General features: G+C 72.0%; 44 protein-coding genes (2 of these 44 running past the window's edge). 19 read left to right on the top strand and 25 right to left on the bottom strand.

From position 1 onward, the window contains the following. Both ACSP50_RS10395 and ACSP50_RS10390 read left to right on the top strand, forming a co-directional pair. Positions 1–1,127 carry the 3' portion of a PAS domain-containing sensor histidine kinase gene (locus ACSP50_RS10395; RefSeq protein WP_014689136.1) on the top strand. Its footprint begins 802 nt before the window's first position, so only the last 1,127 of its 1,929 coding nucleotides appear in the window; its start codon lies off the left edge, out of view; it ends in the stop codon at positions 1,125–1,127. Between the two features lie 75 nt (positions 1,128–1,202). Continuing rightward, positions 1,203–1,568, top strand: coding sequence for a Cinnamyl alcohol dehydrogenase 2 (locus ACSP50_RS10390; RefSeq protein WP_014689135.1), 366 nt, complete (start codon positions 1,203–1,205; stop codon positions 1,566–1,568). Positions 1,569–1,621: 53 nt separating this feature from the next. On the opposite strand, the gene ACSP50_RS10385 is transcribed toward ACSP50_RS10390, so the two are convergent. Beyond that, positions 1,622–1,924, bottom strand: coding sequence for a hypothetical protein (locus tag ACSP50_RS10385; protein ID WP_014689134.1), 303 nt, complete (start codon positions 1,922–1,924; stop codon positions 1,622–1,624). 30 nt (positions 1,925–1,954) lie between these two features. On the opposite strand from ACSP50_RS10385, the gene ACSP50_RS10380 reads away from it, so the two are divergent. Then, complete coding sequence (locus tag ACSP50_RS10380; RefSeq protein ID WP_014689133.1) at positions 1,955–2,461, top strand: metallophosphoesterase; 507 nt, start codon at positions 1,955–1,957, stop codon at positions 2,459–2,461. On the opposite strand, the gene ACSP50_RS10375 is transcribed toward ACSP50_RS10380, so the two are convergent. Both ACSP50_RS10375 and ACSP50_RS10370 read right to left on the bottom strand, forming a co-directional pair. After that, entirely contained in the window at positions 2,448–2,963 is a 516-nt protein-coding gene (locus ACSP50_RS10375) for a hypothetical protein (RefSeq protein ID WP_014689132.1), read from the bottom strand. The genes ACSP50_RS10380 and ACSP50_RS10375 overlap by 14 nt on opposite strands. Next, positions 2,964–3,992, bottom strand: coding sequence for a LacI family DNA-binding transcriptional regulator (locus tag ACSP50_RS10370; protein ID WP_014689131.1), 1,029 nt, complete (start codon positions 3,990–3,992; stop codon positions 2,964–2,966). Positions 3,993–4,102: 110 nt separating this feature from the next. Between ACSP50_RS10370 and ACSP50_RS10365 the strand changes: the two genes are divergently transcribed. From ACSP50_RS10365 to ACSP50_RS10355, 3 genes are all read left to right on the top strand, one after another. Further along, positions 4,103–7,201 carry a GH92 family glycosyl hydrolase gene (locus ACSP50_RS10365; RefSeq protein ID WP_014689130.1) on the top strand — a complete coding sequence of 1,033 codons (3,099 nt, stop codon included), beginning with the start codon at positions 4,103–4,105 and terminating at the stop codon, positions 7,199–7,201. A 129-nt stretch (positions 7,202–7,330) separates the two neighbouring features. Further along, a complete protein-coding gene (locus tag ACSP50_RS10360) occupies positions 7,331–8,941 on the top strand; it encodes a methyl-accepting chemotaxis protein (RefSeq protein ID WP_014689129.1) in 1,611 nt (536 codons plus the stop codon). Between the two features lie 89 nt (positions 8,942–9,030). After that, positions 9,031–11,103 carry a M14 family zinc carboxypeptidase gene (locus ACSP50_RS10355; RefSeq protein ID WP_014689128.1) on the top strand — a complete coding sequence of 691 codons (2,073 nt, stop codon included), beginning with the start codon at positions 9,031–9,033 and terminating at the stop codon, positions 11,101–11,103. Here the strand turns inward: ACSP50_RS10355 and ACSP50_RS10350 are convergent. Then, entirely contained in the window at positions 11,097–12,107 is a 1,011-nt protein-coding gene (locus ACSP50_RS10350; RefSeq protein ID WP_099344030.1) for an ArsR family transcriptional regulator, read from the bottom strand. The two genes, ACSP50_RS10355 and ACSP50_RS10350, sit on opposite strands and share 7 nt — an antisense overlap. 46 nt (positions 12,108–12,153) lie before the next feature. Between ACSP50_RS10350 and ACSP50_RS10345 the strand changes: the two genes are divergently transcribed. Beyond that, positions 12,154–13,392 (top strand): MFS transporter, encoded by a 1,239-nt coding sequence (locus ACSP50_RS10345; RefSeq protein ID WP_014689126.1) that lies wholly within the window; start codon positions 12,154–12,156, stop codon positions 13,390–13,392. A gap of 145 nt (positions 13,393–13,537) precedes the next feature. Here the strand turns inward: ACSP50_RS10345 and ACSP50_RS10340 are convergent, their stop codons facing one another. From ACSP50_RS10340 to ACSP50_RS10315, 6 genes are read right to left on the bottom strand one after another with little or no spacing between them, the layout of a single operon-like run. Further along, positions 13,538–14,524: an N-acetylglucosamine kinase gene (locus ACSP50_RS10340; RefSeq protein WP_014689125.1), complete on the bottom strand. Its 987-nt coding sequence runs from the start codon at positions 14,522–14,524 to the stop codon at positions 13,538–13,540. Then, positions 14,521–15,777, bottom strand: coding sequence for a 6-phospho-beta-glucosidase (locus ACSP50_RS10335; protein WP_014689124.1), 1,257 nt, complete (start codon positions 15,775–15,777; stop codon positions 14,521–14,523). The genes ACSP50_RS10340 and ACSP50_RS10335 overlap by 4 nt, the downstream gene beginning before the upstream one ends. Then, positions 15,774–16,643 carry a carbohydrate ABC transporter permease gene (locus tag ACSP50_RS10330; RefSeq protein WP_014689123.1) on the bottom strand — a complete coding sequence of 290 codons (870 nt, stop codon included), beginning with the start codon at positions 16,641–16,643 and terminating at the stop codon, positions 15,774–15,776. The genes ACSP50_RS10335 and ACSP50_RS10330 overlap by 4 nt, the downstream gene beginning before the upstream one ends. After that, positions 16,640–17,566 carry a carbohydrate ABC transporter permease gene (locus ACSP50_RS10325; RefSeq protein WP_014689122.1) on the bottom strand — a complete coding sequence of 309 codons (927 nt, stop codon included), beginning with the start codon at positions 17,564–17,566 and terminating at the stop codon, positions 16,640–16,642. Before ACSP50_RS10325 ends, ACSP50_RS10330 begins: the two co-directional genes overlap by 4 nt. Before the next feature lie 3 nt (positions 17,567–17,569). Further along, positions 17,570–18,886 (bottom strand): ABC transporter substrate-binding protein, encoded by a 1,317-nt coding sequence (locus ACSP50_RS10320; protein WP_014689121.1) that lies wholly within the window; start codon positions 18,884–18,886, stop codon positions 17,570–17,572. Positions 18,887–18,924: 38 nt separating this feature from the next. Further along, a complete protein-coding gene (locus tag ACSP50_RS10315; protein ID WP_014689120.1) occupies positions 18,925–20,088 on the bottom strand; it encodes an ROK family transcriptional regulator in 1,164 nt (387 codons plus the stop codon). A 134-nt stretch (positions 20,089–20,222) separates the two neighbouring features. Here ACSP50_RS10315 and ACSP50_RS10310 point away from each other — a divergent pair, with 134 nt between their 5' ends. The 3 genes from ACSP50_RS10310 (at position 20,223) to ACSP50_RS10300 (ending at position 22,515) form a co-directional block, all read left to right on the top strand. After that, positions 20,223–21,056 carry a chitosanase gene (locus ACSP50_RS10310; RefSeq protein WP_014689119.1) on the top strand — a complete coding sequence of 278 codons (834 nt, stop codon included), beginning with the start codon at positions 20,223–20,225 and terminating at the stop codon, positions 21,054–21,056. A gap of 67 nt (positions 21,057–21,123) precedes the next feature. After that, on the top strand, positions 21,124–21,771 hold the full coding sequence (gene lexA, locus ACSP50_RS10305; protein ID WP_014689118.1) for a transcriptional repressor LexA: 648 nt from the start codon (positions 21,124–21,126) through the stop codon (positions 21,769–21,771). An 84-nt stretch (positions 21,772–21,855) separates the two neighbouring features. Further along, positions 21,856–22,515, top strand: coding sequence for a DUF6518 family protein (locus ACSP50_RS10300; protein WP_014689117.1), 660 nt, complete (start codon positions 21,856–21,858; stop codon positions 22,513–22,515). Between the two features lie 50 nt (positions 22,516–22,565). Here the strand turns inward: ACSP50_RS10300 and bfr are convergent, their stop codons facing one another. Together bfr and ACSP50_RS10290 are read right to left on the bottom strand one after the other, a co-directional pair. Continuing rightward, positions 22,566–23,048: a bacterioferritin gene (gene bfr / locus ACSP50_RS10295; RefSeq protein WP_014689116.1), complete on the bottom strand. Its 483-nt coding sequence runs from the start codon at positions 23,046–23,048 to the stop codon at positions 22,566–22,568. Positions 23,049–23,103: 55 nt separating this feature from the next. Further along, positions 23,104–23,295, bottom strand: coding sequence for a bacterioferritin-associated ferredoxin (locus ACSP50_RS10290; protein WP_014689115.1), 192 nt, complete (start codon positions 23,293–23,295; stop codon positions 23,104–23,106). Between the two features lie 154 nt (positions 23,296–23,449). Between ACSP50_RS10290 and ACSP50_RS10285 the strand changes: the two genes are divergently transcribed. Further along, positions 23,450–24,805, top strand: coding sequence for a glycoside hydrolase family 6 protein (locus ACSP50_RS10285; protein ID WP_014689114.1), 1,356 nt, complete (start codon positions 23,450–23,452; stop codon positions 24,803–24,805). Between the two features lie 303 nt (positions 24,806–25,108). Here the strand turns inward: ACSP50_RS10285 and ACSP50_RS10280 are convergent, their stop codons facing one another. Further along, a complete protein-coding gene (locus ACSP50_RS10280; protein ID WP_014689113.1) occupies positions 25,109–26,281 on the bottom strand; it encodes a cytochrome P450 in 1,173 nt (390 codons plus the stop codon). 65 nt (positions 26,282–26,346) lie between these two features. Between ACSP50_RS10280 and ACSP50_RS10275 the strand changes: the two genes are divergently transcribed. After that, positions 26,347–26,826, top strand: a complete 480-nt coding sequence (locus ACSP50_RS10275; RefSeq protein WP_014689112.1) for a hypothetical protein — start codon at positions 26,347–26,349, stop codon at positions 26,824–26,826. A 63-nt stretch (positions 26,827–26,889) separates the two neighbouring features. Here ACSP50_RS10275 and ACSP50_RS10270 read toward each other — a convergent pair whose 3' ends face one another. Beyond that, the gene (locus ACSP50_RS10270) at positions 26,890–28,320 is read right to left on the bottom strand and encodes a CdaR family transcriptional regulator (protein ID WP_155123468.1); all 1,431 of its coding nucleotides are present in this window, start codon (positions 28,318–28,320) and stop codon (positions 26,890–26,892) included. Between the two features lie 85 nt (positions 28,321–28,405). Here ACSP50_RS10270 and ACSP50_RS10265 point away from each other — a divergent pair, with 85 nt between their 5' ends. Both ACSP50_RS10265 and ACSP50_RS10260 read left to right on the top strand, forming a co-directional pair. After that, entirely contained in the window at positions 28,406–30,664 is a 2,259-nt protein-coding gene (locus ACSP50_RS10265; protein ID WP_014689110.1) for an aminotransferase class III-fold pyridoxal phosphate-dependent enzyme, read from the top strand. After that, positions 30,665–32,254, top strand: coding sequence for an FGGY-family carbohydrate kinase (locus ACSP50_RS10260; RefSeq protein ID WP_014689109.1), 1,590 nt, complete (start codon positions 30,665–30,667; stop codon positions 32,252–32,254). A gap of 8 nt (positions 32,255–32,262) precedes the next feature. Here ACSP50_RS10260 and ACSP50_RS10255 read toward each other — a convergent pair whose 3' ends face one another. The 5 genes from ACSP50_RS10255 to ACSP50_RS10235 form a co-directional block, all read right to left on the bottom strand. Further along, positions 32,263–35,295, bottom strand: a complete 3,033-nt coding sequence (locus ACSP50_RS10255; RefSeq protein ID WP_014689108.1) for a DEAD/DEAH box helicase — start codon at positions 35,293–35,295, stop codon at positions 32,263–32,265. Between the two features lie 96 nt (positions 35,296–35,391). Beyond that, positions 35,392–35,979 (bottom strand): ATP/GTP-binding protein, encoded by a 588-nt coding sequence (locus ACSP50_RS10250; RefSeq protein WP_043513874.1) that lies wholly within the window; start codon positions 35,977–35,979, stop codon positions 35,392–35,394. After that, the gene (locus ACSP50_RS10245; RefSeq protein WP_014689106.1) at positions 35,969–36,304 is read right to left on the bottom strand and encodes a DUF742 domain-containing protein; all 336 of its coding nucleotides are present in this window, start codon (positions 36,302–36,304) and stop codon (positions 35,969–35,971) included. Before ACSP50_RS10245 ends, ACSP50_RS10250 begins: the two co-directional genes overlap by 11 nt. Further along, positions 36,301–36,726: a roadblock/LC7 domain-containing protein gene (locus tag ACSP50_RS10240; RefSeq protein WP_014689105.1), complete on the bottom strand. Its 426-nt coding sequence runs from the start codon at positions 36,724–36,726 to the stop codon at positions 36,301–36,303. The genes ACSP50_RS10245 and ACSP50_RS10240 overlap by 4 nt, the downstream gene beginning before the upstream one ends. Further along, positions 36,723–38,912, bottom strand: a complete 2,190-nt coding sequence (locus tag ACSP50_RS10235; RefSeq protein WP_014689104.1) for a nitrate- and nitrite sensing domain-containing protein — start codon at positions 38,910–38,912, stop codon at positions 36,723–36,725. The genes ACSP50_RS10240 and ACSP50_RS10235 overlap by 4 nt, the downstream gene beginning before the upstream one ends. Before the next feature lie 305 nt (positions 38,913–39,217). Between ACSP50_RS10235 and ACSP50_RS10230 the strand changes: the two genes are divergently transcribed. From ACSP50_RS10230 to ACSP50_RS10220, 3 genes are all read left to right on the top strand, one after another. After that, a complete protein-coding gene (locus ACSP50_RS10230; RefSeq protein ID WP_014689103.1) occupies positions 39,218–42,379 on the top strand; it encodes a penicillin acylase family protein in 3,162 nt (1,053 codons plus the stop codon). 165 nt (positions 42,380–42,544) lie between these two features. Further along, the gene (locus tag ACSP50_RS10225) at positions 42,545–47,998 is read left to right on the top strand and encodes a carboxyl transferase domain-containing protein (RefSeq protein WP_043511143.1); all 5,454 of its coding nucleotides are present in this window, start codon (positions 42,545–42,547) and stop codon (positions 47,996–47,998) included. A gap of 118 nt (positions 47,999–48,116) precedes the next feature. Continuing rightward, positions 48,117–49,019: an oxygenase MpaB family protein gene (locus ACSP50_RS10220; protein WP_014689101.1), complete on the top strand. Its 903-nt coding sequence runs from the start codon at positions 48,117–48,119 to the stop codon at positions 49,017–49,019. Here ACSP50_RS10220 and ACSP50_RS10215 read toward each other — a convergent pair. Both ACSP50_RS10215 and ACSP50_RS10210 read right to left on the bottom strand, forming a co-directional pair. Beyond that, positions 48,961–50,496: a glycosyltransferase gene (locus ACSP50_RS10215; RefSeq protein WP_014689100.1), complete on the bottom strand. Its 1,536-nt coding sequence runs from the start codon at positions 50,494–50,496 to the stop codon at positions 48,961–48,963. The two genes, ACSP50_RS10220 and ACSP50_RS10215, sit on opposite strands and share 59 nt — an antisense overlap. Next, positions 50,493–51,758, bottom strand: coding sequence for a glycosyltransferase family 4 protein (locus ACSP50_RS10210; protein ID WP_014689099.1), 1,266 nt, complete (start codon positions 51,756–51,758; stop codon positions 50,493–50,495). Before ACSP50_RS10210 ends, ACSP50_RS10215 begins: the two co-directional genes overlap by 4 nt. A gap of 65 nt (positions 51,759–51,823) precedes the next feature. Between ACSP50_RS10210 and ACSP50_RS10205 the strand changes: the two genes are divergently transcribed. Further along, the gene (locus tag ACSP50_RS10205; RefSeq protein ID WP_014689098.1) at positions 51,824–53,425 is read left to right on the top strand and encodes a glycosyltransferase family 4 protein; all 1,602 of its coding nucleotides are present in this window, start codon (positions 51,824–51,826) and stop codon (positions 53,423–53,425) included. Positions 53,426–53,431: 6 nt separating this feature from the next. Here the strand turns inward: ACSP50_RS10205 and ACSP50_RS10200 are convergent, their stop codons facing one another. After that, a complete protein-coding gene (locus ACSP50_RS10200) occupies positions 53,432–54,004 on the bottom strand; it encodes a hypothetical protein (RefSeq protein ID WP_014689097.1) in 573 nt (190 codons plus the stop codon). A gap of 236 nt (positions 54,005–54,240) precedes the next feature. On the opposite strand from ACSP50_RS10200, the gene ACSP50_RS10195 reads away from it, so the two are divergent. Continuing rightward, positions 54,241–54,714 carry a hypothetical protein gene (locus ACSP50_RS10195; RefSeq protein WP_043513868.1) on the top strand — a complete coding sequence of 158 codons (474 nt, stop codon included), beginning with the start codon at positions 54,241–54,243 and terminating at the stop codon, positions 54,712–54,714. Positions 54,715–54,916: 202 nt separating this feature from the next. On the opposite strand, the gene ACSP50_RS10190 is transcribed toward ACSP50_RS10195, so the two are convergent. The 3 genes in view from ACSP50_RS10190 to ACSP50_RS10180 are tightly spaced (at most 41 nt apart) and all read right to left on the bottom strand, a layout consistent with a single transcriptional unit that may run on beyond the window. After that, positions 54,917–56,584 carry an acyl-CoA dehydrogenase family protein gene (locus ACSP50_RS10190; RefSeq protein ID WP_014689095.1) on the bottom strand — a complete coding sequence of 556 codons (1,668 nt, stop codon included), beginning with the start codon at positions 56,582–56,584 and terminating at the stop codon, positions 54,917–54,919. Between the two features lie 3 nt (positions 56,585–56,587). After that, the gene (locus ACSP50_RS10185) at positions 56,588–57,124 is read right to left on the bottom strand and encodes a PadR family transcriptional regulator (RefSeq protein WP_043511137.1); all 537 of its coding nucleotides are present in this window, start codon (positions 57,122–57,124) and stop codon (positions 56,588–56,590) included. Positions 57,125–57,165: 41 nt separating this feature from the next. Then, positions 57,166–57,671 carry the 3' portion of a patatin-like phospholipase family protein gene (locus tag ACSP50_RS10180; RefSeq protein ID WP_014689093.1) on the bottom strand. It continues 310 nt past the right edge of the window, so the window shows 506 of its 816 coding nt (coding positions 311–816); its start codon lies beyond the right edge, outside the window — the gene reads right to left on this strand; the stop codon is at positions 57,166–57,168.

The following is a 57,671-nucleotide window of genomic DNA, read 5'->3' as shown; positions in this document are numbered from 1 at the left end:
TGGAACGCCAGCTGCGCCAGTCGGAGCGGCTCGACTCGCTGGGCCAGCTGGCCGGGGGCATCGCCCACGACTTCAACAACATCCTCGCGGTGATCTCCGGCTACGCCGACATGATGATCGACGAGCTGGGTGACGAGCACCCCAGCAAGCCGGACGCGAACGGGATCAAGCAGGCCGCGGCCCGGGGCGCCGCGCTGACCCGCCAGCTGCTGCTGTTCAGTCGGTCCGAGCCGTCCCGCTCCGAGCTGCTCGACCTGAACGCGGTCGCCTCCGACATGCTGCGGCTGCTCGGCCGGACCCTGGGCGAGGACATCGAACTGGGCACCGAACTGGTCGCGGACCTGCCGCCGGTGGTGATGGACCGCAGCAAGCTGGAGCAGGTGGTGATGAACGCGGTGCTCAACGCGCGGGCCGCGATGCCGGCCGGCGGCCGGCTGACGATCAGCACCGGGCGTGAGCACGGCGGCGCCGGCGACGACCAGGTGTGCCTGGCGGTGACCGACACCGGCTGCGGGATGACACCCGAGGTGCTGGCCCGGGCCTTCGAGCCGTTCTTCACCACCAAGGGCCGGGGCAGCGGCACCGGGCTGGGGCTGGCCACGGCGTACGGGGTGGTCACCGACGCGGGCGGGACGATCACCCTGGAGTCGGAGCCGGGCCGCGGCACCACGCTGCGGGTCCGGCTGCCGGCCGGTACCGAGGACGCCGCCGGGGTGACCCCGGCCGCCCCGGCCGCGGAGGACGCGGCCGGTGACGGGCGGCGGATCCTGGTGGTCGAGGACGAGGAGATGGTCCGTGACATCGTCTGCCGGCTGCTGGTCAAGGCCGGCTACCAGGTCTTCGCGGCCCCGCATCCGGCCGAGGCGCTGCGCATGTGCCGGGACGAGGCGCTCGCCTTCGACGTCCTGCTCAGCGACGTGATCATGCCCGGCATGTCGGGCACCCAGCTCGCCGCCGAGCTGCGCCGGGACCGGCCCGGGCTGCCGGTGCTGTTCATGTCGGGCTACACCAGCGGACCGGCGCCCGGCGGCCAGGAACTGCCGACCGACGCGCCGCTGATCCGCAAGCCGTTCGAGCGGCAGACCCTGCTCGACGAGGTGCACCGGCTGGTCACCGAGCGGGTCTGACCCGCGATCTAGAATCGCCGGGATGGATCGCTCTCTGCTGGCCGACTTCCTGCGCGCGCGGCGGGAGGCGTTTTCGTGGTGGCCCCGGCCGGCGTCCTCTCGCCGGCGTCGGTAAGCATCCCGCTGGCCGATGCCGCGGCCCTGCCGATCGTCGGCCTGACCGCCTGGCAGGCGCTGTTCGACCACGCAGAGCTCACCGCCGGCCAGCGGGTGCTGATCAACGGCGCGGGCGGCGCGGTGGGCGGTTACGCGGTGCAGCTGGCCAAGAACGCCCATGCGCACGTGATCGCCGCCGGCCCGGTGCGCGGCGCGGACGAGACCATCGATCACACCGCCACCGAGGTCCCGTCGGCGGTGCGCGAACCGGTCGACGTGGTGCTGAACCTGGCGCCGGTCGACCCCGCCCGGCTGGCCGGCCTGCTCACCGTCATGCGCGACTGACCCGCCCGTCAGCGGGCATGGGGCGGCGCGCTTCCCGTCGCGGCCGTCCCGTGTCACGGGCGTGGGGCGACCCGCTTCCAGCCGCGGCCGTCCCGCTGATCGCGCGGGGTGGTCGCGGCCACACACTTCGGGCAGATGAAGCCGATGTCGTCCCCCGCCCCGGTCACGTCGCTGGCCCGGTAGTCGAACCGCTGGTGCGGGAACCGGACCAGGCGGGTCCGGCTCAGCGCCAGCCCGCACAGCGTCTGATTGGTGCCGGGCAGCCAGGCGTGCACCTCCCCGGCCGGCGCCCGGCTCCCGTCCGGCCCGTTCACCTGGCTGGATGCGGCGGTCGCCGCGGTGCTCACTCGTGCCATGGGTGCGGCATACCCGGTTAGGCTCGGCCGATGCGGATGGTCCTGATGGCCGACACCCACGTGCCGAAACGGGCGCGCGACCTGCCGGCCGCCCTGTGGGCGGCGGTCGGCGCGGCCGATGTCGTGGTGCACGCCGGCGACTGGGTCGACGCCGGCCTGCTCGACGCGCTGGAGGCGCGCTCGGCCCGACTGCTCGCCTGTCACGGCAACAACGACGGCCCGGCGCTGCGGGCCCGGCTGCCCGAGGTGGCCCGCGCCGAGCTGGCCGGCCTGCGGCTGGCCGTGGTGCACGAGACCGGACCGGCCACCGGCCGGGAGGTCCGCTGCGCGGCCCGGTTCCCGGACACCGACGTCCTGGTCTTCGGTCACTCGCACATCCCGTGGGACAGCACCGCGCCGGGCGGGCTGCGCCTGCTCAACCCGGGCTCCCCGACGGACCGCCGCCGCCAGCCGCACTGCACCTACCTGACCGCGACGGTCACCGCCGGCCGGCTCACCGAAGTGACCCTGCACCGCCTGCCGGTCAGACCGTCTTGACCAGCTTCGGGTCGCGTCCGGCCAGGAAGGCGCCGAACTCGGCCTGCTGGACCTCGGTCAATGCCCGCTTCGGGATGACCAGGACGATCCGGTTGGCGGCGGCCAGCGTCCAGCAGGCGGCCGAGATCGCCACGGTGGTGAACTCCCACCGGGTCTCGCCCGGGCCACTGGCCATCTGGTAGCTGTACCGTTCGGCGCCGAGGGTGACCGTGGTGGGCACGCACAGCCGGGCGGCCATCCGCTGCCGCACCTGCTTGATGCCGGCGACCAGCAGCACGCAGAACAGGCCGGCGAGCAGCGAGACCACACCGAGCACCACAAACAACGCGCCCGATCCGGTCGTGCCCAGCGCGATCAGGCCCAGCCCGGCGGCCAGCAGCAGCACGACGCTGAGGAGGAACTGGCGTCGCGTGCGCTCGCTGTTGCCCCGCAGCGCGGCATCGACTTCGGCGGCGGTCGGTTCGTAATCGACAGTGATCTCCGGATGCGCGGTTAAGATCATCTATGACGGCGGCCCGCCGGGCAAGAGCCTGCCCGCAGGTCGTTCGGCGGAGCCGCGCGGGATCAGCCGGGTCGGGATGATGACGGTGCGGGGTGGGCCGGTGTAGCCGCCGATCCGGTCGTAGGCCAGGCGGGCCGCGGCCCGGCCCATCTCCACCGTGTCGTGGGCGACCACCGTCACCCCGACCACGTCGGCCAGCTCGAAGTCGTCGAAGCCGACCAGGGCCGGCCGGACCGGGTGGTCGCGCAGGGCGCGCAGCGCGCCGATGGTGACCCGGTTGTTGGTGGTGAACAGGGCGGTCGGCGGGAACGGCAGGGCGAGCAGCTCGGTGACCACCCGGCCGGCGGTGGCCGCGTCGTGGACGTCGGTGCGCACGTACGGCTCCCAGTCCACGTTGCCGGCCGCCCGCATCGCCGCCGTGAAGCCGGTGATCCGGGCCTGCTGGGAGGCGGTCCGGGCGAGGTCGGCGACCAGGGCGATCCGGCGGTGGCCGCCGGCCAGCAGGTGGGCGGCCGCGGTGCGGGCGCCGCCGTCGTTGTCGATCAGGACGCTGTCGGCGGCCCGGCCGGCCGGCGGCGGGCGATCGAGGAAGACCAGTGGGACGTTGTGCGCGTCGATGCCGCCGCCGCTGGGGATCACCAGCAGCGCCCGGACCCGGCGTTCCACCAGGGCCTGGACCTGGCTGCTCTCCAGGTCGCCGTCCTCGTCGTTGTTGACGGTGATCAGCAGCAGGCCGTGCCGGCGCAGCTCGCGTTCGGCGCCGCTGGCGACCGCGGAGTAGAACGGGTTGGCCAGGTCGCCGCTGATCAGGCCGACCAGCGCCGAGGTGCCACCGGTGCGCAGCTCGCGGGCCAGGCCGTTGAGGCGGTAGCCGAGCTCGTCGGCGGCCTGCCGGACCCGGCGTTCGGTGGCCCGCGAGACGTAGGGCTCGCCGTTGAGCGCCCGGGACGCGGTCTTGAGGCTCACCCCGGCCCGGGCGGCCACCTGGTTGAGGGTCGGCGGGCGCGCGGGCGTCTCGTCGGCGGGCATGCCCCGAGTATCTCCCGCGTCCGGTTCCGGAACCGACGGTGGATTGACTTTTATCAATCTTTACTGACAACGTTGTCATCCTCCCATGGAACCCGCGAAGGGACAGCTCAATGCTCCGTACCCTGGCCGTGGCGACCGTCCTCGTCGCCGCCGCGTTCGCGACACCCGCAAGTCCCGCCCAGGCCGCCGACGCCGACCTCACCTCGTACGTCAACCCGCTGATCGGCACCGACGACTCCAACTCCCCCAACCCGGTCGGCGGCGGCGCCGGCGGCAGCACCTTCCCGGGCGCGATCGTGCCGTTCGGGATGACCCAGTTCAGCCCGGACACCCCGACCGCCTCGCCGTCGGGTTACCGGGACCGGGACCGGACGATCGAGTCGTTCAGCCTCACCCACTTCAACGGGGCCGGCTGCCCGAACAACGAGGACCTGCCGATCCTGCCGGTCACCGGCGCCCTCGGCTCCTCGCCGGGCAACGCCTGGACGTCGTACGCCAGCGGCTACACCAAGGCCAACGAGACCGCTTCGCCCGGTTACTACAAGAACAAGCTGGACAAGTACGGCGTGACCGCCGAGCTGAGCGCGACCACCCGCACCGGGGCACTGCGCCTGACCTATCCGGCGACCACCACGGCCCAGGTCCTGATCAACGACAGCCGCTCGGCGACCGGCGACCGGGCCGGCAATGTGAGCATCAGCGGCAACCGGGTCTGGGGCGAGCACACCGCGGGTGGGTTCTGCGGGGGTCGTACGTACAAGATCTATTATTCGATCCTTTTTGATCGGACACCGACCGGCTTCGGCACCTTCAGCGGCGGCACCGTCTCGGCCGGCTCGGCCACCGCGAGCGGCACGCAGACCGGCGCCTACGTCACCTTCGACACGTCGTCGAACGCCGTGGTCAACGCGACCGTCGGGATCTCGTTCGTCAGCGTGGCCAACGCGCAGAACAACGCGACCGCCGAGGCCGCCTCGTTCGACACGGTCAAGGCGGCCGCGAACGCGGCCTGGAACAGCGCGCTGAACCGGGTGCAGGTGACCGCTGGCGGCGCCACCGACCTGCAGAAGTTCTACACCGCGCTGTACCACGTGTTCAGCAACCCGAACGTGGCCAGCGACACCAACGGGCAGTACATGGGCTTCGACAACGCGGTGCACACCTCGTCGTTCCCGATCTACCAGAACTACTCGGGCTGGGACATCTACCGCTCGTGGGCCGCGCTGGTCGCGATGGTCGCCCCCGAGGTGATGACCGACATCGTCAAGTCGATGGTGCTCGACGGCCAGCAGGGCGGCCTGCTGCCCAAGTGGTCGCAGCAGAGCATCGAGGACTTCGTGATGCCCGGCGACCCGGGACCGATCGTCGTGGACGAGGCGTACCAGTTCGGGGTGCGCGGCTTCGACACCGCGGCGGCGCTGACCCTGATGAAGAAGAGCGCGACCGGCGGCTCGACGCAGGGCTACGTGCTGCGCGGCAACGAGGGCACGTACGAGAGCCAGCACTACATCGCCGGCAACCCGTCGGAGACCCTGGAGTACGCGTCGAGCGACTTCGCGATCAGCCGGTTCGCCCTCGCGCTGGGCGACACCGCCACCTACAACACCTACGCCACGCACTCGCAGTACTGGCGGTCGCTGTTCAACGGCGAGTCGTCGTACATCCACAACCGCTCCGGCGGGTTCCCGTGGCCGCTGAACCCGGCCACCGAGTCGCCGTACACCGAGGGCAACGCCGCGCAGTACACCTGGATGGTGCCGCACAACCTGGGCGGCCTGATCACCCTGATGGGCGGCAAGAGCACCGCGATCCAGCGGCTCGACCACCACTTCACCCAGCTCAACGGCGGACTGTCACTGCCCTACTTCTACGTCGGCAACGAGCCGGAGCACGGCGTGCCGTGGGCCTACCACTTCGCCGGCAAACCGTCCGGCGCCAGTGACGCGGTGCGGCGGGTGATGAGCGAGTCGTTCACCACCGGCGCCGGCGGCCTGCCCGGCAACGACGACCTGGGCGCCACCTCGGCGTGGTACGTGTGGTCGGCGCTCGGCCTGTACCCGGTCACCCCCGGCGCGGACACCCTGGCGGTGCACGGCGGCATCTTCCCGAGCGTGCTGATCCGGCGCTCCACCGGCGACCTGACCATCTCCGGCGGCAGCGCGACCAGTCCGTACGTCCAGTCCCTGTCGGTCAACGGAAAGGCAACGACACACAACTATCTGCGGTACGCCGATCTCGCCTCCGGTGGCAGCGTGACGTACTCGATGGGGTCGTCGCCCTCCGCCTGGGGCACCGGCAGCGGTGACACGCCGCCGAGTTTCGGTGACGGCGCCACCCCGCCGATCGCCGAACCCGACCTGGGTGCGAACCTCGCCGCCGGCAAGCCGGTGATTAGCGGCTCGGCCGAGTGCGGCAGCAGCGAGACCGCGGCCAAGGCGGTCGACGGGCTGCTCCGGAACAACAGCAAGTGGTGCACCGGCGGCACGCCGAAAACGCTGACCGTCGACCTCGGCTCGGCGCAGAACGTGTCCTCGGTGGTGCTCAAGCACGCCGGCCTCGGTGGCGAGACGACCGGCTGGAACACCGCCGACTACACGATCCAGACCAGCACCGACAACGCCACCTGGACCACCGTGGTGACCGTCGCCGGGGCCCGGAACAGCCGCAGCTACCTGCCGTTCCCGGCGCGTGCGGCGCGCTACGTCCGGCTGGCCGTCACCACCCCGAGCAACAACGGCGACGCCGCCGCCCGGATCTACGAATTCGAGGTGTACGGGCAGTCCTCCGCCCCGGCCGACCTGGCGCTGCGCCGCGCCTCGTCGGCGGACTCGTCGTGCGCCGCCACCGAAAGCCCGGACCGGGCGTTCAACGGCAGCTGGCTCGGCGGCTGGTCGGACAAGTGGTGCTCGCAGAGCACCTCCCGGTGGCTGCAGACCGACCTGGGCGGCACCACCCACATCGGCTCGGTGGTGCTCCGGCACGCCGGCGCCGGCGGCGAGTACCCGGCCTGGAACACCCGGGACTTCGACGTACTCACCTCCACCGACGGCAGCACCTGGACGGTCCGTGCCTCGGTGCGCGGCAACACCGCCGACTCCACCACCTCGACGATCAACGCCGACGCCCGCTACGTCCGGCTCGACGTCATCACCCCGACGCAGGACGGCAGCGCCGCGGCCCGCATCTACGAGATGGACGTCCGCGGCTGATCCCACCGGGCCGGCCCGCCTCCGCTGCGGCCAGGCGGGCCGGCCCGTTCCGCTCAGACGATCCGCCGCCGCGCCGATAAGGGATCCTGGAGGACTCGAGTTCCGGTGTGAGCCGGTCAGGGAGGGGCCATGGCGGAGACATCAGCCACCACGTCCTCGTCGCCCGGCGGGCGCCCGGCAGCGACGATCGGCCGGAAACTGGCCCTCATCTTCGCGAGCATCGGCGTGCTGTTCGGGCTGGTCTCCGTGGTGGTCTACCGCTCCGTGAACACGCTCACGGACACCGCGGGCAAGGTCGAGCACACCTATCAGGTGCTCGACCGGATCGACGCGCTGCGGTCCAGCCTCAAGGACGCCGAGACCGGGCAGCGCGGCTATCTGGTCACCGGGCAGGACGCCTACCTCGCTCCGTACCAGCAGGCACTGACCGACCTGGGCACCGAGCAGCAGCAACTCCGCAGCCTCACCGCGGACAATCCGAAGCAACAGAAACGGCTCGACGATCTCGCGCCGCTGGTCGATGCGAAGCTCGCCGAGTTGCAGGAGACCATCGGGCTCCGCCGGGACAAGGGCTTCGAGGCGGCCCGCACGGTGGTGCTCACCGACAAGGGCAAAGCCGTCATGGACCAGATCCGGGCGGTGGCCGAGGCGATGAGCACCGAGGAGAGCAGCCTGCTCGGCGTGCGCGCCGCGGCGGCGGCCTCGGCCAAGCGCACGACACAGGTGACCATCGTCGCGGGGCTCGTCGCGCTGCTCGCCGGAATGGCCGCGGCTGCCACGCTGATCACCCGGCAGACCAGCCGGCGGGTGAGCCGGCTGCGGGCCGCAATCACCAGCCTGGCAGGTGGTGACCTCACCTCGGCGAGCGGGCTGACCACCGGGGACGAGTTCGGGATGATGGGCCGCGATCTTGATCACGCGGTCGACTCGGTCCAGACGATGATGGCCGAGCTGGCCGCCACGGTGACCGAGCTCTCCACCTCGGCGCACCAGCTGGCCCAGCTGGGCGGTGACCTCAACAGCGGCGCTGACGAGGCTTCCGGCAAGGCGATCGCCGCCTCCGAATCGGCCTCCCTGATCAACGCCAGCGTCGAGTCGGTCGCGGCGGGCGCCGAGCAGATGACCGCGTCGATCCGGGAGATCGCCGGCACCTCCGCGCAGGCCGCCGCGGTCGCCAACGAGTCGCTGGAGATCGCGAGCAGCACCAGCCGGCAGATCAGTGAACTGGGGCAGTCCAGCACGGAGATCAGCGACGTGGTGCGGCTGATCACCTCGATCGCCGAGCAGACCAACCTGCTGGCGCTGAACGCCACCATCGAGGCGGCCCGGGCCGGGGATGCCGGGAAGGGCTTCGCGGTGGTCGCCTCGGAGGTCAAGGACCTCGCCCAGGAGACCGCCCGGGCGACCGAGGACATCACCCGGCGGATCGCCGCCATCCAGTCCAGCAGCGAGGCCGCCGGCGTGGCGGTACAGCGGATACAGCAGGTCATCGGGCAGATCAACGACTACAGCAACACGATCGCCGCGGCGGTGGAGCAGCAGTCGGCGACGACCAACGAGATGACCCGGTCCATCACCGAGGCCGCCGAGAACAGCCGGCTCGTGCGCACCAGCTTCGCCGCGGTCGCCCAGGTGACGTCGACCACGGCCGACGCCGCCCAGGCCAGCCGGCGCGCCGCTGACCACCTCTCCGCACTGGCCGGCAAGCTCAACAGCGTGGTCAGCCGGTTCCGCTACTGACCACGCTGATCCCGGCAAGCACGTCCCGTTGACATCGATCGATGGAAGAGATGGGGTGATCTCACGACCGTCGATGCCCAGGAGGCTTGATGTCATCCCGTGCCCGTTGGGCGGCCACCGCCGCCGCACTACTACTGGGGCTCTCCCTCGCCCCGCTCCCGGCCCAGGCGCGACCGGCCACCACCGTGGCCGCGCCCGCGATCTCGCTCGACGCCGGCCAGCACGCCCTGATCCGCTTCCGGCTCACCGGCCAGGCGGCCCTCGACCGCCTGGTCGCATCCGGCGCCGACCTGGCCGCCCACCCCCGGTCCGACCGCGGCGGCATCCTGGCCGACGTGGTGGTCGACGCCGCGCAACTGGCGTCGCTGACCCGCGGCGGTGCGGTGCCGGTCCAGCTCATCCAGCAGGAGACGCACCGCGCCGTCGCATCGCGCGGGATCGCCGTGGCGGCCGCCGACACGCTGCATTTCCTGCAGGCCTACTGGTGGACCACCGGCGGGAAGACGTTCCTGCAGACCCAGGTGGCGACCACCGCCACCGGCGATCCGGACGTCGAGATCACCGTGACCTGGACGACCGCGGACGGGAAGACCGGCACGTACCCGCTGATCCGGTTCGAGGACTCCGGCGAATACCAGTACCACTACGCGTTGCCGCAGCCGCTGCCCGGCAGACCGGTGAAGGTCACCGCGAGTTCCAGTCTCGGCGGCGTCTCCCGCCCGGCCACCCCGGCGACCTGGCCCGGCGCCACCCCGCCGCCCGCGCCGGCCGGGTATCAGAAGGACTTCGTCGCGGCATACATGACGCCCACCGACATCCGGGCGCGGATCAAGCGACTGGCCCGGCAGTACCCGAAGCTCGTCGACGTCATCGATCTGCCGAACAGGACCCAGGGATATCGCCGTACGGCGGTGGCCTACCTCGGAGATCCCGCCGCGGCCGCCGTGGTCGTCGAGTCGGTGAAGTTCGGTGACCAGGGCGGGAACGGGATCCAGGTGCGCACCGTCGACCCGGGTGCGCCGAACCGGCCGCTCGCCGCGTCGTACGCCGACCGGGTGCTCACCGTGCGGCTGGCCACCGACGCCGCCGGCAAGACGATCAGCACCACCGACGACGTGGCCGCGGTCATCAGCGCGAAGTACCCGCAGCGGTTCCGGGCCACCGTCGAGACCGGGTCGGCCGGGCTGCCGATGCCGGTGGTCGCCCCGGTCCGGCTCGACGACGGGCTCAAGGGCACCGAGGTGTCGAAGAAGCCGTGGACCGTGCAGGCCCTGCGGATCGGCAAGGTGCGGGACGGCTCGAAGATCGGGGTGCTGGCGTATTCCCAGGAACACGCCCGGGAGTGGGCCACCCCGCTGGTCACCCTGGAGTTCGCCGAGCGGCTGCTGGCCAACTACGCCACCGACCCGGCCACCCGCGACCTGGTCGACAACGTGGACGTGTTCATCATCCCGACGGTCAACCCGGACGGGGCGAACTACTCGTTCAACGACTTCAACTTCCAGCGCAAAAACCTGGTCGACCACTGCACCGGCGCCAGCCGGGACCCGAAGTACCGGGACTCCTGGGGTGTCGACGTGAACCGCAACTACACGGTCGGCTCGTTCTTCGACGGGTACGTCGGCGGCAGCGCGAACTGCCTGTCCGGCACCTACTCCGGCACCGGTGAGCTGTCCGAGGCGGAGAGCCGCAACGTGATCGCGCTGGCCACGGCGCACCCGAACATCAGGTTCGCGATGAACGTGCACTCGTACGGCGGCTACTTCATGTGGCCGCCCGGGGCATACCGGGCGGACGGCCGGGTCACCCTGCCCCGCCCGTCGATCGACGAGTCGAAGTTCTTCCTGGACAGTGCCCGGCGCATCGTGGGCGCGATCGCGGCTTCGCGGGGCACGGTGACCTGGCCGGCCTACACCGGGCCGGTCGCCGACGTGCTGTACTCCGCGGCCGGCAACTCGGCCGACGAGCTCTACTACGAGCTGGGCATCGACGCGTGGGACTTCGAGGTCGGCAACGACCGCTGGAACGACACCACCCAGCAGTGGGAGGGGGTCGGCTTCCAGCCGCCGTTCGACGAGGCGCACGCCGAATCCCAGGAGTACGCCGGCGGGCTGATCGAACTGGTCCGGGTCGCCCGCGACAGCCAGGCCGCCGTTCACTGATCCGTGCCGGCGCGCAGGGAGTCACCCAGCGCGCTGCGGAAGTAGAGCACCACCCGCCCGTGCCGGGCGCGGTCGACCAGCCGGCTCTCGTAGAGAACCCGCAGATGCTGACTGACCGCGCCCGGCGTGACGGCGAGCCGGTGCGCCAGCTCGGTGGTCGAGGCCGGCTCGTCGAGCATCAGCAGCAGGCGGGCCCGCGGCTCGCCGAGCAGCCGGCGCAGCGCCGGGAACGCCGGCGGCGGCCGCAGGCTCTCGGTCATCGTGCCCAGGCCGCGGGCCCGATAGATGATCACCGGCCGGAGGTCCGGGTCGATCGCGGTGATCGCGCCCCGGGCGAAACAGGTGGGCAGCAGCACCAGCCCGCGCCCGTTCACGTCGACCCGGTCGCGGGCGATCTCCAGTGGCCCGTCCCAGCGGATCGTCAGCACGCCGTCCTCCCAGTACAACCGGTGCGACAGGTCGGCGAAGAGCGCGTCGGCGCCCCCCTCGGCGAGCATCCGGGCCCGGTAGATCAGGTCCGCCTCCAGCACCGACCGCGCCCGCGGCCACCATCGCGGCGCGAGGCAGCGATCCCAGTACCCGGCCAGCGCACGGGCGATCCGGTCGAGCATCGCCTCCGGATCGGCGGCCAGCTCCGCCAGCAGGGGTGGCACCTCCCGGTCGTGCGGCCGGAAGGTCCGCTCCAGGTCCGGCCCGACCAGCTCGGGCGGGGTGGCCCGGAGCAGGGCCAGCTCGTCGGCGAGGGCCGGGCGGGTGGTGGCCGGGCGTGGGGTGAGGAAGTCCGGGACGAACCGGTTGGAGGCGACCAGCGCGCGCAGCAGATCCCGGTCGGGCAGCGCGTCGAAATCCGCGCGCATCCGCTGGAACCAGCCGGTCTGCTCGACGTAATAGCCGGGATGCGACCACATCCGTAGGCTCAGCGCCGCCTCCTGCAACGGCGAATACGCCAGCGAGGCCGACGCCAGGTCGGCCAGGCCGATCCGGAACCGCATGGTTGAGCCCATCGCTAAATCATTATCCGCCGATCCCGGTCACCGGTGGGATCGGGGCATGGGTTCCACAGTGGCCGAAACCGCCACCAGCCTGCTCCCCCGCGATCCGGTGGTCCGCCGCCTCGCCGGGATGGTCCTGGTCAACACACTCGGCAACGGCATGTTCATGACCGCCAGCGCGCTCTACTTCACCCGGGTCGCCGGCCTCAGCGTCGCGCGGGTCGGCCTGGGTCTGACCATCGCCGGCGCGTGCGGGGTCGCGGCGAGCCTCCCCGCCGGCCGGGCCGCGGACCGCTGGGGCAGCCGCCGCGTGCTGTTGCTGCTCTGCCTCCTGCAGGCCGTGGGCATGGCGGCGTACACCCTGGTGCACGGGTTCATCGTCTTCCTCGCGGTGGTCTGCGCGGAGACCGCGCTGGACCGGGCGGCCGGCACGGTACGCAACACGCTGTACGCCGACACTCTCCCGCCGGAGACCCGGGTGCCGGGCCGCGCCTATCTGCGCGCGGTCACCAACGTGGGGATCGGCGCCGGCGCCGCGCTGGCCGCGGTCGCCCTGCAGGCCGACACCCGGGGCGCCTACCTGGCCCTGATTCTGGGCAACGCGGCCACCTTCCTGGTGGTGGCCGCGATCCTGCCGGCCATCCCGGCCAAGCGTCGGCCGGTTCGGGGCACCGCCGCCGGTCCGGCCGTCGCCAGCCGCCGCAACGCGCTCACCGACCGGCCGTACCTGCTGGTCACCGCCCTGAACGCGCTGCTCAGCATGCAGTTCGCGGTGCTCACCGTCGGCATCCCGCTCTGGGTGGTCCGGGAGACCACCGCCCCGCACGCGGTGGTCGGCGCGATCCTGCTGCTCAACACCGTGCTGGTGGTGATCTTCCAGGTCCGGGCCACCCGCGCCGCGCGGAACCCGGCCCAGGCGGCCCGGGCCTGCCGCCGCGCCGGCTGGCTGCTCGCCGTCTACTGCCTGCTGATCGCGGGCAGCCACGGCTTCGGCGCGGTCCCGGCCACCCTGCTGCTGGTGCTGGCGGTCACCATCGGCACGGCCGGCGAGGTGCTCTCCCAGGCCGGCGGCTGGCTGCTCAGCTACGACCTGGCGGCGGAGCACGCGGCCGGCGCCTACCAGGGCGTCTTCAACGCCGGCAGTTCCGCGGGCATCATGCTCGCGCCCGCCCTGATCACGGTGACCGCCATCGACCACGCGCCCTGGGGCTGGGCGGTGCCCGCCGCCATCTTCGCGATCAGCGGCGCGGCCCTGGTCCCCGCGGTCCGCTGGGCGACCAGATCCCCGGCGGCCTGAGTCCCCCGGTCCGCCGGGCGACCGGATCCCCGGCGGCCTGAGTCCCCCCGGTCCGCCAGGTGGACAGGTAGCCGGCCGCCTGCGTCCCCCGGTCAGCCGGGCGACGCGGTCTCCGGCCGCCCGGGGAAGGCGGCACGCGGGCTCGTCACGCCGGCACCCGCCCGGAGAAGATGCCGCGCAGGGCCCGCTCGGCGGCCGGGCCGGCCTCCAGCGCGTCCAGGGCGAGCAACGCCGCCCCGGTCACCGGCGGCGAGTCCAGCACGGTGACCTCGGCGAACGGCGCCTGGGCCCGGACGCCGGCCAGCACCCGGTCGTGCAGCAGGGGATGCCGGGCCTGCAGGACGCTGCCGCCCAGGACCACCGAGTGTGGCCGGGGCAGCAGGCCGAGACGGCCGGCGGCGACCCGGTGCTGGGCCAGGATCTCTTCGGCCTGGCGCGCCACCAGCGCGGCGGCCACCTCGTCACCGGCGGCCGCGACCTGGAACAGGATCGGGGCCAGTTCCGGGATCCGGGCGGCCGACAGGTGGCCGCGGTGCAGGGCGATGCTGACCGCTTCGACCGTGGGCAGGCCGAAGTGCCCGGCGACCGCCGCGGACAGCGCGGTCGGGTCGCCCCGGCCGTCCTCCCCGCGGGCCGCCGCGCGCAGGGCGTAGTCGGCCAGGTCGTGGCCGCCGCCCCAGTCCCCGGAGACCGGGCCGAGAGCGACGAACCGGGCGGTCCGGCCGTCGGCGGCCCGGCCGACGCAGTTGTTGCCGGCGCCGCAGACCACGGTGACCGCGTCCGGCAGCCTGGCGCCGGCCCGGAGCAGGGCGAAGCAGTCGTTGTCGGCCCGGACCCGCCGCGCCCAGCCCTGCGCGGTGACCGCCTCGTGCAGGGCGGTCACCTCGTCGGGCAGGTCGGCGCCGGCCAGGTAGACGCCGATCGCGTCGATCGCGGTGTCCGCCGCCAGGCCGGCCTCGGCCCGGGCCGCGGCGATCAGCTTGCCGAGCACCTCGATGGTGCCGTCCAGCCCGATGTTGTGCGGCGACGAGGTGCCGCCGCGCACCATCGCCAGGATCTCGCCGTCCGCGGTACCGAGGACCAGGTCGGTCTTCGAGTTGCCGCCGTCGGCCGCCAGGAACAGCGCGGTCATCGGGCCCACGCGAGGTGGTCACGGCCGGCGGCGATCAGCCTGTCGGTGAGGGCGGTGGCCCTTTCGTGCTGGCCGATCAGCGGGTGGGCCAGCAGCGCCCGGTAGACACGGTCGCGGCCACCGCGCAGGGCGGCGTCGAGGGCGAGTTCCTCGTACGACCAGGTGTGCGTGATGAGGCCGGCCAGGTCGGGCGGCAGAGCGGTGACCGGCAGCGGATCGGGGCCGGTCCGGCCGGCGCGGGCGGAGACCTCGATGACCGCGTCGGCGGGCAGGAACGGCAGGGTGCCGAGGTTGCGGACGTTCACCGAGTGGACGGCGTCGTCGTCGAGGCCGAACAGGGAGGCGAGCAGGCCGACGGCGGCTTCGGAGTAGAAGGCGCCGCCGCGTTCGGCGAGCAGGGCCGGCTTCTCGGTCAGGGTGACATCGCGGTACATGTCCAGCAGGGTCGCCTCGATCTCCGCCACGCGCTGCCCGCGGGTGGGCGCCCCCAACGCCTCGCGCACATGCCCGTCATGGCGATAGAAGTATGACAAATAGTAAGACGGAACGCTGCCCAGCATGGAGATGATCTCCGCCGGCACATCCACCTGTCCCGCGATGTCCGACAGGTGCCGGGAGAGCAGTTCGGGAAGTCGATCAACGCCGTCGACGAACGCCGCCCGCTCCCACGTCAGGTGGTTCAACCCCACATGGTCCAGGACCACCGAGCCCGGCGGAACCTCCAGATAGGAGGCGAACCGTCGCTGGAACCCGATCGCCACATTGCACAGTCCCACCGCCCGGTGCCCGGCATCGAGCAGCGCCCGCGTCACGATCCCCACCGGGTTGGTGAAGTCCACGATCCACGCCCCGGGCCTGGCCCGCGCCCGGATCCGTTCGGCGACGTCCAGAATCACCGGCACCGTCCGCAGCGCCTTGGCGAGGCCACCCGCCCCGGTCGTCTCCTGTCCCACACAGCCGCATTCCAGCGGGAACGACTCGTCGCTGATCCGCGCCCGCTGCCCGCCGACCCGGAGTTGGATGACCGCGGCGTCGGCATCGGTCACCCCCGCGTCCAGGTCGGTCGTCCAGGTCACCTTCCCCGGATGCCCGTACTGCGCGAAGATGCGCGCCGCGAACGCCCCGACGATGTCCAGGCGCTCCGCGGACGGGTCGATCAGAACGAGTTCGGTGACCATGGTGCCGAGCCGGGCGAACCCGTCCACCAGCTCCGGGGTATAGGTGGATCCGCCACCCACGACCGCGATTTTCAACCCTTGAATCCTGTCAGCGTGATGCCCTGCACGAAGCTGCGCTGGGCGAAGAAGAAGATGATGATCAGCGGCGCCATGGCGAGCACGGTGGCCGCGGTGACCAGGTTCCAGTCGACGTGGTGCACGGTCCGGAACGAGGCCAGGCCCAGCGAGAGCGTCCACGAGTTCTCGTTCTCGCTGGTGTAGAGCAGCGGCCCGTAATAGTCGTTCCAGCAGTAGAAGAACTGGAACAGGCCGGCCGCCGCGATTCCCGGCCGGGCCATCGGCAGCACGACGCGCAGCAGGGTGCGCCACTCGCCGCAGCCGTCGACCCGGGCCGCGTCCAGATATTCGCTCGGAATGGTGAGCAGGAACTGACGCAGCAGGAAGATGCAGAACGCGTCGCCGAACAGGGCCGGGATGATCAGCGGGGCGAGCGAGCCGGTCAGGCCGTACCGGGCCCACATCAGATACAGCGGGACGGTCACCACCTGCGGGGGCAGCATCATCACGCAGATCACCGTGAGGAACAGCGCGTTGCGGCCGCGGAACTTCAACTTCGCCAGGGCGTACGCGGCGGGCACGCTGGAGGCGAGGGTGAAGACGGTGGCGGACACCGCGTACAGCATCGTGTTGAACAGATAGTGCGGCAGCGGGGTTGCCTGGAACACCCGCACGTAGTTCTCCGGGTGCCAGGTGTTCGGCCAGTAATCGCTGGTCAGCGCCTGGTCGCTGGTCATCAGCGAGAGCAGCACCAGGTACGCGACCGGGGTGATGAACATGATGCCGAGCGCGATCGCGATGCTGTGCCGGGCGATCCAGGCGAGCCGGATCCGGCGCCGTTCTGCCGCGGCCCGCACGATCGGGCGGTCCAGGACGAGACTCACGATTCCTCCCCGGAGAACGCCTTGGCGCGGCGCAGCAGGACGACGGTGATCGCGAGCGCGACCACGAACAGGGCGATGGCCAGCGCGTTGGCGTAGCCGAGCGCGCTGTAGCGGAACCCGACGGTGAACAGCCACAGCGGATAGGTGAAGGTGGAGCCCTCCGGGTAGCCGAAGGACTGGGAGATTCCGGCGCCGACGGTGGCCTGCCCGCTGGCGATCGAGCCGGCCACCGCCGCCTGGTCGAAGTACTGCAGTGTGTAGATCACGCCGGTGACCGCCGCGAACAGCAGCACCGGGCGGATCGTCGGCAGGGTGATCGACCGGAATCTGTGCCAGGCGTTCGCGCCGTCCAGCGACGCGGCCTCGTAGAGGCTCTCCGGGACGCCGAGCACCGCCGCCAGGAAGATGATCAGCAGGTCGCCGCAGGCCCACAGGCCGAGCAGGACCAGCGACGGCTTGGCCCAGGCCGGCGAGTTGAACCAGAGCGGGCCGTCGATGCCGACCATCGACAGGACGTGGTTGACCGGGCCGGTGCCCGGCTTGAGCAGGTAGACGAAGGCGATGGTGGCGGCCACCGGCGGGACCAACGACGGCAGGTAGAACAGCGTGCGGTAGAAACCGGCGCCCCGCTTGAACTGCGCGATCATCATGGCCATGCCGAGCGTGAAGAGCATCCGCACCGGGACGAAGACCGCCACCATCCACAGCGTGTTGCGCACCGCCTGCAGCAGGAACGGATCGCCGGCCATCCGCCGGTAGTTGTCCAGCCCGACCCACTGCGGCACGGTCAGCAGGTCGAATTTCGTGAACGAGAAGTAGACCGCCGAGATCAGGGGGTAGACGAAGAACATCCCGATGCCGAGCAGCGCGGGCGCCAGAAACGAGAGGGTGACCGCGCCCCGGCGCAGGCGAACGCCGAGCATCGCTCAGCCGCCCAGGCTCATGACGCTGTTGATCTTCTGGTCCGCCGCGGCCAGCCCCTGGTCCAGGTCCCCGCCCTTGCCGGACTGGTAGCTGGTCAGGAACTGCCCGAAGGTCTCCTGGTAGGCCGGCCCGGAGGCGGACGGCGGGGTGGTCATCGAGTTCGGGTTGCGGAAGATGTCGATGAACGTCTTGAAGTCCGGATCGGCGTTCAGGCCCGGGTCGGCGATCGCCTTGGTGGTGGTCGGCACGTTCTTGAGCAGACCGGCCAGCTTGGTCACCGCGGCGTCATCGGTGGTCAGATATTTGATGAGCTCCCACGCCGCCTCGGGGTTCTTGGCGTTCTTCGAGATGCCCATGATGTTGCCGGTCACGTAACCGCCGCCGTATCGGGCCGGGTCGGTGGTGGGCAGCGGGGCCACCCCGTACTTCAGCTTGGGGCTCTGATCCTTGAGGAAGGCGAGGCGGTATTCGGCATCGATGTTGATCGCCACCTGGCCCTTCTGGAAGGCGTTGTCGGCGCTGAACTCGTCGCCGAGACCGGCCTTGAACCTGGTCAGGTTGTCGTACCCGTACCAGTCGACCAGGCTCTTCTGCCAGTTCAGCAGGGTCTTCCAATTCGGGTCGGCGCCGACCGCGCTCTTGCCGTCCGGGGTCAGCCATTTCGCGCCGGTGGACGGGGCCAGGTGGGCCGCGGCGTTCTCGTAATAGTCGTACAGCGGAAGAAAGCCCACCGTCTTGAGCGAGCCGTCGGCATTGCGCACGGTGAGTTTCTTGGCGTCCTCGGTCAGCTCGTCGAGCGTCTTCGGCGGCCCGGCGATGCCGGCCTTCGCGAACAGGTCCTTGTTGTAGAACATGCCGTACGCGTCGGCCAGGAACGGCATGGCGCACCGCTTGCCCTGGAACTCGGTGTAGGACCGGGTCGTCGCGTTCAGCTGATTGAGGTCGATTTTATCCCGGTTGATGTACGCGGTGAGATCCACCCAGGCGCCCGACGAGCAGAATTTGCCCACGATGTCGGTCGAGTACGACAGCCCGATGTCCGGCCCGTTCCCGGCGCCGATCGCCTGGGTCACCTTCGAGTCGTCCTGACCGGATTTGACGGTCACCTTGATGTTCGGGTGGCTCGCCGTGAAGTCGCCGACCACCTGGTCGATGGCCTGCGCCTCGCGCTCGGTGAAGAAGTGCCACAGCTCGACCGTCCCGGAGACCTGCGTCCCGGGATCGGCGATCTTGGTCTCCTTGGGCGCGGGGGTGCAGCCGGTGACCAGCAAAGCCGCACTAGCTAGGGCAAAAAGGGCATAGGGCATCCGTTTGTTCACTTTTATGCTCCTTGGCGAATGTTTTCCGAGGGGAAGGATCAGGAGTCGCGGATGGCGGTGATCAGTGCTTCGCGGACCGCGGCCAGCCCGGCGTCCAGCGCGCCGAGCAGCACCGCGTCGTCGTCGATGGCGGTCACCGCGAACGAGCTCTCCAGCGGGGCGGCCCGCAGGAAGGCCCGGTTCACGGCGGCGAGCAGGGTGTCGCCCCCGGCCCGGGCGACCGGCCCGGCGAGCACGACGAGGTAGGGGTCGAGGACGGCGACCACGGCGGCCAGGCCGGCCACGATCCGGTCAGCCAGCACCTCCAGGAACTCGGCCGGCGCGGCCGCCACCACCTCGGCCGGCGTGTCCCCGGCCAGCCCGTGCTCGCGGGCCAGCTCGAGGATCGCGCCGCCGCCGAAGAGGTCCTGCAGGTCGAGCTTGCGGTCGGCGGAGTCCGGGGCGTAGACCGGCATGTACCCGATCTCACCGGCGCCACCGCGGGTGCCGCGCAGCAACGTTCCGTTGATGTCGATGGCCAGACCGAGGCCCTCCTGGCCGATCCAGAGCAGCGCGAAGCCCTCCGCGTCCTGCCCGGTGCCGCGCCGGCGCTCGGCCACCGCGGCCAGATTCACGTCGTTGTCGACGCCCACCTCGGTGCCCAGCGCCGCGGCGATCGCCGGGACCAGGCCGGGCCGGCCGAAACCGGGGACGTGGACCAGCCGGATGGTCTCGGTGCGCGCGTCGTACGAGCCGGGGACGCCGAGTTGCACGTGCCGCAGCCGGTCGGCCGGGACCCCGGCCGTCACGAGCAGCTGGTCGACCGCGTCGGTCAGGGTGGCGACCGGGTCGGCGGCGAGGAAGTCGACCCGGGACTCGAACCGGGCCCGCACCTCGCCGGTCAGGTCGCAGAGCGCGGCGGCCAGCGAGGGGGTGCCGCTGGCGCCGACGTCGCGGACCGAGACGGCCACCGCGTACGCGGCGTCCGGGTCGGCCGCGTAGATCTCGGCGTTCGGCCCCGGCCGGCCGCTGTCGTGCCCGACGACGGTGACCAGGCCGGCCTCGGTGAGCCGGCGCAGCGCCTCGGAGATGGTCGGGGTGGACAGCGCGGTGAGCCGGCGCAGGTCGGCCCGGGTGAGCATGCCCGGGTCGAGCAGGTGTGCCAGCGCCGCGCTCTCGTTCATGGCGCGGAGCAGCTTGGACGAGCCGGCCAGACGCGTCAACGGAGCCCCCGGAAGCGATAGGAAAAGTGTTTAACAGTTGGCTCATAGTTGGCCACCGGGCGATCGGTGTCAAGAGCGATCTTGCGACACTCATCTATTGCTAAGCCAACTTAACAATCGTAGGCTGCGTCCCCATGCCCCTTCACATTCGCAGAAGGACGATCGCCTACGCCGCATTGTCCCTGCTCATCCCCGGTATCGCAGTCACCTACGGCCTCCTGCCGGCCGACGCCGGCACGGTCACACCATCGACGGTCGTCGCCGTCGCCAGCAAAAATCTCGACGATCCGGCGAAGAAGGAGGTCGCCATGGAGATCGTTTCGGCGGCTGAGAACTCGTCGCTCGACTGGCGCGCCCAGTTCGCCTACATCGAGGACATCGGCGACGGCCGCGGCTACACCGCCGGCATCATCGGCTTCTGTTCCGGTACCGGCGACATGCTGGAGCTGGTCGAGGCGTACACCGCCACCGAACCGTCCAACGGCCTCGCCAAGTACCTGCCGGCCCTGCGCAGGGTCAACGGCACCGACTCGCACAGCGGCCTGGGCTCGAAGTTCGTCAAGGCGTGGCGGGCGGCCGCGGCCGACCCGGTCTTCCAGGCCGCCCAGGAGTCCGAGCGGGACCGGGTGTACTTCAACCCGGCGGTCGCCGACGGCAAGGCCGACGGCGTCCGCGCGCTCGGCCAGTTCGCCTACTACGACGCCGCCGTCGTGCACGGCTACGAGGGTCTGCGCGCCATCCGCAAGCGCGCCCTGGCCAAGGCGAAACCGCCGGCCCAGGGCGGTGACGAGCGCAAATGGTTGAACGCGTTCCTGGACGAGCGGGTGGTCGAGATGAAGAAGGAGGAGGCGCACTCGGACACCAGCCGGATCGACACCGCCCAGCGGGTCTTCCTGAACAAGGGCAACTTCGACCTGAACACGCCGCTGGACTTCAAGGTCTACGGCGACCCCTACCACATCGGTTAGGTCCGGACGGGGGACCCGTGGGCGAGCCCCGTCGCGGCGACCGGAAGCGATCAGGGAAGATCGCGGGATGCTGGGCGACGACGACGCACTCGACACCTCGGTCCTGACCGAGCGCCAGCGCCGGATCCTCGGGGTCATCCGGGATTCGGCGCTGCGCCACGGCTACTCGCCGTCGACCCGGGAGATCGCCGACGCGGTCGGGCTGGCCTCCACCTCGGCGGTCGCCCGACACCTGCGGGCCCTGGAGGATCTCGGCTTCCTGCGGCGCGGCCGGGCGACCCGTCCGATCGACATCCGGATGTTCCTGCGGGCCGGCGACGGACCCCGCCGCGATCCGGGCACCATCGGGGTGCCGGTGCTCGGGGAGATCGCGGCCGGCGCCCCGATCCCGGCGCAGGAGACCGCCGACGAGGTGCTGTCGCTCCCCCGGGATCTGGTCGGCCGGGGCAGCGGCCTGTTCGCGCTGCGGGTGCGCGGCGACTCGATGATCGACGCGGCGATCTGCGACGGCGACCTCGTCGTGGTCAAGCAGCAGCCGGAGGCGTACAACGGCGACATCGTGGCCGCGATGATCGACGACGAGGCCACGGTCAAGGTGTTCCGCCGCCGCGCCGGGCACGTCGTGCTGCAGCCGCGGAATCCGGCCTACGCCGACATCGACGGTGACCGGGCCACCATCCTCGGCAAGGTCGTCTCGGTGCTGCGCAGCGTCTGATCCGACTTTCGGCCGAGGCCGGGCGCCGGGGAACCGGTCCGCAGTGCGATGCGCCGCCCGGCCTGCGTTCGTAGGCTCGATGCCATGACGATCGACACCGGGCCGGCGATCCGCACCCCGGCCTCCCGAGCCGCCGCGCTGCCGGTCGCACTGGTGGCCGGGCTGCTGCTCGGTGTGCTCGACTTCCTCTGGATCAAATTCGTACCGGGCCCGTTCGGCGGGCTGGGGAACTCGGTCGCGGTCTGGGCGGTCGCCGCGTTCCTGCTCACCTTCCGCCACCGGTGGACCCTGCGGGTCAGCCTGCTGGCCGCCGGGGTGCAACTGATCGTCGCGGTCCCCGCTTACCACCTGGCCGCCGCTCTGATCCAGCACGACGACCCGGCGAACGCCTACGACACCACCGCCCTGGCCTGGGCGGGCCTGGGCGTCGTCGCGGCGCTCGTGTTCGGCACCGGCGGCGCGCTGGCACGCGGGGCGAGGACCCCGGACACGGTGCGGCATCTCGCGCTCGCCCTGCCCGGCGCGGTGCTGTTCGCCGAGGCGGGCCTGCAGCTGCGCCGGATCGGGGAACCGTCCTACTCGACGGGCGCGCTGACCGCGTACGCCGCGATTCTGCTCTTCCTGGGCCTGCTGACGACCGTGCTGATGGTGCCGGCCTGGCGCCGTCGCGGCCTGGTTCTGGCCCTGGCCCTGCCACTCACCGCGGCCGGTTTCGTCGCGTTCGACCTGACCGGCCTCCACTGACGCGCGGTGGGCCGCTTCCCCCTGCGGCCCACCGCGCCCGGCGGGCCTCCTCAGCCGGCTTCCGGGTGTTCGATCACGTTCTGCAGGTAGAGCGGCTCGCCGAGCTTCTCGATCAGGCCGAGCTGGGTCTCCAGGTAGTCGACGTGGTGCTCCTCGTCGGCGAGGATGTCCTCGAAGATCCGGGCCGAGGTGATGTCGCCGACCGACCGCATGTAGTCGTGCCCGCGGCGCAGCCGGTCGACCGCCTCCACCTCGATCTTCATGTCGCACTCGAACTGTTCCCTGACCGACTCGCCGATCCGGAGCGCGAACAGCTTCTGGTAGTTCGGCAGGCCGTCGAGGAACAGGATCCGGTCGGTGAGGACCTCGGCGTGCCGCATCTCGTCGATGGACTCGGCCCTGGTGTGCTTGGCCAGCACGGTGTAACCCCAGTTGTCCTGCATCTTGGCGTGCAGGAAGTACTGGTTGATCGCGGTCAGTTCCGCGGTGAGCTGCTCGTTGAGGAACTCGATGACACGGGCGTCACCTTGCATGCCTAAATACCCCCATAACGTGACTTTTCGGGGATAAGAGTACTTGCCGTAATCGCTAGGCAGCGGAGGGTAGTCGCGTGTCGGCGCAGCCCTCCTCCTCGATCAGGTCGGCGATCCGGTCCAGGCAGCTGCCGCACCCGGTGCCGGCGCCACACGCGTCGCCGACCGACGCCTCGGTGCGCGCGCCGCAGCGGATGGCGGTGCGCACATCGCGTTCGCGGACGTGGTGACAGATGCAGACGAACATCGGCGACGACCTTTGCAACGGTTAGCCTTACCTTGCTTAGGGTGCCCTAAAACCCCTGCTCACGCAATTGCCCCGCAGGATATTGATTCATACAGATTGCTAACCGATATCGATACGTTTACGGTGGGAGCGCTCCCAAGCGGAAGGAACGCTCATGTCCCCCGTATCCCCCGGCACCAGATGGCTGGCCGCCGCGGCCGCCGGCGCCACCGTCGCGGCCGGCGCCGTCCTGCTCACCACCGGCACCGCCGAGGCCGGCACGATCAGCGGCCCGCTCTACCGCGACCCGGACACCGCGGTGGCCCGCTGGGTCGCGGCCCACCCGAACGACTCCCGCACCGCCGCGATCCGCGACCGGATCGCCAGCCAGCCGGCCTCCCGCTGGTTCGCCGACTTCAACCTCGGCACCATCGGCTCGGAGGTCGCCGGCTACGTGAACGCGGCGAACGCGGCCGGACAGATCCCGGAGCTGACCGTCTACGGCATCCCCGACCGGGACTGCGGCGGGGCCAGCGCCGGCGGCGCGCCGGACCTCAACCAGTACCAGAACTGGATCTCCGCGATCGCCGCCCACCTGGGCAACCGGACCGCGATCGTGCTACTCGAACCGGACTCGATCGCGCTGCAGACCTGCCTGAGCGCCGACCAGGTCACCGCCCGCGACGAGGCCCTGGCCACCGCCACCCGGACGCTCAAGGCGGCGAATCCGAACGCCAAGGTCTACCTCGACGCCGGCCACTCCGCCTGGAACAGCGCGGGCGAGCAGGCGAACCGGCTGGCCGCGGCGGGCGTCGCGAACGCGGACGGCTTCTACAGCAACGTGTCCAACTTCAACCCGACGTCGGCCGAGGTCAGCTTCGGCAAGGCGGTGATCTCGGCGCTGAACGGGCGGGGCATCTCCGGCAAGCACCAGATCGTCGACACCAGCCGCAACGGGGGCGCCTCCGGGGACTGGTGCGGGGACGACAACACCGACCGCCGGATCGGCCTCTACCCCACCACCAGCACCGGGGACGGCGACGTGGACGGTTACCTGTGGGTGAAGCCGCCGGGCGAGGCGGACGGCTGCCGGTACGCGGCCGGCTCGTTCCAGCCGGACCTGGCGTTCAGCCTGGCCAACGGCGTCCCGAACCCGCCGTCGCCCAGCTCGCCCTCGCCCGGCTCACCGTCGCCCAGCTCGGCCTCGCCCGGTTCCTCGCCGGCACCGAACCCGGGCGGTGCCGCCTGCTCGGCGACCTACCGGGTGACCAGCTCCTGGCAGGGCGGCTACCAGGCCGCGGTCACCGTCACCGCGGGCCGGGCGATCACCGGCTGGACGGTCGGCTGGACCCTGGCCGGCGGCCAGACGATCAGCCAGGCCTGGAACGGCACGCTGAGCGTCAGCGGCTCGGCGGTCACCGTCCGCAACGTGTCCTGGAACGGCTCGCTGGCGTCCGGCGCGACGGCGGACTTCGGACTGATCGGCACCGGCGCGGCCACCACGCCGGCGCTGACCTGCACCGCGGCCTGACCGATCAGGATCGTCATCCAGGGCGGGGCGCACCGACCGACGAAGTCGGTCGGTGCGCCCCGGATCGTCCGCTGTGGAGCTTCATGCTGTTCGATGACGGGATGCGGGTCGCGGTTGCTTCCGCGGCCTGGTCCCGATCGAGCCTGCGCCGGGTTCGGCCTGACCTTCGTCCTCGGCCCGGGGCGGCACCCGGTCGCCCACCCGGTCCGTGGCGGCGAGCTGATCAACATCGTGGCACGCCGCCGACGAGCGCACCGCACGCCGGTGGAACCTGCCGCGGATGGTCGCCTGGATCCACGACGTCTACGCCGCGATCGACACCGGCAGCGAGGCGTAGGACGGGATCAGCACCCTACGGCGGTACGTTCGCCGCCCGATCCGCCACGGCCCGTCGCCGGCCAGCAGGGTGCGCAGCAGGCCGGCGATCTCGGCCCGGGCGACCGGCGCCCCCAGGCACAGGTGCCGGCCCGCCCCGAACCACAGCTGCCGCTGCTCCGGCAGGTAACCGCGGTCCAGGTCGAAGCCGCCGGCCGCGTTGTTCGCGGTCCAGGTCAGCATCAGCACCCGCTCCCCGGCCCGCAGCCGCCGCCCGTCCACGGTCACGTCCGCGCTGACCGCGCGCCCGATCAGCGGCGCCGGTGTGGTCACCCGCAGCCCCTCACGGACCGCGTCGGGCAGCCGGTCCGGCTCGGCCCGCAGCCGGTGCTGCGCCCCGGTGTCGTGCAGCAGCGCCACGGTCCGGGCCATCGCGCTGGCCGCGGTCTCGGTGCCGGCCACCATCAGCAGCGTGGCCAGCCCCTCCGCCTGCCGCTGGTCGAGGCCGAGCTCCCGGCAGCGGCCCAGCACGGTCTCCGGCGGCGCGGTGCGCCACGACCCGGCGACGTTGGCGGTCAGCCGGGCCACGATGGCCCTGGCCCGGCCGACCGTCTCCGGCGCGAGGTGCGTGGAGGCGGTGGTGCCCAGAGCCAGGGCGGCGAGTTCCTCGCCGGTCGAGAAGATCTGCCGGTACGCGTCGTCGTGGTCCGCCGCGGGGATCCGCAGCAGGTCCGCGACGATCCGGCCGACCAGCACCCGGGCGAGATCGGCCACGTCGACCGTGCGCCCGGCCCGCAGCTGCGCACCCGCCCGGGCGAGCCGCGGCCCGATCACCCGGTCGGTCAGCTGCCGGGCGCTCTCGTCGGTGAACAGGTCCCGGGTCCGGGTCCGCAGCCGGTGGTGCCCGGGCCCGTCGAAGATCTCGTAGACCCAGTCACCGAGCACCTGCGCCCAGAGATGCCCGACCCCGCCCTCGCCGAGCAGGGTGAAATGCTCCGGATCGTTGAGGATCCGCCGGGCGGTCAGCGGGTCGGCGGTCACCCAGCCGACCCGCGGCACCCGGCGCAGCCGGCGGGCCAGCCGACCCGCGGTCAGCAGGAGCGGCAGCCTGGGGTGCGCGGCGGCGAGAACACGGAACTCATGACGCCCGGCGATGTCCATCACCCCGCCATCCTCACCCGTCGCCGCCCCGCGCGCCCTTTCCCGGTGCTGATACCGTCCGGCCGGTGACCTCGCCCACCCCCGGCCGCCAGGCCGCCGGCTGCGCGAGCGGGCTGGGCTGCGGCGTCGTGGTGCTGATCGTGGCCGCCGCGCCGCTCGCCCTGGTCTGGCTGGTGCTGCGCTGGGCCGGCGTGCATCTGCCCAGCCTCGTCACCGTGCTGCACGGGCCGCCGGCCGGGACCGGCTGGCTGGCGCTGAGCACGATCGCCGCGCTCGCCGTCCTGGTGGTCGGTGCCGGGCTGGTCGCCTGGATGTTCCTCAGCGACTCGGTGCCCGAGCCGCTGCCCCGGCGGGTGTACCTGGTCTGGCTGATCCCGGCCCTGCCGGTGCTGGACCTGGTGTCGATCGTCGTGGCCTGGATCTGCCGGGCGCTCGGTCACCCCGACGCGGCCCGCCTGCTCGGCACCGGCCCGTGGCTGGCCGGCGCTGCCCTGGCCACGGTCGCCGCGGTCGTCTACAGCGGCCTGGTGGCCAACGACCGCTGACCGGGCCCGGCCGTCGCCCCCGAACCGTATGCCGCCGGCCTGGCCCTGAGCCGCCCCGGCGGCTCAACGGCCCCGGTTGCGCGGATGGTTCCTGGCCGCGCGCTCGTTGCCGTGGCGGTAGTTGCCGGTGACCCGGGCCATCAGCTCCTGCGGGTCGCCGGTGTCCACGTCGGCCAGGAAGCGGGCCGCGACCGGGCCGCGCAGCACGCCGGCGGGCCGGCCGTGGTGGAGTATCTCCACGTCGCCGTTCTTACGGATGCGGTAGGTGAATCCCTCAGGTGTGCCGGACATCGCTGCATCCTCGTCAGGGACGGCGCCGGCGGCCATCGAATTTCGCGTCGCCCGGTGGGTCAGGACCACCAGCAGCTCGAACCGGGCGGCCGGGTCGTCCAGGTCCGGGCCGAGCAGGTCGCGCAGGCGGTTCAGGCGGTAGCTGACCGTCTGCGGGTGCACGAACAGCTCGGCCGCCACCGCGCCCCGCGATCCCCAGTGCCGCAGCCACGACTCCAGCGTCACCAGCAGCTGCTCGCGCTGCGCCGGCCGCAGGTCGTGCAGCGCCGCCAGCCGCCGGGAGGACAGCGCGGCGAGCGCGCCCGGCTCGCCGCGCAGGGCCAGCGCCGCGAAATGGTCCTCGACGAAGACCGGGCCGGTACCGGTGCCGAACAGCTCGGCGACCCGCTCGGCGAGCCGGACCGCCTCGGGCGCCTCGGGCCACGGCAGGGCCGGCCCGACCGCCGCCGGACGCCCGTCGAACGCCTCGGCCAGCGCCGCCCGCCCGGCGCGCGGCCCGGCACGCAGCAGCAGCACCGCGTCCCCGGCCCGCTCGGCGACCACGCCGTCGGCGGCGAACCGGAACCGCGCGTCCCGCGCCTGATCGGGCGGGAGCAGCACCGGCACCACCCGGTCCAGGGCCGCCCAGCCGATCGCGGCGGCCGCCTCGCGGGCCACGTCCGCCGGGGCGCCGCCGCGCAGCAGCAGGTCGGCCACCCGGCGGCGGCGCCGGTCCCCCTCGCCGGCCTGCTCGCGCAGCTGCCGGGCCAGCCCGTCGGTGCAGGCGGTGGCGAGCTCGTCGACGAACGCGCTGGTCGCGTCGGACAGATCGATGATCTCCTCGACGGCCACCGGCGCACCGGCCCGCGCATCGACCAGAGCCTGGGAAGCGGCCCGCAGGAGCAGCCGGGCGGCCGTGCGCAGTCCGCCGAGCAGCAGCTCCGGCCCCCGGTTCTCGCGGGCTTCGGCGGCGCCCAGCGCGACGAACACCTCCCGGATCCGCGGCGGCAGCGCCGGATCGTCGGTGCCGGCCAGGTCGAGGAAGCGGTCCAGGGCGACCCGGACCGCGGTGTGCACGTCCCGGTCGAATTTCGCCCCGGCGGTCTCCGCGACGGCCGGGTCGGCGGCCGCGACCGCCTCGGCGATCGCCGGCACGATGGCCGGCAGCCGGGGCCGCATGGCGGCGGCGAGGTCGGCCGGCACCCGCCGCCAGGGAGTCGTCACACCGGGATTTTGTCACCCCGTGCTAACAACCGGCCAGCAGATCGCGCGCCGGACCACGGTGCTTCATACCCTGATCGGAGTGACGATGGTGCCGGTCACACCCGACACACCAGGATCGGATCCCGCCGTGAAACACCGGATGTCCCGCCGGCACGTGGTCGACATGTGCCGGACGATGCTCGACCGCGGCTACCTGAAGGCGACCGAGGGCAACGTCTCGGTGCGCATCCCGGGCCACGAGCTCTACGCCGTCACGCCGAGCAACTACGACTACGACAGGATGCGCGTCGAGGACGTCTGCATCGTCGACTTCCGCGGTCGGCACGTGCCGGACGAGGGCGGCGCGGGCGGCCTGGTGCCGTCGATCGAGTGCGGGATGCACGCCAACATCTACCGGGAGCGGCCGGATGTGAACGCGATCGTGCACACCCACCAGCCGTACGCGTCGGCGCTGGCCTTCCTGCGCAAGCCGATCCCACCGCTGACCGACGAGCAGGTGCGCTTCCTGGGGCGCGAGGTGGCGATCATCGACTACGCCCCGTCGGGCACCGGGTTCCTGGCCAAGAACGTCCAGAAGAAGGTGAAGAGCGGGGACAACGCCTTCATCATCGCGAACCACGGGGTGGTCGCGGTGGGCACCGATCCGTCGCGCGCGGTGTTCAACATGGCGCTGCTGGAGAAGGTGTCGATCGCCTATCTGATGGCCCTGGCCTCGGAGGCGGGCAAGGTCTACACGATCCCGGCGACGATCCGCGAGATCGCGTTCAGCAAGCTGAAGAGGGACGAGGCGCGGATCGCGTCGCAGATCGTCGACGCGGTGGAGCCGGTCCGGGTTGCCGAGGACGAGGAGCTGCCGTCGGTCGCCGAGGTCGTCACCGCGCAGACCTCCGACGAGTCGCACGGCTACATGATCAGTGAATACCTCGACGTGCCGGACACCATGCGGCGCCTCAAGGCCCTCGTCGACCAGCCGATCCGCGGGCTGCGGCACGACGCGCTGCTGGACACGCTCGACTACTTCGCGACCAGGTGCACGGCCAGCAGAGAGATCACCGAGCGGGCCAAGAGGTTCATTCCCGGCGGCGTCCAGCACAACCTCGCCTTCAACTACCCGTTCCCGCTGGCCATCGACAAGGCCGAGGGCGCGTACCTGACCGATCGGGACGGCAACGTCTACATCGACTTCCTGCAGGCCGGTGGTCCGACGATCCTGGGCAGCAACTATGCCCCGGTGAACGCGAAGGTGGCCGACGTGATCCGGGAGAGCGGGCCGGTCACCGGCCTGTTCCACGAGTACGAGCTGAAGCTCGCCGAGATCATCAACCGGTACATGCCGCACATCGAGATGTACCGGTCGCTGGGCTCCGGCACCGAGGCCGTGATGGCCGCGGTCCGGGCGGCCCGGGCGCACACCGGCAAGAAGATGGTGATCAAGGTCGGCGGGGCGTACCACGGCTGGTCCGACACGGTCGTCTACGGCCTGCGGGTGCCGGGCAGCTTCCGGATGAACGCGAAGGGCATCCCGTGGGGCGCCACCGGCCGCACCCGCGAGGCGTTCCCGCACGACCTGGGCACCCTCAAGCGCAAGCTGGTCGAGAACCGGGCGCGCGGCGGCACCGCCGCGGTGATCGTCGAGCCGTTCGGCCCGGAGTCCGGCACCCGGCCGGTGCCGCACGGCTACAACGCGGCGGTCCGCAGGCTGTGCGACGAGTTCGGCGCGATGCTGATCTTCGACGAGGTGGTGACCGGTTTCCGGACCGGGATGGGCGGGGCGGCCGGGTACTTCGGGGTGACCCCCGACCTGACCGTGTTCGGCAAGGCCGTCTCGGGGGGCTACCCGATGGCCGGCGGCGTCGGCGGCGGCGCCGACGTGATGAGCGTGTTCGGCTCCGGCCTGGACGGCAAGAGCGGCGCGCACATCCAGGTCGGCGGCACCCTGTCGGCCAACCCGCTGTCCTGCGCGGCCGGCTACTTCGCGATCCAGGAGATGGCCCGGACCAACGCGCCGGTGATCGCCGGCCGGGCCGGCGACCGGCTCACCCGTGGCCTGCAGAAGCTGATCGACAAGTACGGGCTGCCGTACGTCGCGTACAACCAGGGTTCGATCGTCCACCTGGAGTGCAGCGGCGTGATGCTGCTCGACATGCGCAACCCGCTCAAACTGCTCAAGGAGAACAAGGCGCGCAAGACCCTGATGGAGCAGATGGGCGCGGCCTACGCGGCGCACGGCATCATCACCCTGGCCGGCTCCCGGATGTACACCTCGATGGCCGACACCGACGAGGTCATCGACGACGCCCTGTCCCGGTTCGACCAGGTGTTCGCGCTGGTCGAGGGGGTCTAGGTGGCCGTCCCTCCGCAGATTCTCGCCGTCGACCTGGGCACCTCCGGGATGAAGGCGGCCCTGGTGGCCGCGGACGGCACGGTCACCGGGTGGGCCGAACGCCCGGTGCCGCTCGTGGTGCTGCCCGGCGGTGGCGCCGAGCAGGATCCGATCGCCTGGTGGGACGCGCTCGCCGAGGTCGTCGCCGACCTCGGCCGGGCATTCCCGGACCACCTGCGCGCGGTCACCACGATCTGCTCGTCGACGCAGGGCGAGGGGACCATCGCGGTCGACGCGGCCGGGGCGCCGCTGACCCGATGCATCTCCTGGCTCGACATGCGCGGGGCGGCACATCTGCGGAGGCAGTTCGGCGGGTTCCCGGCGTACGACGGCATCTCGGTCCGGAGGATCGCCCGATGGCTGCGGCTCACCGGTGGCATGCCGTCGGTGACCGGAAAGGATCCGGCCGCGCACATGCTCTTCGTGCGGGACGAGATGCCGGCGGTCTACGCGCGGACGCAGACCTTTCTGAACGTGCTGGACTGGATCAACCTGAAGCTCACCGGCCGCACGGTCGCCACCGTCGACTCGATCCTCACCTCGTGGGTCACCGACAACCGGAAGGCCGACGCCATCCGGTACGCGCCGTCGCTGGTCGCCGCCAGCGGGATCGACCGGGACAAGTTCCCGCCGATCGTGTCGTGCACCGAGGTGATCGGCACGCTCGCCCCCAGCGCTGCCGATCACCTCGGCCTGCCCGCATCCGTTCAGGTGGTGGCCGGAGCGATCGACAACACCGCGGCGGCCATCGGGGCCGGCACGGTGCGCGACAACGAGCCGCACCTGTACCTGGGGACGTCGTCGTGGATCGCGGCGCACGTGCCGAGGAAGAAGACCGACGTCGGCAGCGGCATCGCGTCGATCCCGTGCGCGCTGCCGGACCGGTACCTGATGACGGCGCTGCAGGCGACCGCGGGGGCGAACCTGACCTGGCTGCGGGACAAGATCGTCGAGTTCGACGACCCGCTGGTGTCGGCCGGCCATGTCAGCCGCGACGAGGGCACCATCTTCGACGCCTTTGACAAGATCATTCCAAGTGTGCCGGCCGGGGCGGACGGGGTGCTCTACATGCCCTGGCTCTACGGCGAGCGGGCGCCGGTCGACGACCCGCACCTGCGGGCCGGATTCCTCAACATCTCGCTGCAGACGACTCGGTCGGACCTGCTGCGGGCGGTGTTCGAGGGGGTCGCGCTGAACACCCGGTGGATGGCGAAGGCGGTGGACCGGTTCCTCGGGACACCGGTGTCCACCATGGTGATCACCGGCGGGGCCGCGCGGTCGAGCTCGTGGTGTCAGATCTTCGCCGACGTGCTGGGGATCGAGATCCGGCGGGATGCCGATCCGGTGGTGGTCAACGCGCGCGGGGCGGGTTGGATCGGTGCGGTCGGGGCTGGCATGATCAACTTTGCCGACATCTCGGACTTAGCGCGCAACGACCAGATTTTCACCCCGGGGCCGAATCACGCCGCCTATGACGACATTTATAAGATCTACACCACTCTGCACAAGCGGCTGGCGCCGATCTACCGCAGCCTCCACCAGAAAACCTGAGATCACCATCAGGCCGGGGTACGCCCTGAGCCCACCGCCGCGGCCAGCTCCAGCGCCGCGCGCCGGACGTCCCCCTGCCAGCGGCTGGGAAACGCGTCGACCAGCCGCCACCCCGCGCGGTGCAGAACCGCCTGGCGTTCCGCGTGCACCTCGGGGCCGTCCGGGTGCACGGCACACAGCACCCCGACGAACTGCCCGCCGCCGGTCAGCCCCGCGCCCTCCCGCATCCCTGCATCTCGCTCCGCCACGGCCGGCGCCGCACTCGCTCGTGCCCTCTTCCCCGGCTCCTCGACGGCCGGCACCGCACCCTCTCGCGCCCCTTCGCCCCGCTCTTCGACGGCCGGCACCGCACCGCCGATGCAGAGGTCGACGATCCACGGCCCGACCCGGTATCCGGCCCGGACCTCGACGTCGAGCCGGCGCAGCTCGGCGGCGAGCTCCCCGGCCCAGCCGCCGGGCTCGACCGGCGCCGGGGCGACGGGGCGCGGCTCTTCGGCGTGTTCCAGATAGTCGCCGAGCAGTCCGGCCGGCCGGGTCAGCGAGGTCAGCACGATCAGCCGCCGCCGGGCCCGGGTCACCATCACATTGAACAGCTGCGCGTCGGTGACGAATCGCCGACGGCTCGGCGGGTCCCCGTCCAGCAGGGCCAGCGAGACGATCACCACCTCGGCCTCGCTGCCCTGGAAGGCGTGCACGGTGCCGACCCGCAGGCGCAGCTCCCCGATCCGTTCGGCGGGCAGCGCGGCGAGCAGCGCCGCTTCCAGCGCCTCGGCCTGCGCCCGGAACGGGCTGACCACCCCGATCCCCCGCACCCCGGCCGCGGCCAGTCGCTCCACCTGCTTCAGCGCCGCCTCCACCTCCGCCTCGTTGACCCCCTTGACCAGCTCAGCGGCCTGCACGTGGACCACGTCGACCGCATCGGTCGCGTCCGCCGGCGGGGTGCGGGTCATCACCGACACCCGATCGCCGTAGAACCTGCGCGCCGGGAAATCGATCAGGTGCGGCACACTGCGATGGTGCTCGGCCAGCCAGGTCGCCGGCGCGCTCGCCGCCGCCAGGTCGTAGGTGCTGACCCGTCGCACGTCCAGCCGCTCGTCCGCGCCGTGCCGGTCCAGCACCTGGGTCACATCGACATCACTGACGAACGACACGAACCGCAACTGCCGCGGATCACCCACGATCAGTGCCCGCCGCGCCCGGGCCAGCACCGGCGCCGCCCGGATCTGATCCACATGGGACGCCTCGTCGATCACCACCAGGTCGAACAACCCCGGCTCCGGCGGCAGCAGATCCTCCACGTCGGCGACCGTCCCGATCCACAGCGGCAGCGCCCCCACCAGCGGCGCCGCCTCCATCCGGGCGAGCAACTCCCGGCGCCGGTTCCGACCGGCCCGCAGCGCGGTGGCCAGCGCCCCGGCCGCCCGGCGCGCGTCCGGCGTCCAGCGGACCGAACTGCGCGCCGCATCCCGCATCGCCGCGCCGGCCAGGGTCCGCAACTCCGCCTCGGCCCGGTGCAGCGCCGCCCATGGCGCACCGAGGTCGGTCCCACCGGTGGCGGCGAGCTGCGCCGCCGCCCGCTGCGCGGTCGCGACGGTCAAAGCCTGCACCAGGACGCTCGCCGGTACGTCGTCGGCAGCCCCGGCCAGCCGATAAGCCTTCCGCCGCGCCCGCTTCGCCCGCCACCGCCCCCACCAGCCACCGGATTGCCCACCATCCACGTTCCCGGCGCCCGCATTCCCGGCGCCCGCATTCCCGGCGCCCGCATTCCCGGCGCCCGCATTCCCGGCGCCCGCATTCCCGGCGCCCGGTGGACTCGTCCAGCCGCCGCCCGCGCCGGCGGCATCGAGGAGGCGTCGGATCTCGGTGAGGTCGACGCTGCCGTCGAAGGCGCCGGGCGCGATCGCGGACAGCCGCGGCAGATCGGCCTGCAGATCCGGAAGGGACGCGGCCGCCGCCTCCACCGCCAGGGCGTGACGAATCTCGGCCTGCTGACGACGTACCGCCGCAGCGGCGGCCTGGACCCGCTCCCGGCCGGAACGGACCAGCGACAGCGGGACGCCCTGACCCGCCCCCGCGGTCAGCTCCGCCTCCAACGCCGCATGACCGCTGCCGAACAGCACCGGTGGCGGCCCCGGATACCGGCTCAGTAGTCGTGCCAGCACCTCCGCGGCATGCGGCGACTGTGTTGCCACCAGCACCGATCCACCGCGATCCACCACTTCGAGCGCGGCTGCGACGACCGTGTGGCTCTTCCCGCTGCCCGGCGCGCCGGAGACCACCGTGACCGGTTCTGACCTCGCCCGCACGACAACCTGCCGCTGCGGCCCGGTCAACGGCAGCGGCGAGATGACCGGGTCACCGCAGCGCCCCGCCGGCTCGTCGCCGGTCCCGGCCGGTGCTGCGCCTGCGCCGTAGATCGCGGCCAGCGCCGTCCCGCCCAGCTCGCGCCCGGCCCAGCTGCGCAGACTGTCCGCGAGTCCGACCCCGAACACGTCCCGGACCACGAACAACGCGGGTGCGGCGATCAGGTGCAGTCCTTCGGCCGGGATCCGCTGCCGGTGTTCCAGTACCCGGTCGACGGTGAACCCGGTGGCCCCCGCGACCGATTGCAACCATGACCGGCTGCCGGTCGCCTCCAGCCACCCGGGCGTCGCCAGCCCGGGCGCCGCCTCCAGCGCCGCGGCCAGCTCCCGGTCCTCGACCAGCGGCGTGACCTCCAGATCCCCGGCCGGCACCACCTTGTAGGCGAGCAGCGACCGGTCCAGCCGCACCGGCTGGCTCAGCAGCGGCAGCCGGATCCTGCGCACCTTCCCGTCGACCTCGGCCCGCCCGGCGAGGAACCCCCACCCGCGATGCAGGATCCGCTCGTCCCGGTGCAGCGCCGCCAACCCCGCCAGCCGCTCCACGGTCGTATCCCGCGGCGCCTTCTCCGCCGTCTCCAGCCAGACGAACGGCTGCGCCCCGCGCGTGACGTCCAGCGTCCGCTCCCCGGCAGCCGGCGCGAGCTCAGCCAACACCTCAAGAACAGTCCGCGGCCCCATCGCGCCCGACCCTACCGCCCACCAGCCACCCGCCCACCCGCCCGGACAGTGCGAAGCGGTCAGCCCCGGTAGGCGATCGGGATGGTCCAGCCGGTCCTACGACATGGCGGCGCGTTCCAGGCGGCGGGTGAGGACCCGTTCGGTGAGGGCGACCAGCACCTTCTTGACCGAGTCCCGGCGGCGGGCGTCGCAGTCGACGAGGGGCAGGTCGCCGGCGAGGCCGAGGGCCTCGCGGATCTCCGCATGGTCGAAGTGCCGCGACCCGTCGAAGGTGTTGACGCCGATGATGAACGGGATGTCGTGGTCCTCGAAGTAGTCGATGGCCGGGAAGCAGTCCTCGATCCGCCGGGTGTCGACCAGCACGATGGCGCCGAGGGCGCCGTCGACCAGGTCGTCCCAGAGGAAGGCGAAGCGGTCCTGGCCGGGGGTGCCGAACAGGTAGAGCAGCAGCGTCTGGTCGAGGGTGATCCGGCCGAAGTCGAGGGCGACGGTGGTGGTGGTCTTCTGGGCGACCGCCGAGGTGTCGTCGACGCCGATCGACTTCTCGGTCAGTTCCGCCTCGGTGACCAGCGGCTCGATTTCGGAGACGGCGCCGACGAAGGTGGTCTTGCCGACGCCGAAGCCGCCGCTGATGACGATTTTGACGGCGACCGGGGGTGACGCCGTGCGGGTCTCAGAGCGCACGAACACGGTCCCGGATCCTCTCGATCAGCGTGGTGGACAGTTCGCCGGGGGCCTGGTCGACCAGGACGAACCCGTCGGTGATCAGGTCGGCGACGACGACCCGGACGACGCCGAGCGGGACGCCGACCGCGGAGGCCAGGTCGGCGATGGACATCGGACGCTGGCACAGTTCGACGATCCGGCGGGATTCGAAGCGCAGCGGGGCGGACAGGGCGGCCGGCGCGGCGTACAGCTGCGTCTCGATCCGCAGTCCGTCGTGCATCGGCTCGGTGCGGCCGCCGGTGATCATGAACGGACGGACGATCGGCCCGTCGTCGGGGTTCATCGGGGCAGGCTCCGCCGGGACTCGGCGATCAGCGCCGGGGTGAGCAGGTCGCCGAAGCGTTCGGCGAGGCGGGAGATCTCGTAGCCGACCAGTCCGAGGTCGCTGTCGCCGCCGGCCACCACGCCGAGGCAGCTGCCGCCCGGGATGACCGAGATGACCAGGAAGCCGCGGCGCATCTCGATCATGATCAGTTTCAGCCCGTCGAACTCGTACCGTCGGGACGCGGTGCGGGCCAGGCTGGCCATGCTGGACACGATCGCGGCGAGTTGGTCGGCCTCGGCGCGGCTGAGTCCGTCGGAGCCGGCGATCAGCAGCCCGTCGGACGAGACGGCGACCGCGTCGCGCACCCCGTCGGTCTGGTGGACGAAGTTGCCGAGCATCCAGTTGAACTGGTGCCGATCGGCGGGCGCTTCCACGCTCATCGATGCTCCTCGGAGGTCGTGACGAAGGTGCCCCGCTGTATGCCGTCGCGGAGCGCGGTCAGCCGGTCGCGTACCGCGTCGGGTGAGTCAATGAGGTTCACGGTGGTGTCGTCGCGCGAGGTCCGCGCGGGCGCCGGTTCCGCGCGGCGCGCCCGGGGGATCCGCTTGCGCAACCCGTTGGCGGTACGGTCGGGTCCGCCGAGTTCCGGCGGGGTCTGCCGTTCGGTGACCACCACGTAGTCGACTTCCAGCGCCCGGGGCCGGATCCGCACCGGCTCGGTGGTGCGCGGTTGCTCCCGGGGCGGCGCGGGCGCCGGGGAGGGGGCGATCGGCAGGTCGGCGGCGAGCAGGTCGGCGGGGAGGCTGATCCGCGCGGTCACCCCGGTCACCGCGGACGGGGTGAGCCGCACGTCGGCGTTCATCTCGGCGGCGAGCCGGCCGACCACGTAGTGGCCGAGGTACTTGGCCGGTCCGGTCATGAAGTCGCCCTCGCCGCGCAGCCGCTGGTTGGCCCGGGCCAGGTCCTCCTCGCTCATCCCGACGCCCTGGTCGCAGACGGCGATCAGGTAGCCGTCGCCGATCCGCCGCCCGTGGATCTCGACCTCGACGTCGGGCGGCGAGAAGGTGAGCCCATTCTCGATCAGCTCGGCCAGCATGTGGGCCAGCCCGGTGGCGACGGTGCCCTGCACCATCGCGTCGTCGAGCCGGCGCAGCACCACCCGCCGGTACTCCTCCACCTCGGAGACCGCGGCCCGGATCACGTCGGACAGCGGCAGCGGGCCGGGCCACTGCCGCGGGCTGGCCGCGCCGACCAGCACCAGCAGGCTTTCCGCGTTGCGCCGCATCCGGGTGGCCAGGTGGTCGAGCTCGAACAGGTTGGCCAGGCCGCCCGGGCTGGACTCCTCGCGTTCCAGCCGGGTGATGAAGCCGAGCTGCCGGCGCAGCAGGTTCTGGTTGCGCCGGCCCAGGTCGGCGAGGGATTCGGCAGTGCCGCGACGGATCCGGGCCTGTTCGGTGGCGAGCGCGTACGCGGTGGTCCGCACCCGGTCCAGCGCGTCGGCGACCCGGCGCACCTCGGCGCTGGCCCCGGGGATGACCGGGATCGGGTCGGGTGGCCCGGCGTCGTCGCCGGCCGCGGCCCGCCGGACCGCCACCGGGAGCCGCTCGCCGGCCAGCCGGTCGGCTTCGGCGGCCAGCGCGGCCAGTGGCTCGGCCAGTGACCGGGTGGCCCCGATCGCCAGGTAGGCCGATCCGGCCAGGCAGAGCAGCACGATCGCGGAGAGCACCCCGAGCCGCAGGGTGGCGCGTTCGCGCAGATCCTGGGCGCGGGCCAGGGTGTGGTCGCCGATCTGCCCGGCGAGCGCGGTCATCTCGTCGAGCATCGTGGCCACCGAGGCCCACCAGGAGCCGGCGTCGGCCTGCAGCCGCTGCCGGTCGCCGGCGCGCAGGGCGGCCGCCTCGACGGCCCGGGCCTGCTGGGCGGCCCCGCTGGACAGCAGGGCGGTCTTGGCGGCCGCGGCCTGCGGGTCGGCGAACTCGTCGAACTCGCCGAGTGCCAGGTCGCGGTTGGCGGCGATGGCCAGCAGCCGGGAGAATTCGCCGGTCTGGAAGCGGCCGGCGGTGATCACGCCGTCCAGGAACACCCACTCCTGGGCGGTGGCCTCCTTGACCTCGGTGAGCATCTCCAGCGACTCGGCGTCGCGGCGCAGGTCGAGGTCGTCGACGATCTCCAGGTGCCGGGTGTCGTCGCCGAGGCCCTCGATCAGTTTGGTGTAGGCGTCGAAGGTGTCGTCCCGGGCGTCCTGGCCGGCGTCCGCCCGGTCGCGGATCCGGCCCAGGTCGGTCAGGGAGTCGAGGGCGGCGCTGGCGGTGCCGCCGAGGGCCGAGCGCACGGTGGCCCGCTGGCTGTCGACGCGGGCCCGGGCCGGGGCGATCCGGTCCCGGAAGGCGGTGTTGCCGCCGATCACCGCGACGGTCAGGCCGCGTTCGTTCTGCAGTTCCTGGATCAGACTCTGCAGGCCGAGGATCAGGGTGACCCGGTGGGCCGTGGCGGTCGCGTTGCGGTAGCGGCCGATCTCGTTGCCGTAGATCACCGCCAGCAGGGCCAGCATCGCCGCGAGGGGCAGGGCCAGCATGCGGACCACCCGGCCCCGGATGGTCTGATCGCGTTCGGTCCTGCGCGCCATGTCGCTGTCCCTTCGCCGCGGTGGAACCGCGGGGTGTGACCGCGGATGAAGCTGCGGGTGAACGTCTGAAGCCGTTCCGTGACCGCCGCCAAGAATTGGCGTAGCCCGCGGAACGGTCAACACCCCGATCGAGGGACGCGGATGCCGGGGACCGCCTGGGCTCGGACGCTGTCGCGTGCAATTTGCAGAATCCGCCCCGATCGGGGGACCCGGACCGCCGCCGTTCACTCTGGCGTCATGAGACATCGACGATTTAACATCTATGAACGATTTTCGCGTTCGTGTGCACCCTGAAGGGACCGTCCATGCGCCGACGCTGTCTGCAGTTCACCGCCGCCCTCTCCGCCTCCCTCCTGACCACGGCAGTGCTGGTCCAGGTGAGCGCAACGCCGGCCACCGCGGCGTTCGCGAGCAACGACTACTGCCTCGGCGAGTGCTCCGACATCCTGCCGCCCGGGCAGAACGGCGACGCCGACCTCGCGCAGATCCTCGCCCACCAGGTGCTGGGCACCATGCCGCCGCACGCCGACGACCAGCTGGCGCCGTACGCGAATCTGGCCTACCACTACACCGGCCTCACGCCGCAGCAGATCAACACCTTCTTCAACGACTCGTCGTACGGCGTGGCCGCGGCGAACGTGGCCAGCACCGTCACGCCCCGCTCGGACGTCAGCATCGTGCGCGACAAGGCGCTCGGCATCCCGCACGTCACCGGGACCACCCGGGCCGGCACGATGTTCGGTGCCGGGTACGCCGGCGGCCAGGACCGGCTGTTCCTGATGGACCTGCTGCGGCACGTGGCGCGCGGCTCGCTCACCTCGTTCGCCGGCGGCGCCGTGGGCAACCGGGAGCTGGAGCAGAGCGTCTGGCGCAACTCCCCCTACACCGAGGCCGACCTGCAGGCGCAGATCGACGCGCTGCGCGCCGCCGGCACCCGCGGGGCGCAGCTGTACGACGACGTCGTGCAGTACCTGGCCGGGGTCAACAGGTACATCGACGACTGCATGGCGGCCCGGGACTGCCCCGGCGAATACGTGCTGACCGGCCACCTGGACGCGGTGACCAACCTGGGCGGGCCGGAGCACTTCACGCCGACCGATCTGATCGCCACGGCCGGCGTGATCGGCGGCCTGTTCGGCGGAGGCGGCGGCACCGAGATGCAGTCCGCACTGGTCCGGGTCGCGGCCCGGGCGAAGTACGGCGCGACCGCCGGAGACCGGGTGTGGCGGCAGTTCCGCGAGCAGAACGACCCCGAGACGGTGCTGACCCTGCACAACGGGCAGAGTTTCCCGTACGGCGCGGGAGATGTGAACGCCACGGGTGTCGCCATGCCCGACCCGGGTCCCACCCCGCAGCCGATCGTCTTCGACCGGACCGGTTCCGCGCTCACCGGCGGCGGGACCAGCACGATCGCCGGGTCGCTGGGCTCGCTCACGATCGGCAGCGCGAGCCGGGGCATGTCGAACGCCGCGGTGGTCTCGGCGGCGAACTCGGCCACCGGGCACCCGGTCGCCGTGTTCGGCCCGCAGACCGGCTATTTCGCGCCGCAGTTGCTGATGCTGCAGGAGCTGCAGGGTCCGGGGATCAGCAGCCGGGGCGTGGCGTTCAGCGGCCTCAACCTGTACACCCTGCTGGGTCGCGGGCCGGATTACGCATGGAGTGCCACGTCGTCGATTCAGGACATCACCGACACCTACGCCGTCCGTCTGTGCAACCTCGACGGCAGCGTGGCGACCACGGCCTCCACGTCCTACCTCTACCACGGCACGTGCACCGCGATGGAGAACCTGACCCGGACCAACTCGTGGAAGCCCACCACGGCCGACTCGACGGCCGCCGGGTCGTACCGGCTGACCGTGCAGCGCACGAGGTACGGCCTGGTCACCTGGCGGGGCACGGTCGGCGGGGCGCCGGTGGCGTTCACCGGGCTGCGCGCCACGTACGGCCACGAGGCGGACTCGGCGGTCGGCTTCCAGATGTTCAACGAGCCGGAGCAGATGGGCACCGCGGCCGCCTTCACCACCTCGGCGTCGCACATCGTGTTCGCGTTCAACTGGTTCTACGTCAACTCCACGCAGAACGCGATGTACACCTCCGGCGCCCAGCCCGTCCGGCCGGTCGGCGCCGATCCGGAACTGCCCACCTGGGGCGACGCCGCCAACGAGTGGACCGGCTGGAACGGCGCCACCGCACACCCGCAGGCGGTGAACCAGGACTACTTCGTCAGCTGGAACAACAAGCAGGCCGGGGACTTCTCGGCGGCGGACGGCAACTTCAGCTTCGGCGCGGTGCACCGGGCCGACCTGCTGGACGCGCCGCTCAAGGCCGGGGTGGCGGCCGGCGTCAGATACGACCGCGCCTCGCTGCTGAAGGTGGTCGAGCAGGCCGCGCTGACCGACCTGCGCGGCAGAGAGGTGCTGCCGGTCCTGCTCCGGGTGATCGACACGGCGACGGTCACCGACGCCGCCCAGGCCGCGGCGCTCGCCAAGCTGCGCGCCTGGTTGGCGAACGGCGCGGTGCGCCGGGAGACGGCGGCCGGGAGCAAGGCGTACGTCGACGCGGACGCGATCCGGATCTTCGACGCCTGGTGGCCGAAGCTGGTGCAGGCCGCGTTCACCGGCGGGCTGGGCGATCCGCTGTTCGGCGCGCTGGTGGACGCGCTGCAGATCAACGAGTCGCCGTCCGGCGGGCAGACCGGGCCGGTGTCCACCCTGCCCACCTCGGCGAACGAGTCGCAGGCCCACAAGGGATCGGCCTTCCAGTACGGGTGGTGGGGCTACGTGAGCAAGGATCTGCGCGCCGTGCTGGGTGACCCGGTGCCGGGCTGGTCCACCACCTACTGCGGCGGCGGGGCGGTCGGCGCGTGCCGCGGCGCGCTGCTGTCCAGCCTCGGCGCGGCGCTGTCCGAGCCCGCCACGGTCACCTATCCGGGTGATACTCACTGCTCGGCCGGCGATCAGTGGTGCGCCGACGCGATCCTGCAGTCACCGCTCGGCGGGATCACCCACGGCCTGGTCGGCTGGCAGAACCGGCCGACGTATCAGCAGGTGGTGTCGTTTCCGGCGAGGCGCGGCGACAGCGTGGCCAACCTGGCGGCCGGCCGGCCCGGCACCGCGTCGAGCAACCAGTCCGGGTATCCGGCCGGCAACGCCGTGGACGGCCGGCCGGACACCCGCTGGGCCAGTTCCCGGGCCGACAACCAGTGGCTGCAGGTCGACCTGGGCGCGGCCACCCCGGTCGCCCGGGCGGTGATCAGCTGGGAGTCGGCGTACGCGAAGACGTACCGGATCGAGACCTCGCCGGACGGGACCACCTGGACCCTGGTGGCCGCTGTTGCCGCAGGCGACGGCGGCACTGACGGGGTCGCCCTGACCCCCACCACCGCCCGGTACGTCCGGCTCACCGGGCTGACCCGGGCGACCGGTTACGGCTTCTCGGTCTACGAGATGGAGGTCTATTCCCGTTGATCGCACGGGCGGGCCCGCCGGGGTCGGGGGGCCCGCCCGACTACCCCCCAGTAGTACCCGTAAGTAACCCCTAGACGCAGCTCAGGCAGGGTGGTTGCGGCTCAATGGGCTTTACCACCTGTACTCTCTCGGCGAAGGTTTTTGCCGAGGTAAGGGCTCGATCGGGTGTTCACACGAATCGCCATCGTCAACCGTGGTGAGGCCGCGATGCGGCTCATCCACGCCGTCCGGGAGCTCGCCGCGGAGACCGGCGTGCCGATCGAGACCGTCGCGTTGTACACCGACGTCGATCGCACCGCCACCTTCGTCCGCGAGGCCGACATCGCCTACGACCTGGGTCCCGCCGCCTCCCGGCCGTACCTGGATCTCAAGGGTCTGGAGCACGCGCTGATCGCCACCGGGGCGGACGCCGCCTGGGTCGGCTGGGGCTTCGTCGCCGAGGACCCGGCGTTCGCCGAGCTGTGCGACCGGATCGGGATCACGTTCATCGGTCCGAGCGCGGACGCCATGCGCAAGCTCGGCGACAAGATCGGCTCGAAGCTGATCGCCGAGGAGGTCGGCGTGCCGGTCGCGGCCTGGAGCCGCGGCCCGGTGCAGACGCTGGAGGCGGCCCTGGAGGCGGCCGAGCGGATCGGCTACCCGCTGATGCTCAAGGCGACCGCCGGCGGCGGCGGGCGCGGCATCCGCAAGGTGGCCTCGGCCGAGGAGCTGACCGAGGCCTACGAGCGGACCAGCCAGGAGGCGGCCCGCGCGTTCGGCAGCGGCATCGTCTTCCTGGAGCGCCTGGTCACCGGCGCCCGGCACGTCGAGGTGCAGGTCATCTCCGACGGGCAGGGCACCGCGTGGGCGATCGGCGTGCGCGACTGCTCGGTGCAGCGCCGCAACCAGAAGGTGATCGAGGAGTCCGCCTCCCCGGTGATGCCGCCGGAGCGGGCCGCCGAGCTCAAGGCGTCCGCCGAGCGGCTCGCGGTCAAGGTCGGCTATCGCGGCGCGGCCACCGTCGAGTTCCTCTACCACCCCGGTGAGGACCTGCTGGCCTTCCTCGAGGTGAACACCCGGCTCCAGGTGGAGCACCCGATCACCGAGTACGTGACCGGCACCGACCTGGTCAAGCTGCAGATCCACGTCGCCTCCGGCAACCGGTTGACCGGTGAGCGGCCGGTCGAGCGCGGCCACGCGATCGAGGCCCGGCTCAACGCCGAGGACCCGGACCGCGACTTCGCCCCCTCCCCCGGCCGGATCGTCCGCCTGGAGTTCCCGGCCGGTCCGGGCATCCGGGTCGACACCGGGGTCAGCGAGGGTGACAGCATCCCGGGCGACTTCGACTCGATGATCGCCAAGGTGATCGCGTACGGCAAGGATCGGGACGAGGCGCTGGGCCGGCTGCGCCGCGCGATGGCCGAGACCACCGTGGTGATCGAGGGCGGCGCCACCAACAAGAGCTTCGTGCTCGACCTGCTCGACCAGCCCGAGGTGATCGACGGCAGCGCCGACACCGGCTGGATCGACCGGGTCCGCGGCGAGGGCCGGCTGGTCTCCGACCGGCACTCCGGCATCGCGCTGGCCGCCGCCGCCATCGAGGCGTACGAGGACGAGGAGCTGGTCGAGCAGCAGCGGCTGCTGTCCACCGCGTTCGGCGGCCGGCCCCAGGTGCGGCACGAGAGCGGCGCGCCGCTGGACCTGAAACTGCGCGGCTCCACCTACCGGGTGCGGGTCGCCCGGGTCGGCGCGCACCGCTTCCGGGTCGGCATCGAGGCCGGCGCTGACGTCCGGCTGGCCGACGTCACCCTGGAGCGCTTCGACGAGCACAGCGGCCGGATCACCGTGAACGGCGTGCGGCACCGGCTGCTCACCGGCACGCACGGCGCGATCACCCTGGTCGAGGTCGACGGCGTCACCCACCGGGTCAGCCGGGACGAGGGCGGCGTGCTGCGGTCCCCGATGCCGGCCCTGGTGGTGGCGACCCCGCTGGAGGCCGGCGCCGAGGTCGAGGCCGGCGCGCCGGTCCTGGTCCTGGAGGCCATGAAGATGGAGGCGGTGCTGCGCGCGCCGTTCCGGGCCCGGGTCAAGGAGGTGCTGGTCGCGGTCGGCAACAAGGTCGACGCGGGGGCCGCGCTGCTGCGCCTGGAGCCGATCGCCGGCGATGACGCCGAGCAGGCGGTCACCGAGACCGCGGCCGACGTCGACCTGCCCGCCCTGCCGGACACCGAGCCGGCCCGGCAGCGGGCCGCCCGCGGTCAGGAGGACCTGCGCAGCCTGCTGCTCGGCTTCGACGTCGACCCGCACGACGAGCGCCGGGTCCTCGACGACTACCTGTCCGCCCGGCGCGCCGCCACCGACGAGGGGCACCGGCCGCTGGACGCCGAGATCGCGCTGATCGAGGTCTTCGCCGACCTGACCGAGCTGAGCCGCAACCGGCCGGCCGGCGAGGACGGCGGCGACACCCACGTGCACAGCGCCCGCGAGTTCTTCCACACCTACCTGCAGAGCCTGGACGTGGAGCGGGCCGGCCTGCCGCAGTCGTTCCAGACCAAGCTGGCCAAGGCGCTGGGCCACTACGGCGTGACCGACCTGGAGCGCACCCCGGCACTGGAGGCCGCGGTCTTCCGGATCTTCCTGGCCCAGCAGCGCGGTTCGGCGGATGCCGCCGCGATCGCCGCCCTGCTGCGCGCCTGGCTGCAGGAGCCGCCGCCGGACGCCACCCTGCACGAGCCGGCCGGCCTGGCCCTGGAGCGGCTGATCTCGGCCACCCAGGTGCGGTTCCCGGCGGTCTCCGACCTGGCCCGCGGCGTGGTGTTCACCTGGTTCGGCCAGCCGCTGCTGCGGCGCAACCGGGCCCGGGTGTACGCGGAGATCCGTAAGCACCTCCGGCACCTCGACGAGTTCCCGCAGTCGCCGGACCGCGCCGACCGGATCGCCGCCATGGTGCGCAGCACCGAGCCGCTGGTCCGGCTCCTCGGCCAGCGCCTGGTGCGGCACAACCTGGACAACTCGGTGCTGCTCGAGGTGCTGACCCGGCGGTACTACGGCAACAAGGACCTGACCGGGCTGCACCAGGTGACCTCCGGCGGCTTCTCGTTCGTCGTCGCGGAGAAGGGCGACTCCCGCCTGGTCTCGGCCGCGGAGAGCTTCGAGAAACTGCCCGGCGCCCTGGCCGGGCTGGCCCTGCTCGCCACCGGTGACGGCCCCGTCGACGCGGACGTCTACCTCGCCTGGGAGGGCCAGCCGGCCGACCCGGAGGAGATGGCGGTCGCGCTGCACGAGGTGATCAGCCGAGTCGCGCTGCCGGCCCAGATCCGCCGGCTCACCACGACCGTCGCCGGGCGCAGCGGCGCGGTCATGCACCATCACTTCACCTTCCGGCCGTCCACCACCGGGATGGAGGAGGAGCGGCTGATCCGTGGCCTGCACCCGTACATCGCGCAGCGGATGCAGCTGGAGCGGCTGCGCAAGTTCGACCTGACCCGGCTGCCGTCCGCGGACGAGGAGATCTACCTCTTCCAGTGCGTCGCCCGGGAGAACCCGGCCGACGACCGGCTGGTCGCGTTCGCCCAGATCCGCGACCTGACCGAGCTGCGCGAGCAGGACGGCCGGCTGGTCGCCCTGCCGACCACCGAGGACACCATCGCCACCTGCCTGGACAGCATCCGGCGGGCCCAGTCCCGGCGGTCGTCGGACAAGCGGTTCAGCACCAACCGGATCGTCATCTACGTCTGGCCCGAGCTGAGCCTGACGTACAACGAGATGGAGATGATCGCCCGCCGGGTGTCGCCGACCACGGCCGGCGCCGGCCTGGAGGAGATCCTGTTCATCGCCCGGCGCCGCGACGAGGCGACCGGCGAGCTGGTCAAGGTCAACGTGCGGATCACGTTCCGGCCGACCGGGGGGACCGAGCTGATTCTCAGCGCACCGACCACCGAGCCGGTCGAGCCGCTCGACGGGTACCGGCAGAAGGTGCTGCGGGCGAGCAGCCGCAACACCGTCTACCCGTACGAGCTGGTCGAGTTCCTCGGCACGTTCGAGGAGCATGACCTGGACGAGCAGCACCGGCTCGTACCGGTGAACCGCCCGAAGGGCAGGAACTCCGCGGCCCTGGTCGCCGGGGTGGTCCGCACCGTCACCCCCCGGCACCCGGAGGGCATCACCCGGGTGGTGCTGCTCGGCGACCCGACCAAGTCGCTGGGCGCGCTCTCCGAGCCGGAGTGCCGCCGGGTGATCGCCGCCATCGACCTGGCCGCTTCCCTCCAGGTGCCGCTGGAGTGGTACGCGCTGTCCTCCGGCGCCCGGATCTCGATGAGCTCCGGCACCGAGAACATGGACTGGGTGGCCGAGGCGCTCAAGCGGATCGTCGAGTTCACCCAGGACGGCGGTGAGATCAACATCGTGGTGGCGGGCATCAACGTGGGTGCCCAGCCGTACTGGAACGCCGAGGCCACGATGCTGATGCACACCAAGGGCATCCTGGTGATGACGCCCGAGTCGGCGATGGTGCTGACCGGCAAGCACGCGCTGGACTTCGCCGGTGGCGTGTCCGCCGAGGACAACTTCGGCATCGGCGGCTACGACCGGGTGATGGGGCCGAACGGGCAGGCGCAGTACTGGGCGCCGAACCTGATGGCCGCGCGGGACGTGCTGATGGCGCACTACGACCACACGTACGTCGTGCCCGGGGAGGACGGTCCGCGTCCGGTCGCGACCGGCGACCCGGCCGACCGCGACATCTCGGACTTCCCGCACACGGCCGAGGGCAGCGACTTCACCACGGTCGGCGAGATCTTCTCGGCCACCGCCAACCCGGACCGCAAGAAGCCGTTCGACATCCGCACGGTGATGCGCGCCCTGGCCGACCAGGACCATCCGGTGCTGGAGCGGTGGGCCGGGATGGCCGACGCGGACACCTCGGTGGTGCAGGACGCGCACCTCGGCGGCATGCCGGTCTGCCTGCTCGGCATCGAGTCGCGGTCGGTGCCGCGACGCGGGTTCCCGCCCACCGACGGCCCGGACACCTACAACGCGGGCACGCTGTTCCCGCGCTCGTCGAAGAAGACCGCCCGGGCGATCAACGCGGCCAGCGGCAACCGCCCGCTGGTGGTGCTGGCCAACCTGTCCGGCTTCGACGGCTCCCCGGAGTCGATGCGCAAACTCCAGCTGGAGTACGGCGCGGAGATCGGCCGGGCGATCGTCAACTTCCGCGGCCCGATCGTCTTCGTGGTGATCTCCCGCTACCACGGTGGCGCGTTCGTGGTGTTCTCCAAGCGGCTCAACCCGTCGATGACGGTGCTCGCGGTGGAGGGGTCGTTCGCCTCGGTGCTGGGCGGCGCCTCGGCGGCCGCGGTCGTCTTCAGCGGCGACGTGGCCACCCGGACCGCGGCCGACCCGCGGATCCGCGACCTGGAGGCCCGGGTCGGCGCGGCCACCGGCGCCGAGCGCAGTTCGCTCGCCGCCGAGCTGGACGAGCTGCGGGCGGCGGTGCGCACCGAGAAGCTGGGCGAGGTGGCCGGCGAGTTCGACCGGGTGCACAGCATCCAGCGGGCCGTCGAGGTCGGCTCGGTCGACGCGGTGATCAAGGCCGCCGAGATGCGCCCGAAGATCATCGAGGTGCTCCGCAACCACGCCTGACGGTTACTGATCAGTGGGGCCCGGCATGCGTCGGGCCCCACTGCCGTTACTCGTGTTGACACACATCAGCGGGACGCCTAGCTGGTGCCGCACGGTCGATACAAATGATGATGGACTGATGCCGCGCCGACGTTACGAGCTGCGCGACCGGATCGCGGGTCTGGACCCGGAACGCGACCACCTGGAGATCTACCAGCTGTCCGCGGGGCGCGAATTCCCCTGGGACTACACCCGGGCGCTGGAGTTCGCACTGTTCCGCACCTACTGCGTGCCGAGCATCTCGCGGCTGCTGGCGGCGACCGGCGAGTTCCGGCTGCGGCCGCAGAAACGCTACGACGACACCGCGCTGCTGATGGCCGAGATCGCGGCGCACGGTTACGACTCGCCCCGCGGCCGGGAGGCGCTCAAGGTGATCAACCGGGCGCACGGCCGTCATTCGATCGGCAACGACGACATGGTGTACGTGTTGTCCACCTTCGTCTACGACCCGATCGACTGGCTCGACCGGTTCGGGTGGCGCCCGCTGCACGAGCACGAGCGTCTCGCCGCCTTCCACTACTACCGGGAGGTCGGCCGCCGGATGGGGATCCGCGACATCCCCGCCGGTTTCGCGGATTTCGCCGCGTTCAAGCGGGACTACGAGGCCCGGCACTTCGTCTACTCGGACACCAACCGGCAGATCGGCGACTACACGGTCGGGTTGTTCGCCGCGTGGTTCCCGCGATTGCTGCGCCCGGCCGTCCGGCTGGCGGTGCGGGGCATGCTGGACGAGCGGATGCTGGCCGCCTTCGGGTTCACCCCGGCGCCCCGCTGGGTCGGCGCGGTGGGGGAAGCCGGGTTGCGGGCCCGGGCCCGGGTCCTCCGGTTCTTCCCCCCACGTCGTACGTCAGTCCTGGGAATCTCACCCGGCAACCGCACCTATCCCGGCTATCCGCGCGGATATCGGCCTGCCGACCTGGGCGTCAGCCCTTCTTCAGGACCGGCGAGCGCTGCAGACGGGCCAGCACCCGCCGCGCGGTGAGCGGCACCACCGAGATCATCAGGCGGCCGGACTCGTCGACGGTCGGCGCGATCGCGAACAGCCGCCCGCCGCGCCGGCGCACCACCGGCCGGGGCATCGCGGCGCGCGCCGCCCGGACCGCCGCGGCGCCGGCCGCCCCGGTCGCGGTCTGCGCGCCCAGCGCCCGGGCCGGGTCGAAGTCGCCGGGCTGGGCCGAGACCGCCCGCCGCTGCCCGGAGTCGCCGGAGCGGGCCAGCACCTCGGCCACGTCCAGCCGGATCGTCACACCCTTGCCGGTGCGCTCCACCCGGGCCGGGATCTCCTCGGCACTGACGCTGCCCGGCGAGCCGCCGTTCGCGGTGATCACCAGTTGGTCGCCGGCCCAGGTGAACCCGGTGGCGTCGAGCTTGGCGTCCCAGTCGGGCACGTCGGTGACGTCGAAGACCTCGTCGGGCAGGGTGCCGAAGCCGGGGTACGCGGCGTAGCGCCGGCCGCCGCGCTCGACCGTGTCCGGGACGCCCCCCTCGGCGTCCTGCCGGATCACCGCGATCAGGTCGTCGACCGTGCCGTGCCGGGCGACCGCGAGCCGGATCCGGGTCTCCGGCCCGAGCTGGGCGGCGATCCGGTCGGTGAGGTACTCCCCGGCCAGCCGGCCGACGGTGCGGTGCAGCTGCTCCTGGGTGGGCCGGTCGAGTTTCAGCACGTCGTCCTCGAGCAGCCGGGCCACCTCGTGGTCGAAGCGGTGCACCATGATCGCGTCGCGGCGCTCGCCCGGCTCGATCAGGTTCGCCACGAACGTCATGATCTTCTCGACGGTCTCGATCCGCAGACCGTGCCGGCTCAGGTAGGTGATGTTGGTGGCGCTGAACCGGCGGACCGCGAAGTAGTAGTCGTAGTCGGCGAGCACCGAGATCCGCCGCGCGTGGAAGCACGCGGCCAGCGTGAACGGCAGGTCGCTGCCGATCTTCATGTCCTCCGGGTACCGGATGCCGTGCTGGTTCAGCAGCTCCCGGCGGTACAGCTTGGTGTTGGCCAGCGACCGCGGCAGCGGCGAGTCGAACAGGTCGACGTCGGGCTGGCTGGACTGGTAGATGTCCTGATAGATGTGCCGGCTGTTGACCCCGACCACCCGGCCCAGCACCACGTCGGAGCCGTACTCGTCAGCGGCCTTGACCAGGCGCTCCAGCGCTTCCGGGCCGAGCCGGTCGTCGGCGCCGACGAAGAACACGTACCGCCCGGTGGCCGCCTCGATGCCGCGGTTGAACGGCCCGGCCGGGCCGCCCGAGTTCGCCTGGTGGATCACCGTGAACAGGCCCGGGTAACGGCGGTCGAACCGGTCCAGCTCGGCGCCGCCCCGGTCGGTGGAGCCGTCGTCGACCGTGACGATCTGCATCCGCCCGGTCCCGATGGTCTGCCGGACCAGCGAGTTCAGGCACTCGGTCAGGTACGGCATGGTGTTGTAGACCGCGACCACCACGGTGACATCGGGCGTGCTCATCCGAGTAGCTCCTGATAGATGGTGTTCAGCCGGTCGGCCTGCGCCTCCCAGGTCCAGCCCGGCAGCGGGCTGTCCGGAGCGTCGTACACGGCCCGGTACCGCTTCGGGTCGGCGAGCACCGCCCGGACCGCGCGGGCCAGGTCGGCCGCGTCCCGGGCCCGGAACACCTCGCCCTGCCCGGTCGCCCGGACCGCCTCGGCCATCGCCTTCACGTCGCTCACCACGATCGGCAGGCGGGCGTGCGAATATTCGAAGAACTTGGTGATCAGCGCGATCTCGTGGTTCGGCCAGTGATGGATCGGGATGACCCCGACATCGGCCGGCGACAGGAAGCGGAACACCTGGTCAGCCGGCACGTAGGGCACCGCGTGGACACGGTCGGACGCGGCGGTCAGGGCCTGGATGTGCGGTGCCGACGGATTCTCCACGACCAGCGCCAGATGCACCCCGGGCAGCTCGGGCAGCGCCTCGACGATGGTGTCCAGGCCACGCTGCGGGCTGGACGACCCGCTGTACACCAGCAGCGGTGTCGCCGGATCAAGACCACACAGAAGACGCAGATCGGGTACGTCGTCAGCTCCGGCCTGCGCGGGCGCGTTCAGCACCACGCCCGGCCTGGTCGCCAGCCCGTGCTCGCGCTGCAGCAGTTCGGCCAGCGCGTCCGAGACGGTGACCACCGCGTCGGCGAACGGCACGTACTCCCGCTCGTACGCCAGGTGCGCCGGCAGCCAGCGGGCGTTGTCCCGCCGCGGCCGTGCCCCGGGCAGGAACTCGTGCGCGTCCCAGACCAGCTTCACGCTCCGCCCGGCCGCGGCGGCCCGCTGCTTGGCCCGCGCGCCCACCCCGAGCATCCGGAAGTCGTGCGCGTGGATCAGCGCCGGCGCCAGCTCGTCGATCACCGGACCGAACGCCCGCTCGTAGTTCCACAGGCCGGGCTCCAGGCGCCGCCATGCGCGGTCGCCCTCTTTACCCAGCCAGTACCTGACCTGGGCGCGTTCGACCGGTTTGCGCGCCTTGCGGGCCAGGGCCAGCGGCAGCCCGCCGCGCTCCACCAGCCTGCGCTTGAGGCCGCCGCCCCCACCGGACGCGCCACCGCCACCGCCCATCGGCAGCAGCCGCACCTCGGCCGGGCCGATCTGCCAGCGGTGTTCCTCGTGGTCGGGCGAGCAGCCCAGCAGCGTGACGTCCCAACCGGCCTCGGCGGCCGACCGCGCGGTCTTCTGGACCCGCGAGTCGCCGTTCACGCCGTTGTCGACGAGCATGACAACCTTCATGATGGCGCGAGTGTACGGTCACCCGGCCGAGCGAAGATCACGAGAGGCCTCCTGTGCACCGATCCGACTCCCCTGCCGACGTTCTCTACCTGGCCCTCGGCCCCCGGCGCCTCACCGCCGCCGGGGCGCACACCGCCCGCCTGGCCGCCGAGGGGCACTCCGTCACCTTGGCCGTGACCAGCGAGAACGTCAACACCCCCGCGGGCGTCACGGTGCGCCGGGTCACCTCGCCGGCGCAGGCCCGGGCGCTGGCCGAGGCCGCCGAGGTCACCTATGCGGGCGACGCCGAAGCGCTCGCCGCAGTTTACGGACTCGCCACCCGCCTCGAGCCGTCGGCCGACCCGCGGCGCCGTCCCGGCCCCGCCGACCTGGCCGTCGTCACCCCCTGGTACCCGTCGCCCGACGACGCGTTCGCCGGCGCCTTCGTCCGCGCCGCCACCGGCGCGGTCCGCGAGCACTTCGCCCGGATCTCGGTGCTGCACACGCAGAGCTGGTTCTACCCGCCCGGCCGGCTGCGCGGCCAGCTCCTCGGCGTGGCCGCCGAACGCCAGGCGGTCAGCAGCGGAAACACCGTCGTCTTCGACGACGCGGAGGGGGAGGTCGCGCGCGTCGCGGTCCCCACTCCGGCCGGCGGGGACTATCTGGCGTACGCCGACGAGCAGACCGCCGCGCTCCGCAGCGCGCTGCCCACCGGCCGGATCGAGGCCCCGGTGGTGCACGCCCACACCGGGATCATGGGCGGGGTGGTCGCCGCCCGGCTCGCCCGTCCCGACGCCCGGCTGGTGGTCACCGAACACGCCACGTATCTGTCCAAGGTCTTCGCCCAGCCCGGCGCGCGGCACCGCTACGCCCGCATGCTGGACCGCGCCGACGCTCTGCTCTGCGTCAGCGCCAGCCTCCGTGACCAGCTCGCCGGCTTCTTCCCGGCGCACACCGGCAAACTGCACGTGGTGCCGAACGCGATCGATTTCGGCGCGTTCACCGTCCGCCCGGAGCCGCCGAAGGCCCCGCACCGCTGGCTGTACCTGGGCCGCCTGATGGAGCACAAGGGCGTCCTCACCCTGATCGACGCGTTCGCCGCGGTCGCCGCCGAGGACCCGGCGCTCACCCTCACCCTGGTCGGTTCCGGTCCGCTCACCGACACGGTCGACGCCAGGATCGCGGCGCTCGGGCTGACCGGGCGGATCACCCGGCGCCCGCCGGTCGAGCCGGACCGGGTGACCGCCCTGCTGCACGAGCACGACGTACTCACCCACGCCAGCGTCCGGGAGACCTTCGGCATGACGATCGTCGAAGCGGTGGCGACCGGGACGCCGGTGCTCGTCGCGCTCAGCGAGGGCCCGGCCGAGACGCTGGCCGGGCTGTCCGGGGTGGCGGGCGAGACGTTCGCGCCGACCACCGACCCGGCGGTGATCGTGGCGGCCTACCGCCGGCTGCGCGACGGCTTCGGCACCCTCGACATGGCGGCCGCCCGGGCGGCCCTCGACGCCCGATACGGGCGGGCGGCGGTCGCGGCTCAGCTGCTCACCGCGTACCGCGGAGGTTCTTCCGGCGGGACGCCGATGCCGATCCCGGCACGCCCGCAGCGATCCGGCGCGGTGCTGCCGGAGGCAGCGACCCGTGCGGCCCGCCGCGTCATCCGCAAATTCCGCTGATCACCCCTACGCGGTGGTGGGCGCCGCCATCAGATGCGGCTCCCCCACCCGCCGCGCGCTCATGATCACCGCGGTCACCGCAACGGCGGCCGGCACGAGACATCCGGCGAGACCGATCAGCGTGCGGGCGTCCGGGTGGATCAGCGACTGCCCCCGGTTCACCTGCCAGGCCAGCATGCCGATCAGGCCGCCGTACGCTAGCGCCATGATCCCGACCAGCCGCCGCCGCACCGCCTCGGTCAGCCACGGCCGGGTCCGGGCCGCCACCGCCAGCAGCCCCGCGGTGATCAGCAGCATGTGAACAGCGTGCAGCCCGACGAAGTGCGGCACCCGGATGTCGCCGCCGGTCGCGTTCCAGTGCGTGATCGGCATCCCGGTCCCGTCCGGATCGCCGCCCACCCCGTGCCCCTGATACATCGTCACCGGGCGGCCGTTCGCGTCGAGCACGGTCCGCTGGTGGATGCTGGTCGCCATCCAGTAGACCGGCAGCAGCATCCCCACCGTGGACAGCCCGAGGCCGGCGCGCATCGCCCGGGCCAGCGCCCGGTCACCGGTGTGCCGCAGCAGGACCAGCACCACGATGATCAGCTGGGTGAGGAACAGGGTTGCTGTGCCGGATGCCGACCGACGGCGAGGCGGCGGTGCCGAGCCTGCCCCGGGCGCCGAACCTGTGCGAGATCATCGGCCGCCGTGTTCCCACCGACGGCCTCACGAGCCGGAATCATGCGGGGACAGAACCGGCTCAGCATCCGCTGGTCCACTTCCGCCGCCCGCCGAGCTGCTCGTGGGCAGAGTTCCACGGTAGTGTGGATGTCATGACGGCGGCGTTCGAGGATCTTCCGTTCAGCGAGTTCCTGCACCGGCCGGCGGCGGCGGCCGAGCGCCTGGAGGTGGTGCGGGCGCTGCGGCTACGACGCCGGGATGCGGATGACCTCGCCTTGATGCGGGTGGAGCAGCTGGACCGGGACGGCGTGGTGGTGGATTTGACCGCCCGGCTGCTGGCCGGCCTGGTTCGCACGCAGCCGCCGGGAGCGGTGCGGGCAGTGCTGGCCGAGGCGTTGCCCTGGGTGACGTTCCTGCCCGAGGCCGATGTCGACCAGTTGCTGATGGAGCTGATCGCGGTGGCGCAGGGCGCGGCGTCGCTGGCGAACCTGTCACCGGTGGCGGTCTTGCTGACCCAGTGGCGGCACACCGCGGAGGTGCACGCCGACCCCGCCCTGCTGGAGATCCTCACCCGGGAACCGGAAGGAGACCTTGGGCAGGCCGTCGTGGGGACCGAGGTGCAGTGAGTCCGAAGCGAGGTGATCGTGCGGCGCCACCGCCGGTCGGTGGCGAGTTCGACCTGCGGTTCGCCAATTCGGCCGCGGCGGACGGCTGGGACCAGCTTGCCCGGCAGGCCCCCGCCAACCCGCGACGGGCTCATGACGCGATCCGGGCCGAGGAGCCGGCCGCCCGTCGCAGCGACCGATTCCGCCCACCAGCGCCCCTTGTTCAGCGCATCTCGTACGCACCCACCAGCGCCAGCACCTGCTCCCACACCGCGGCGGTGCGGGCCTCGTCGGCGACCGGGCGGAGCACCTGGGCGAGCGCCCACGCCGCCTGCTCGTCGGTGGTCGTCGTCTTGCCGTGCAGGTCCGTGGCGTACTGCGCGAAGTCCCGGACCAGCACCTCGAAGATCGCGTCGAGCAGCTGAGCGTCGAGGCCGGTCAGCTCGGCCTGTTCCAGGATCAGCTGCCCGTAGACGACCAGTGCGAACAGCTGGCCCACCGACAGGAGGAAGTCCAGGTCGGCGTGCTGCTCCGGAGCCACCGACAGCTCGCACAGCGCGTCGGCCTGCCGGCGGAAGCGGGCCACGTTCGGCAGCTCGGCGAACTTGTCGTAGGCGATCCGCCAGTCGTGGAACCGGATCGCCCCGAGCCCGCGCGCCGGCCCCTGGCGGAACAGGAACTCGTCGTCCGCGGGATCGTCCCGGGTCGGGACCGGGTCGTAGGAAACCGGGTGGTGCAGGTAGTTCGGCATGAACTTGAGGATCAGCGCCAGGTTGACGTGGACGGTGCCCTCCAGCTTCGGCAGGCCCCGGATGTCCATCGCGGCCTTGTCGAAGTAGGTGTCCGCCTCGAAGCCCTTGGCCGCGATCACGTCCCACATCAGGTCGATCACCCGCTCGCCCTCGGTGGTGACCTTCATCTTGGTCATCGGGTTGAACAGCAGGTAGCGGCGGTCGTCGGGGCCGGCCGACCGGAAGTAGTCGACCGCGCGGTCGCTGAACAGCTTCATGGCGACCAGGCGGACGTACGCGTCGGCCAGTTCCCGCCGCACGTGCGGGAAATTCGTCACCGGCTTGCCGTACAGCATCCGCCGGTGCGCGTGGGTGACCGCCTCGTACATGGCGTGCTCGCAGATGCCGATCGCCGCCGTGCACAGGTTGAACTTGCCGACGTTCACCGTGTTCAGCGCGGCGTCGAAGGCGGCCTGTCCGGTGTGCAGGATGTCCTGCTCGCGCACCGGGTAGTCGCGCAGCTCGAAGGTGCTGACGTACATCTGCTTGTTCACGACGTTCTTGATCAGGTGGTACGACGGATGGCGGCTGTCGGCGGTGAAGAACACGTAGCCGTCGTCGGTCTTGCCGAACACCGACACGAGACCGGCCACGTTGCCGTTGCCGATGTAGTACTTGGTGCCGTTGGCCCGCCAAGTGCCGTCCCCGGCCGGGGTGAGCACCATGTCGGTGGCGTAGATGTCCGCCCCGTGCCCCTTCTCGGACAGGCCGAACGCCATCACGTGACCCTCGTCGAGCAGGCGGGCGGCGTGCGCGCGGGCGTCCGCGTTCGCGCTCTGCCACACCGGTCCGAGGCCCAGCACGGTCACCTGCCACACGTACCAGTAATCGAGTCCGTAGAAGCCGAGGATCTCGCTCAGCGCGGCGTTGCGGGCGGTGTCCCACCGCTTGTCGCCGTCACCGCCGGGGGTCATGAAGGTGGCGAACAGCCCCTCCTTGGCCGCGAAGTCCAGGAAGTCGGCGTACCAGGTCCGGTTGATGTAGCTGTCGATCAGCGCCCGCTTGCCGCGCGCCTCGAAGAAGTCGACGGTGGCGCGCAGCAGGCGGCGGGTCTCCGCGTCGAACCGCGCGAAGTCGGCCGTGGCCGGGTTGAACAGCACTGGTCAGAATTCCTCTCGGAGCGTGGTGAGAACGTCGTCGAGCCAGGCGAGGAGCATCCGCTCGTACGCGATGCCGCCGCGCAGCACGACGTGCTGAAGCTTCTGTCCCTTTTTTTCGGAGAAATCGCGTTTTTCTCCGGCGAGGTAGCGGGCCAGCAGATCCTCATGCTCGGCGCGGTAGCGGACCACCTCGTCGATCAGCGCCGCCCGCCCGGCCGCGTCGTCGAACGCCGCCCCGCGCACCTTGACCGCCAGGTCGTGCCGGACCGCCTCGGGCTGCACCGGCTCGTGCAGCCAGCCGGTGAGCACCGCGCGGCCGGTGTCCGAGACGGAGAACTCCCGCTTGTCGGGCCGCCCGTCCTGGCCGACCTCCAGCGCGGTGACCCAGCCGTCCGCCTCCATCCGCTTGAGCACCCGGTAGATCTGCTGGTGGGTGGCGGTCCAGAACCGGCCGATCGACCGCTCGAAGCGGCGGGCCAGCTCGTATCCCGAGCCGGGCCGCTCCAGCAGGGAGACCAGGATCGCGTGTTCCAGGGCCATGCCCGGCATCATGCTATGCAACTTGTTGCATAGCAAGCGGGTCAGCGATTCCGCTCCCGTTCCCACGCCCGGCGCGCCGACCACGCCTCGATCAGCGCCCGCAGCAGCGGCAGCGCCCGCTCGGTCGCCACCCGGCCGGCCTGTTCGAATTCCGGGATCCGGCCCAGTTCCCAGAACGCGTACTCGTCCACCTCCGGGCAGAGCACCAGGTCGGACTCCTCGGCCAGCCGGTCGGTGCCACCGGGCTGCAGCGTGCTGACCGCCACCATGATGTGCAGCAGCGTGGTCGGCGGCCGGCGCGGCAGCGGCCCGGAGACATCCACCGCGATCACCAGGTCGGCGCCCAGCCGGCGGGCCGCGGCGGCCGGGACCATGGTCACCATGCCGCCGTCGACCAGCAGATGCCCGTCCCGCTCCACCGGGGGGAAGACGCCCGGGATGGCCGCGCTGGCCAGCACCGCGGACGCCACCGGGCCGTCGGTCATCACCACCTCCCGCCCGGTGGTCAACTCGCACGCCACCGCCGCGAACGGCAGCTTCAGATCGG

Source organism: Actinoplanes sp. SE50/110 (assembly GCF_900119315.1).
Lineage (GTDB): Bacteria > Actinomycetota > Actinomycetes > Mycobacteriales > Micromonosporaceae > Actinoplanes.
This window is presented reverse-complemented; position numbering and strand designations above follow the sequence as displayed.

Bases quoted from the DNA above. Each gene is read 5' to 3' on its own strand.
- ACSP50_RS10185 (WP_043511137.1), bottom strand. From the start codon at position 57,124: ATGGCCCTGGAACACGCGATCCTGGTCTCCCTGCTGGAGCGGCCCGGC.
- lexA (WP_014689118.1), top strand. From the start codon at position 21,124: ATGCTGGGCGACGACGACGCACTCGACACCTCGGTCCTGACCGAGCGC.
- ACSP50_RS10360 (WP_014689129.1), top strand. From the start codon at position 7,331: ATGGCGGAGACATCAGCCACCACGTCCTCGTCGCCCGGCGGGCGCCCG.
- ACSP50_RS10340 (WP_014689125.1), bottom strand. From the start codon at position 14,524: ATGACCGCGCTGTTCCTGGCGGCCGACGGCGGCAACTCGAAGACCGAC.
- ACSP50_RS10350 (WP_099344030.1), bottom strand. From the start codon at position 12,107: ATGGGCTCAACCATGCGGTTCCGGATCGGCCTGGCCGACCTGGCGTCG.
- ACSP50_RS10255 (WP_014689108.1), bottom strand. From the start codon at position 35,295: ATGGGGCCGCGGACTGTTCTTGAGGTGTTGGCTGAGCTCGCGCCGGCT.
- ACSP50_RS10290 (WP_014689115.1), bottom strand. From the start codon at position 23,295: ATGTTCGTCTGCATCTGTCACCACGTCCGCGAACGCGATGTGCGCACC.
- ACSP50_RS10285 (WP_014689114.1), top strand. From the start codon at position 23,450: ATGTCCCCCGTATCCCCCGGCACCAGATGGCTGGCCGCCGCGGCCGCC.
- ACSP50_RS10210 (WP_014689099.1), bottom strand. From the start codon at position 51,758: ATGCTCGTCGACAACGGCGTGAACGGCGACTCGCGGGTCCAGAAGACC.
- ACSP50_RS10235 (WP_014689104.1), bottom strand. From the start codon at position 38,912: ATGGCGCGCAGGACCGAACGCGATCAGACCATCCGGGGCCGGGTGGTC.
- ACSP50_RS10310 (WP_014689119.1), top strand. From the start codon at position 20,223: ATGCCCCTTCACATTCGCAGAAGGACGATCGCCTACGCCGCATTGTCC.
- ACSP50_RS10240 (WP_014689105.1), bottom strand. From the start codon at position 36,726: ATGAGCGTGGAAGCGCCCGCCGATCGGCACCAGTTCAACTGGATGCTC.
- ACSP50_RS10345 (WP_014689126.1), top strand. From the start codon at position 12,154: ATGGGTTCCACAGTGGCCGAAACCGCCACCAGCCTGCTCCCCCGCGAT.
- ACSP50_RS10380 (WP_014689133.1), top strand. From the start codon at position 1,955: ATGCGGATGGTCCTGATGGCCGACACCCACGTGCCGAAACGGGCGCGC.
- ACSP50_RS10370 (WP_014689131.1), bottom strand. From the start codon at position 3,992: ATGCCCGCCGACGAGACGCCCGCGCGCCCGCCGACCCTCAACCAGGTG.
- ACSP50_RS10195 (WP_043513868.1), top strand. From the start codon at position 54,241: ATGACGGCGGCGTTCGAGGATCTTCCGTTCAGCGAGTTCCTGCACCGG.
- ACSP50_RS10230 (WP_014689103.1), top strand. From the start codon at position 39,218: ATGCGCCGACGCTGTCTGCAGTTCACCGCCGCCCTCTCCGCCTCCCTC.
- ACSP50_RS10220 (WP_014689101.1), top strand. From the start codon at position 48,117: ATGCCGCGCCGACGTTACGAGCTGCGCGACCGGATCGCGGGTCTGGAC.
- ACSP50_RS10325 (WP_014689122.1), bottom strand. From the start codon at position 17,566: ATGCTCGGCGTTCGCCTGCGCCGGGGCGCGGTCACCCTCTCGTTTCTG.
- ACSP50_RS10215 (WP_014689100.1), bottom strand. From the start codon at position 50,496: ATGAGCACGCCCGATGTCACCGTGGTGGTCGCGGTCTACAACACCATG.
- bfr (WP_014689116.1), bottom strand. From the start codon at position 23,048: ATGCAAGGTGACGCCCGTGTCATCGAGTTCCTCAACGAGCAGCTCACC.
- ACSP50_RS10300 (WP_014689117.1), top strand. From the start codon at position 21,856: ATGACGATCGACACCGGGCCGGCGATCCGCACCCCGGCCTCCCGAGCC.
- ACSP50_RS10355 (WP_014689128.1), top strand. From the start codon at position 9,031: ATGTCATCCCGTGCCCGTTGGGCGGCCACCGCCGCCGCACTACTACTG.
- ACSP50_RS10375 (WP_014689132.1), bottom strand. From the start codon at position 2,963: ATGATCTTAACCGCGCATCCGGAGATCACTGTCGATTACGAACCGACC.
- ACSP50_RS10280 (WP_014689113.1), bottom strand. From the start codon at position 26,281: ATGGACATCGCCGGGCGTCATGAGTTCCGTGTTCTCGCCGCCGCGCAC.
- ACSP50_RS10385 (WP_014689134.1), bottom strand. From the start codon at position 1,924: ATGGCACGAGTGAGCACCGCGGCGACCGCCGCATCCAGCCAGGTGAAC.
- ACSP50_RS10365 (WP_014689130.1), top strand. From the start codon at position 4,103: ATGCTCCGTACCCTGGCCGTGGCGACCGTCCTCGTCGCCGCCGCGTTC.
- ACSP50_RS10265 (WP_014689110.1), top strand. From the start codon at position 28,406: ATGGTGCCGGTCACACCCGACACACCAGGATCGGATCCCGCCGTGAAA.
- ACSP50_RS10245 (WP_014689106.1), bottom strand. From the start codon at position 36,304: ATGAACCCCGACGACGGGCCGATCGTCCGTCCGTTCATGATCACCGGC.